Source organism: Spirillospora sp. NPDC047279 (assembly GCF_040643285.1).
Lineage (GTDB): Bacteria > Actinomycetota > Actinomycetes > Streptosporangiales > Streptosporangiaceae > Spirillospora.
On record NZ_JBEYUA010000018.1, the window covers coordinates 57,672 to 113,961 of the forward strand.

Here is a 56,290-nt window from a genome sequence, read left to right on the forward strand (position 1 = left end):
GAACGCCGAGGAGTCAAGGCGGTACGGCTCGTCGAACTGGTACCGCGTCTCCTGCAACTCGCGCATCATCGGGACGGCCAGCCCGATGGCGTTGAAGACGGGCCGGGGCAGGCGGCCGATGCGCGGCGCGGGGGCGCCGGCCAGCTCGCACAGCCGCTCGCCGAACTCCCTGGCCGAGACGGCCGGCCCGGTCGGGACGTGCCAGACGCGGCCCAGCGCGCGTTCGTCGGTGCCGGCGACGGCGAGCGCGGTGGCGACGTCCGGCGTGTAGGTCCAGGCGTGCGGGATGGACGGGTCGCTGAGGAAGGTGACGCGCTTGCCCGCCAGCAGCGGCCGGACGAAGCGCACGGTGCCGACGTACGCCTGGTCCGAGCTGCCCGGGCCGTAGTAGTCGGACGCGCGGAGCTCGGTGACGCGGGCCCGTCCGGCGCGGTGCGAGGCGATCATGTCCTCCCACATCCTCGCCCGGATGCGGCCCTTGGTGCCGGGGGCGTCCATCGGCAGGTCCTCGGTCATCGGCCGGCCGCCCGCCGGGCCGTACATGTAGAGGTTCCCGAGCGTGACCAGGGCCGCGCCGGTCTGCTCGGCGGTGCCGAGCAGCGAGGCCGCGACGGGCGGCCACACCTGCGGCCACTCGTGGTAGCGCGGGTTCATGCAGTTGTAGAGGGCGTCGGCGCCGCGCGTCACCTGGACCAGGCGGTCGCGGTCGGCGGCGCTCGCGGCGACCTTGCGCACGCCGTCCGGGCCGGAGCCCGAGCGGGTGACGACGGTGACCTCGTGGCCCATGCCCAGCAACTTCGCGGCGAGGTGCGCGCCGACCTGCCCGGCGCCGACGATCACGTGCTTGCCCATGAGGGCCTCCCTGTATCCGGATCCGTGGTTCAGATCTGTGCTCTGTAACGAGAGCAATGCTCTCTCTCGTGAGCAGTGTTGTCAAGAGCAGTGCTCTCGTTTAAGTTCGCCGCTCTGCTAACCTCGGTCCATGAGCGCGAGTCGTACGGCACGGGAACGGGTCCGGGCGGAGCTGATCCACGAGATCACCGAGATCGCCCGCAGGCGGCTGGCCACCGAGGGCGCGACCGGGTTGTCGCTGCGCGCGGTGGCCCGCGAGATGGGGATGGTCTCCTCGGCGATCTACCGCTACTTCCCCAGCCGCGACGATCTGCTGACGGCGCTGATCATCGACGGCTACGACGCGGTCGGCGAGGTCGTCGAGCGCGCCTACGCCGCCGGCGACCCGGGCGACCACGCGGGCCGATGGCTGGCGGTCTGCCGGGCCATCCGCGCCTGGGCGCTGGAGCACCCGCACGAGTACGCCCTGATCTACGGCTCGCCGGTGCCCGGCTACAAGGCCCCGGAGGACACCGTGCGGGCCGCGGTCCGCGACACCCTGATCTTCGCGCGCATCGTCACCGAGGCCCACGAGGCCGGTGTGCTCGACCCGCCGCCCGGCCTGCCGGCGGCGCCCGCCGCCATCGCCGGTGACCTCGAACGGGGCCGGGCGATCGTGCAGATGAACGTGCCGGACGACATCGTGGCGCGCGCTCTGATCGCGTGGGCGGGCGTCTACGGGACGGTGAGCTTCGAGCTCTTCGGCCAGTTCGAGAACGTCGTGACCGAGCGGGACGCGTATTTCGATCACACCGTGGCGACGCTCGGCCGGCTCGTCGGATTCACGTTCTGACCCATTCCCTGTTAACGGGCCGCCCCTTTCAGGTGATGTCAGTGACGCATGTGACTGGGCGTAAGAACGGATGTGACCGGAGAACGTGCTGGTCATGACCACACTCCGCGTCACGGTGCGGCTTCACCTCGCCGAATCCATTGACGTGGCGTCGCGAGCACCGCAAGCATGGATCGCCCGGCGACAAGGGGTCTCGTGGGACGCGGGGCTCGCCGGGGGCGGAAGGAGCGCTTGGCCAGGCGATGAAGAACAACCAGTCGGCCGTCGCGGGCGGTGTCTCCGCAGGAACCGGTGGCAGCACCGGGGCCGCTCGGGCGGGGCTCGGCCAGTCAGGGCTCGGGTCCTCCGGCGGCCAGCGGCTCCCCGTCGCACCCCGCGAACGCAAACCCGCGCTCGCCGCGCTCGCCGTCCTGCTCATCCTCGGCGGCGCGCTGACCAGCGCGTACCTGGTGATGGCCAGCGGCCAGCGGGTCTCGGCCATCCGCATCGTCCAGCCCGTGGCGGCGGGCCAGCGCATCCCGCTGAGCGCGCTCCAGGAGGTGCAGGTCGGCGACACCGGCGTCGAGTACTACATCCGCTGGGACGAGCGCTTCGCGGTCACCAAGACCTACGCCTCCGTGCCGCTCGTCAACGGCGCGCTGCTGACCAACGGCATGGTCAGCGAGCTCCCCGAGGCGGCCAGGGGCCGGGTCATCGTCGGGCTGTCCCTCAAACCGGGCCAGCTCCCCACGACCAGGGAGCTCCGCAACGGCAGCCGGGTCAGCCTCTACGCGGTCGGCACCGGTTCCGGTTCGGCCGGCCCGCGCCCCGGCACGGTGTTGTCGACCGACGCCTACGTCCTGGAGATCGGCGGCACCACGAGCAAGACCGACCGGCTGCGCGGCGACCTGACCGCGGTCTCGGTCTCCGTCCTGCCCAACGAGGCGCCGGCGCTGGCGCAGGCGGCCTCGGCGGGCGCGGTGGCGCTCGCGCTCCTTCCCGAATCCGTCCAGGCGGCGCCGCAGCAGCCCGCCCCCGGCTCCGGCACGACGCCGAGCCCCGGCAACGGCACGCCGGACCCGGGCAACGGGACCGGCACGGGCACCGGCACCGGAACGGGCACGGGCACCGGCAACGGAACGACCACAGGAGCGGGCGGGAACTGACCGTGGCACTCATCGCGCTCGCGGCCGACAAGGGGGCGCCGGGCGTCACGACGGCGGCCGTCGCGCTCGGCGCGGTGTGGCCGCGTCCGGTGCTCGTCGCCGAGTGCGACCAGGCCGGCGGCGACCTGGTCTACCGGCTGCCCGCCGCGGCGCCCGGCGACGACGGCGCGGCCGGGCCCGGCGCGATGCTCAACCCGTCCCGCGGCCTGCTCAGCCTCGCCGCCACCGCGCGCCGCGGCCTGCGCCCGGAACAGATCGCCGAGCACTGCCAGCGGCTCGTCGGCGGCCTCGACGTGCTCGTGGGCCTCACCGGCGCCGAGCAGGCCCAGGGCATGACCTGGCTGTGGGGGCCGCTGGGCCGCGCGTTCGCCGGCCTCGACCCGGTGGACGTGCTCGCCGACTGCGGTCGGCTCGGCGCGGGCACCCCGCTGGTCGACCTCATGCGCGAGGCCGACATGGTCCTGCTGTTCACCCGCGCCACCCTCGAACAGGTCGCGCATCTGCGCGAACGTGTCGCGGCGTTGTCCGAAGACCTGCGCGGCGGGCCGCCGATCGGCGTCATCGTGCTGGCCGACCCGCGCGACTTCCGCGGGCAGGTGGCCGAGGTCGACCGCATCATCAGCAGCGCGCAGGGCCGCCAGGCGGCCGACGCCGTGCCCGCCGCGGGCCCGCCGCCGCCGAACGTGTCGGTGCTCGGCGGCCTCGCGCTCGACCCCAAGGGCGCCGAGCTGCTGGCGGGCAGCTGGGGCGGGCGGCTCGACCGGTCGCTGCTCATCCGTTCCGCCCGCGAGGTCGCCGGCGAGCTGGCGGCCCGCATCTCCGCGCTGCGCGTCGGCCCGCCCGGGCACCGGCAGGAGCCGCGCGCGCCCGTCCCGCAGCCGGCCGGCCGGCACGAGAAGGGGAGTCGGTAGGTGGACCACGGCCTCGTCAAGCGGTTGCGCCAGGAGGTCGGCGACCGGCTGGCCCAGCAGCGCAGGCTGGACGCCGCCAGCGGGCTCGCGCCGATGTCCGGCGAGGACGAGCGGCAGTTCGCGCGGGCGCTCATCGGGCAGGTGCTCGAGGAGTTCGCGCGTGGCGAGCTGACCGCGGGCCGCCGCCCGCCCAACGCCGAAGAGGAGGAGGCGCTCGCCGCGGGCGTGCACGCCGCGCTCTTCGGCGTCGGCCGGCTGCAGCCGCTGCTCGAGGACCCCGAGATCGAGAACATCGACATCAACGGGTGCGACCGGGTCTTCATCGGCTACGCCGACGGCCGCGAGGTCATGGGCGAGCCGGTCGCCGAGACCGACGAGGAGCTCGTCGAGCTCATCCAGATACTCGCCGCCTACAGCGGCCTGTCGTCCCGCCCGTTCGACACCGCCAACCCGCAGCTCGACCTGCGGCTGCCCGACGGCTCCCGGCTGTCGGCGGTGATGGACGTGACCGTGCGGCCCGCGCTGTCGATCCGCCGCGCCCGCCTCGGCAAGGTGTTCCTGGCCGACCTGATCGGCAACGGCACGTTCACGCCCGAGGTCGGCTCGTTCTTCCGGGCGGCCGTGCAGGCCCGCAAGAACATCATGATCGCCGGGGCCACCAACGCGGGCAAGACGACGCTGCTGCGCGCGATCGCCAACGAGATCCCGCAGCACGAGCGCCTCATCACCGTGGAACGTGCCCTGGAGCTGGGGCTGGACGCCTTCCCCGAGCTGCACCCCAACTGCGTGGCGTTCGAGCAGCGGCTGCCCAACTCCGAGGGCCAGGGCTCGATCACGATGGCCGAGCTCGTCCGCCGGTCGCTGCGCATGAACCCCTCCCGCGTCATCGTCGGCGAGGTGCTCGGCGACGAGATCGTCACGATGCTCAACGCGATGACGCAGGGCAACGACGGCTCGTTGTCGACGATCCACGCCAACTCCTCGATGGAGGTGTTCAACCGCATCGCGACCTACGCGATCCAGTCGGTCGAACGCCTGCCCGTCGAGGCCACCCACATGCTCATCGCGGGCGCCATCGACTTCGTCGTCTTCATCGAGAAGCGCAACGAGTACGCCAGCGGCGGCCGGCTGCGGCGCTACGTGGCCAGCGTCCGCGAGGTCACCGGCTGCGACGGCAGGGTGCTGTCCTCGGAGATCTTCGCGATCGGCCCGGACGGGCAGGCGGTGCCCGCCGCTCCCATCGCGTGCGCCGACGAGCTGGCCCCGTTCGGCTACGACACCTCGCTGGGGGGTGTGTGGTGATGTACGCACCCGACGTGCTGTTCGCGATCGTCGCCGGCGGGCTGCTCGGCGGCGGGGTCCTCCTGCTCTTCGTCGCGATCCGCGGGCTGCCGCGGCGTCCGGGCCCGGTCCGCGGGCGCAGCCGCGAAGAGCTCGTCAGGACCCTGACGACCCGCACCGCGATCGCGGTCATCGTCGGGCTGCTCGTCCTGATCCTCACCCGCTGGCCGGTCGCCGCGATCGGCACCGGCGTGCTGGTGCTCGCCTGGAACGGCCTGGCGGGAGGCGCCACCGAGGAGCGCAAGGCCATGGTCCGCCTCGAGGCGCTCGCCGCCTGGACCGAGTCGCTGCGCGACACCATCGCCGGCGCGGTCGGCCTGGAGCAGGCCATCCCGGCGTCCCTGCGCGCCGCCGCCCCCGCCCTCCAGCAGCCGCTGCGCACGCTCGTCGACCGGCTGCACACCCGGGTGCCGATGCCCGAGGCGCTCCGCCGCTTCGCCGACGACCTCGACGACCCGTCCGCCGACCTGGTGATCGCGGCGCTCGTCCTCAACGCCAAGCTGCGCGGCCCCGGCCTGCGCGACATGCTCGGCGCGCTGTCCACGTCCGCCCGCGCCGAGCTCGACATGCGGCGCCGCGTCGAGGCCGACCGCCGCTCCACCCGGCGCAGCGTGCGCATCGTCGTCGGCGTCTCGGTCGGCACCGCGCTGCTGCTGGCGATCTTCAACCACTCCTACGTCGAGCCGTACGACGACTTCCTCGGGCAGCTGGTGTTGTGCCTGGTCATCGGGCTGTACGCGGCGGGCTTCCTGTGGTTGCGCCGGCTCTCCAAGCACGAGCTGCCCAGCCGTTTCCTCGGCGGCGACCCCCGTCCCGGCGTTCCCGGCGAGATGCCGCGCACCGTCGCCGGCTGGCAGGGCGAGCCGCTGCGCGGCCGGCACACCATGGACGCGGGTGGAGGTGGCCAGTCATGAACGCGGCGATGCTCGCCGGAGCGGTCGTCGGCCTCGGCCTCTACGCGCTCGTCCGCGCGCTCTTCCCGCCCCGCCCCGGCATCGCGGCCCGGCTCGCCGCGTTCGACGCCGCCCGGCGCCGGGAGCAGGAGGCCGCCGCCCGCAGCCGCATGTCGCCCACCCTGGAAAAGGTCGGCGGCCTGCGCGCCAAGGTCGGCCGCGAGCTGGTCCGGCTCTGCGAGTCCCGGGGCTGGCAGCTGCGCTCGGTGCGCGCCGACCTGGCCATCACCGACCGGTCGCTCGAAGGCTTCCTGGCGACGAAGTTCATGCTGCCCGCCGCCGCGCTGCTGTTCATCCCGGTCGTCGTCGCCTACTTCACGCTGCTCGGCATCGGCTCCTCGTTCCAGATCCCGGTCTGGTTGTGCGGCGTCTTCGCGGCCGCGTTCTTCTTCTTCCCTGACGTCAACCTGCGCCAGGAGGCCGCCGCCCGCCGCCAGGACTTCCGGCACGTCGTCGGCGCGTTCCTCGACCTGGTGTCGATGAACCTCTCCGGCGGCCGCGGCGTCCCGGAGGCCCTGATGACCGCGTCCGCGATCGGCGACGGCTGGGCGATGTTGCGCATCAGGGACGCGCTGTCGAACGCGCGCATCACCGGCCAGACGCCGTGGCAGGCGCTCGGCGGGCTCGGCGACGAGCTCGACATCGCCGAGCTGCGCGACCTGGCGGGCGCGCTGGCGCTGGTCGCCGACGACGGCGCCCAGGTGCGCAAGTCGCTGTCGGCCCGGGCCGCCTCGATGCGCAGCCGCGAGCTGTCCGAGCTCGAGGGCAAGGCCGGCGAACGTTCCCAGTCGATGCTGGTGGCGCAGCTCTTCCTGTGCGCCGGCTTCCTCGTCTTCCTGGTCTACCCGGCCGTGATGCGGGTGATGGCCTCATGACCTCGGCAATGACCCCTGAACGTCCCGTTCCGCGAAGGAGAAACAGTGAATCCCCTGAACGACCCGACCATCGCCTACCTGCGGGCCCTGCTGGGCGTCAGGCTCGACGAGGCCCGCGACGAGACCGACAAGGGCGCCTCGGCGATCGAGTGGGCCATCATCACCGCCCTGCTCGCCGGCATCGCCATCGCGATCGGCGCGGTCATCCTCACCAAGATCAGGGACAAGGCCAACAGCATCAACACCGGCTGACCGGCACGACCGGCGGACGGCGGAGCTACCGGGGCTACCGGGGCGACCGGGGCGCGTCCGCGATGGAGTGGGCGCTGCTCACCCCCGTCCTGATCTTCGTCTTCCTGATCGTGGTCCAGTTCGCCATGGTCTTCCACGCCCGCCACGTCGCCCTCGCCGCCGCGCAGGCCGGGGCGCGCGTCGCCCGTACCCAGCCCGTCGGCGCCGCATGGGAGGGACCGGCCGTCAGCAAGGCCGCCGGTGACGTCGACAAGATCGGCTCGGAGCTGCTGACGGGCCGCCAGGTGACACCGCTCCAGGGGGACGACGAGCGCGGCATCGAGGTGAGCGGGCACGCCGTGCGGGTCATCCCGTTCATGACGTTCCGCGTCTCGCAACGGTCCCAGGGACCGATCGAGTGCTTCCGCCCCGACGAGGGCGACGGCACCTCGTGTGAGGGGGCCGGATGACGACCGTCCGCCGCCCGCTCACCGTCCGGCCGGCCGCGCCCGACCGCGGCTCGATGTCGCTGGAGATGGTGCTGGTCACGCCGCTGTTCGTCGCGTTCCTCCTGCTGCTCACCGGAGCCGGGCGCATGGTCGACGCCAAGAGCCAGATGGACGGCGCCGCCCGCGACGCGGTGCGCGCCGCGTCGGTCGCGCGGAGCGCGGGCGCCGCGGAGGCGCTCGCCCAGGAGGCCGCCACCACCAACCTCCGCGACACCAAGTGGTGCGCGGGCGGGCCCTCGGTGAGCACCGACACCGGAGCCTGGGGCCCCGGCGGCCGGGTCTCGGTGACCGTGGTCTGCGACGTCGACCTCGGCGACCTCTCGTTCATCGGGTTCCCGGGCAGCAAGCGGCTCAGTGGCACCTCGGTCGCGCCGGTCGACACCTACACCTACCGGGGCACCGACGGCGAGGGCGACGGATGATCCGCCTGACGCGCGGCGACCGCCGTGAACGCGCGGACCACCGTGACCGCGGCACGATCTCGATGTACGTCGTGTTGTTCACCCCCACCGTCCTCATCCTCGCGGGACTGCTCGTGGACGGCGGCCTGGCGATCCACGCCCGGCAGCGCGCCGCCGACATGGCCGAGCAGGCCGCGCGCGCCGGCGCCAACCAGATCGACGAGGCTCAGCTGCGCGAGACCGGCAGGCCCGTGATCGACCCGGGCCGGGCCGAGGCCGCCGCGTGCGGGCTCCTCGGCGACTACGACGACAACATCACCGGGAGCTCCTGCGGGGCGACCGAACAGGAGGTGCAGGTGACCGTGGAGCTCACGGTCAACCCGCAGTTCCTCAGCATCGTGCCGGGGTTCGGCTCGTTCACGATGCGGTCCACCGCCTCCGCCGAGCCGATCACCGGCGACGAACCCTGACCCGTCTGACTCGACCGTCAACCGGCCGCCCGCCCGATAGTTATCGGTTGGGGATTGCGCGCGAAGGGGAGCTGTCTACGATGACAATGGCGACATCCGCGCAGGCACGTACACGTACCGGTGAGCAAGGGGCGCGATGCTGACACGACAGCCCGGCGGCGCGGGCACCGGGCGAGGACCCAAGCCTCCGGTGAAGGTACGAGGGCGTCGCAGCGTCGGGGACGTCCTCGCGGGGATCGGCGCGATCGCGGCGCTCGTCGCGCTCGTCGGCGGCGTGCCGTGGGCACTGCTCACCTTCTTCGAGCCGCCCGTCCCCGACCATGTGCCGACCGCGAGCGACCTGACCGGGCAGATCGGCCCGGGCGCGCTGATGACGGTCCTGGTGGCGCTGGTCTGGCTGGCGTGGTTGCAGCTCGCGCTGTGCGTGCTGGTCGAGGTGTACGCGGGCATCCGCGGCGTCGGAGTGCCCGCCCGGGTGCCCCTCGCCGGCGGCACGCAGTCACTGGTGCACCGGCTCGTCGTCGCGGCGTTGCTGCTCTTCACCGCGACCTCGGCGATCATGCCCGCGTTCGGCGGGGGAGGGCTGCACTCGCAGCGGCCGGTGCAGACGCAGGCGCAGGAGTTCCGGCCGGTCCAGCCCGCCGTGGTCGCGCCGCGGGCCGCCGCCGTCGCCGTCGAGCACCAGGCGCCCGCGACCGCCGCGCAGCCGACCGCCAAGTCGCCGACCACGAAGATCTACCGGGTGCAGCCGCCGGAGGGCCGCCACCACGAGAGCCTGTGGGAGATCGCTGACAAGTGCCTGGGGGAGGGCCGCCGCTACAAGGAGATCTACGCGCTCAACAAGGGACGCGTGCAGCCGGACGGGTCCAAGCTGAGCATCGCGAGCCTCATCCGTCCCGGCTGGGTCCTGGAGATGCCCGCCGACGCCAAGGGCGCCCAGGTCATCCCGGTCAAGGACCTCGACGACTACTTCCGTACGGGCCACGCCGGCCCGCCCGAGCCGGTGCCGCGGCAGCCCGCTCCGGAGACTCCGGCGCCGCGGTCGCCCGCCCCGCCGCCCGCCGCCGAGACCCCCGCGCCCGAGGCTCCGGCTCCCGAGACTCCCGCTCCCGAGACTCCCGCGCCGGAGACCCGGGCACCGGAGACTCAGGCACCCCAAGCCCCCGCGCCCGAGCAGCCGGTCCCCGAGCAGCCGGCCCCCGAGACCCCGGCGCCGCAGGCGCCCGCACCCGGGGCGGCGGCCCCCGCGCAGCCGCCGGCGCAGGCCCCCGAGGAGCCGCCCGCCTCCCAGGCGCCCGCGCCCCGGCCGAGCGACGAGCTCGGCGGCGGAGCCGGGACAGGCGGCGCCAACGTCCCCGGGCAGGACGCGCAGCAGGAGGAGCACGCCCCGCTCCCGTTCGACCTGGAGTGGCCGCAGGGCCTGGCCGCGGCGTCGCTGCTGGCCGCCGGGCTGCTCAGCGCGCTCGGCCGGCGCCGCCGCACGCAGATGTGGCACCGCGCGTTCGGGCAGATGATCGTACGGCCGGAGGGCCGGGCGGCCCAGACCGAGCAGGCGCTGCGCATGGGCGCCGACAAGGGCGCCGTCGAGCTGCTCGACCTCGGGCTCCGCCACCTGTCCAAGTCGCTGGCCGCGGAGGGGCAGGGGCAGGGCCGCGCACTGCCGACCGTCTACGGCGTGCACCTCGGCAACGGCAGCCTCGACCTGTGGGTCGCGCCCGCCGACCGCAACCCGCCCGCGCCCTGGGAGGCCTACGACGACGGACAGGTGTGGCGGCTGCGCGGCGACGCGCTGAACGGGCTGCGCGCCGCCGACCTCGGCGACGTCCTCGCCCCCTACCCTGGCCTGGTCTCGATCGGCACCAATCAGAACGGCCGCATCCTGGTCGACCTGGAGGCCGCGCACGGGCTGATCGCCCTCCAGGGGCCGCCGGACGTGCGGCGCTCGGTGCTCGCCGCGCTCGCGCTGGAGCTCGCGACCAACCGCTGGTCCGACCACATGCGCATCACGCTCGTCGGCTTCGGCGCCGAGCTGGGCGAGGGGCTCGCCGAGGTCGCGCCCGACCGCATCCGCACCGTCGCGACCCTCGACCAGGCGCTGCCCGAGCTCGAAGGCCGCAGCGAGGAGGTGCGCCAGGCGCTGGCGGCGTCCGGCGTCGACTCGGTGCTCACCGGCCGCTGCCGCGGCGTGTTCGGCGAGGCCTGGATGCCGCACTACCTGATCATGGCCGACCAGCCCACCGAACGGGAGGCCGACCGGCTCGTCGCGCTCGCCCGCACCGGCACCCGGATGGCCGCGGGCTACATCGTGCCCGGCGACGTCCAGGGCGCCACCTGGACGTGGGAGGTCGACGCGACCGGGCGCATGCAGGCCGGCGTGCTCGGCTTCCAGGTCGACGCGCAGCTCGTTCCCGAAGAGCACTACCGCGGGGTCTTCGAGCTGTTCCGCACCGCGGGGCGGCTGGAGTCGGTGCCGCTGTCCGACCCGGCCTCCGACATCGGCGGGGCCGAGCCGCCCGGCACCCACCAGTCGTCGGTCGACATCCGGCTCCTCGGCCCGATCGAGGTCGACGCGCCCGGCCCGATGGACGACACCCGCCGTGCCCTGTGCACCGAGGTGCTCGTCTACCTGGCGACCCATCCGGGCGGCGTGCACCCCACCGTCCTCAGCGGCGCGATCTGGCCGCGCGGCGTCACGACCGGGGTCCGGGACGCCTGCGTCGCGCGCGTCTCCGACTGGCTGGGCCGCGACGCCCGGGGCCGTCCCAACCTCTATTACGACGACCGCGGCCGCATCAAGCTCGGGTCCGAGGTCCGCGTCGACTGGGCGGTGTTCCGCTGGCTGGTCTGGCGGTCGGCCGCCGAGCCCGCCTCCGAGACCGCCTACATGTCCTACGCCCTCGACCTGGTCCGCGGCCCGGTCCTGGCCGACCGCCCGCGCGGCCGGTATGGCTGGCTGGCCAACGACGACCTGGAGTACGAGGCGGGCGCCCGCGTCATCGACGTCGCGCACCGGCTCGTCGTCCTGCGCCTCGAAGAGGGCGACGCCCGCGGCGCGGTCGGGGCCGCCCGCGCCGGGTTGCGGCTCGCGCCCGAGGACGAGGGCCTCTGGCGCGACCTCCTGCGTTCCACCCACGCCACCGGCGACGAGGCGCAGGTGCAGGTGGTCATCGACGAGCTGCGTTCCCGCGTCGGCCGCGATCCCCTGCTCGACCAGCTCCAGCCCGAGACCGAGGCCCTGGTCGAGGAGCTCATGCCGCAGTGGCACCGCCTGCAGGCCCGCTGACCAGGTAGGGGCCCGGCGTCCCGGTGTTGCGAGGGTGGTTCTGGATGTGTAATGTCCAGATTATGCGGATGAACGAGGGCGTCGAGTGGGCGCTCCACAGCTGCGTCAACCTGACCTGGATGGACGACGGCCAGGCAGTGACGGCGGCCAGGCTGGCGGCGTTCTACCGGTTGCCCACCGCCTACCTGAACAAGCAGCTCCAGGCGCTCGCCCGCGCGGGCATCCTGACCTCGACGTCCGGGCCGCGCGGCGGGTTCCGGCTCGCGCGGCGGCCGGAGGACATCACGCTGATGGACGTGGTGACCGCGATCGAGGGGCCGGAGGAGGCCTTCCGCTGCGAGGAGATCCTGCGGCAGGGGCCGGGGGATCACGAGGGGGTCGACTACCGGGAGAGTTGCGTGATCTCCCAGGCGATGCGGCGGGCCGACCTGGCCTGGCGCCGCGAGCTGGCCGGCCAGACCGTCGCCGACATCAAGGCCACGGTCGAACGCCGCGCCCCGTCCGCGCCCGGCGACACCCGCAACTGGTTCGCCAACCTGAGGACCTGACCCGGAGCGCACCGGGCCGGGTGTCCTTTCGTCGAGTAATTCTAGATATTCAACATCCATAACATCCAGAAAAAAGTGCGGCCGAACGGCCGTCCTTGGAAGGACCATCCCGATGAACAGGCGATCCGAGCTCACCCTGGCGCTGCTGGCGTTCGCCCAGCTGATCATTGCCGTCGACTACAACATCGTCTACGTGGCGCTGCCGGAGATCGGCACCGCCCTCGGCTTCTCCGCCCACGACCTGCAATGGGTCATCAGCGCCTACGCGGTCGCGTTCGGCGGCTTCCTCCTGCTGGGCGGGCGCGCGAGCGACCTGTTCGGCCCGCGCCGGATGTTCGTGCTCGGCCTGACCCTGTACGGGGTGTCGTCGCTGGCGGGCGGGCTGGCGACCACGCCCGGCGTGCTCGTCGCGGCGCGCGCGGTGCAGGGCGTGGGCGGGGCGTTCCTGTTCCCGGCGACACTGACGCTGGTCAGCACGAGCTTCACGGCCGGACGCGAGCGCAACCGGGCCTTCGCCGTCTGGGGCACGGCTGGCGGCAGCGGCATGATCCTCGGCTCGCTGCTGGGCGGCGTCCTGACCGACACGTTCGGCTGGGCCTCGGTCTTCTTCGTGAACGTGCCGCTCGCGGCGCTGGCGGCCGTGCTGGCGTTCCCGCTGCTCGCCCGGGGCGTGACCCGGGCGGCCGGCCGTTCGTTCGACCTCGCGGGGGCCGTGACCGCCACGCTGGGCACGACCCTGGTGGTCCTCGCGCTCGTGCAGGGGCCGGAGAACGGCTGGGGCTCGGCGCGGGTGCTCGCGGCCGCGGGCGCCGGGGCGGCGCTGCTGGCGGCGTTCTTCGTGATCGAGGCGCGGGGCGCCGACCCGCTGCTGCCGCCGCGGCTCTTCCGCGACCGCGACCTCAGCACGGGCGCGGCCGTGACGTTCCTCTTCATGGCGAGCTTCGGGACCCTCCAGTACTTCCTGACCGTCTACTTCCAGGGGGTGCACGGCTACAGCCCGCTCCGCACCGGGCTGGCCTTCCTGGTGCCGATGCTGGCGATCGCCATCGGGGCGCGGACGGCGGGGCGGCTCGCCACCCGGCTCGGCAGCAGGACCACGATCGTGACCGCGCTCTCGGTGGGCGTGACCGGAACGGTGATCCTCGGCCTGAGCCTGGCGACCGGGGCGTCCTACGCCGTTCTGGTCCCCGGCCTGGTCGTCATGGGGCTGGGCCAGGGCGCCACGTACACCCTGATGTTCGGCGCCGCCTCGGCGAGCGCGGCGGCGGACGAGCAGGGCATCGCCTCCGGGCTGGCGTCCACCACCCAGCAGATCGGCGGTGCGGTCGGGCTCGCGGTGCTGGTCGCGGTGGCGAACGCGGGGACGCACGGGCTGAGCGGCGAGGCGCTGCGCGCCGCCACCACCGACGGCCTGCGCACCGCGATCCTCATCGCCGCGGCGGTCGTCGCCGTCACCGTGCTGGTCGCGCTCGGCTTCACCCGGCCGCGAACCGCCCCCGCGAGCGTCCCCGAGGAGCAGCCCGCGTACGTCTGACCCGGGCGCCGGATCGGCCTGGATCGCGCGGAGGCCCGCCCCACCCCGGGGCGGGCCTCCGCCGGTCTTCTCAGCGGTAGATCCCCGAGCCGCCGAGCGAATGGCGACCGGGCTGCGGATAGACGACCCCGCCCTGCGGCACGCCGCCGATCCGTACCGTCCGGACGAGCCGTCCCGTACGCGTGGACAGCGCGTACACGCCGCCCGTGCGCGGTTCGCACAACCACAACGCGGTGCCGTCGGCCGTCACCCCGCCCGCCTCGGGCGAGCCGCCGCCCGGCAGGCGCCAGTGCCCGGTCGCCCGCCGTGCCGCCAGGTCGACGGCCGTGAGCACGCCGGTGCCGAGCACGTACAGCCGCCGCGCGTCGCGGCTGAAGGTCAGGCTGTAGGCGCCGGGCCGGGTCGGCACGAACCCGGACACCTGGAACGCGCCGGCGTCGATCACCCACACGCCGCCCCTGGCCGCGTCGGCCACGTAGAAGGAACGCCCGTCCGGGGCGAGCCGCACGGCGCCCGGCGCGGCCCCCTCCGGCAGCGCGAGCGTGCCGGTGACCTGGCGCAGCGCGGGGTCCACCCGCAGGAGCCGCCCGGACGGCGTGCACCCGGTGACCAGGAACGCGCCGGTCGCGGAGAAGTCGGCGTGCTCGGCGCCCGCACAGGGCAGCACCAGCCGGCCGCGGGCCTGCATGGTGCCGGGGTCGCGGATGTCGATGCGGCGCTGCCGCCCCGCCATGACCAGGGCCGTACCGCCGTCCGGGGTGAAGTGGATCCGCCCGCCGGGGACGGACGTCGCGACCGGCCGTCCGCGCCGTCCGTTGAGCGGGCTCAGCGGGGTCAGCGTGCCGCTCCTGGCGTCGGTGACCCACAATCGCCGCAGGTCCCACGACGCCACGACCCGGCGCGGCACCCCGCCGGTGCGCAGGCGCGCGGTGACCCTGAACGTCCGCAGGTCGACGACGTCGACCGTGCCCATGCTCCCGTTCGGCACGAAGAGCCGCGGCGGCAGTGCCTGGGCGGCCGGTTGGAGCAGGCTGGGACCGGTGGCGGCGTAGACGTTCCCGCCCCCGGACACGGCTCGCGCCGACGGGTCCCTGCGCGGCGCCGGCGTCGTGCCGTGCGCGCCCGGCCGTCCGGACGGCGCCGGGCTCCTGACGTACGGAGCCGGGCCGCCGAGCCCGACCACCGGAGCGTCCGGCGCACCGGCGCCCGCCGGGTAGAACGGCACGGGCGACTGGCACGCCACCGCCGGCAGAGCGGTGGCCGCCACGGCGACGACGGCCGTGGCGCTGCGTTGTACGCGATGTCCCCCCATCACGGCCGGGACTGTACCGCTTCCACCACTCAGCGTGTCGGACTAATCACAAGAAGTTCACGGTCCGGCGGGCAAAGGTCAGTCGGACTTGCCGATCCCGATGCCGAACTCCCGGTAGACGCGCTCCCAGAAACCGTCGCGCAGCCAGGTGCGGGCCTCCTGGTAGGGGCGCAGCGAGCCGCCCAGCTCCTTTTCGGCCTCGATCAGCAGTTCCTTGTCGATGACCGGGGGCAGGATCGGGCCCGGGAGCAGGTCGCGGATGTTGTCCCGCCCCCGCTCGAAGATCCACTTTTGCGCGACGTGCTCGCCGATCTCCAGCATGTGGTCGCGGTCGGGCCCCAGCTTGCCGTCGGTCGTGGACGTCGTGGCGGCCGGGATGACGTGCTGGCCGGCGTTGGGCACCGCGGTCTTGACGGCGCCGGCGGGCACGGGCTTGACCGCCGGGGCGCGCCCGGCGAACACCTGTGACGGCGACGGCACCGGGGCGGTGCGGGCGCCCGCCTGCGCGACGGCGGCGGCGTCCCGCACGGCGGCGGCGGCGGCAGCGGCGGCGGGAACGGGCAGGACCTTGGCTTTAGTGAAGTACGGGCGCAGGAAATCGGAGGGCAGCACCTCGACGGTGTCGGACTCCCAGACCAGCCATTCGGCCTGGTTGGAGCCGTGCGTCGGCTCCACGCCCCACAGGTGCACGCGCACCCCGTAACGCTGAGCCGCCTCGACGGCGGGCAGCATGTCCTCGTCACCGGCCAGCAACACCGCGTCGGTGATCGCCCGGTGCCGCGCCAGGGCCTCCAGGTCGGCCCGCAACTGCGCGTCCACGCCCTTCTGCTGCCCCTGCGCGTTGAGGTTGCCCAGGCGCAGCTTCACCAGCGGCAGGTTGGCGATCACGCGCTGGTCGACCGTCGGCTGCCGCTTGGGCGCCGCGTCGAACCAGTAGACGCGCAACAACTCGCCCACCAACTGATCATCCGCATGGGTGGTCAATGCCTTGATCAGCTTTTCCGCGGCGACCCGGTACTCGCGTCTGGAGCCGCATCCGAGCAACAGCGCCCCGGAGGCCGCGTAGAGATACCCCGCGTCGACGAAGACGGCATAGCGAGCGGGCTGAGGGACGAACTCCGAGGTGGCCATGGCCTTTCACCTTATTCGTGCCGGGGGCTTCCCAGGGCGCGAACCACGGTTACATCTGCCTTGAGGATTTCCGCGCCAGGGCCCCCGCACACCTCGCGGAGCCCGGCCGCCTCGGTTCGTCAGCGCGGGAACCCGCTCGCCCGCCAGGCGCCCGCGCCGCGCGGCCGGACGCCCTCGGAGACCGGCCCGCGCAACCCCCGCGACCGGTCGGCCCACCGCGACGTACGCCGCGTGCCCTCGTCGGCCCGGGCACGGGCCGACGCGGCGGCCTGCGCGCGGGCGGTGAGCACGGCGACCAGCGCCGCGATCTCCTCGGCGGTCGGCTCGCCCCGGACGACCTGGAGGAACGGGGCCTTCCCGGACGCTCCCTCGGCGGCGCTCACAGCGGGATGTTCCCGTGCTTCTTGGGCGGCAGGCTCTTGCGCTTCTCGCGCAGCGAGCGCAGCGCCTTCATGACCTGCCCGCGCGTCTCGGACGGCTTGATCACCGCGTCGACGTAGCCGCGCTCGGCCGCGACGTAGGGGTTGGCCAGCGTGTCCTCGTACTCGGTGATCAGCTCGGCGCGGCGGCCGTCGGGGTCGTCGGCCGCGGCCAGCTCGCGCCGGTAGAGGATGTTGACCGCGCCCTGCGCGCCCATCACGGCGATCTGCGCGGTCGGCCAGGCCAGGTTGACGTCGGCGCCCAGGTGCTTGGACCCCATGACGTCGTACGCGCCGCCGTACGCCTTGCGCGTGATCACGGTGACCAGCGGCACGGTCGCCTCGGCGTAGGCGTAGAGCAGCTTGGCGCCGCGCCGGATGATGCCGTTCCACTCCTGGTCGGTGCCGGGCAGGAAGCCGGGCACGTCCACGAAGGTCAGCACCGGGATGTTGAACGCGTCGCAGGTGCGGACGAAGCGCGCCGCCTTCTCCGAGGCGTCGATGTCGAGCGTGCCGGCGAACTGCATCGGCTGGTTGGCCACGATGCCGACCGAGTGCCCCTCCACCCGGCCGAAGCCGACGATGATGTTGGGCGCGAACAGCTCGTGCACCTCGAGGAACTCGCCGTCGTCCAGCACGTGCTCGATGGCGGTGTGCATGTCGTACGGCTGGTTGGGCGAGTCGGGGATCAGGGTGTCGAGCTCGTCGTCCAGCACGTTCGGGTCGTCGTCGACGTCGAAGACCGGCGCGTCGCCGAGGTTGTTGGACGGCAGGTACGACAGCAGCGCCTTGACGTACTCGATCGCGTCGTCCTCGTCGGAGCCCTGGTAGTGGGCCACGCCCGACTTGGAGTTGTGCGAGTGCGCGCCGCCCAGCTCCTCCATGGTCACCTCTTCGCCGGTGACCGTCTTGATCACGTCGGGCCCGGTGATGAACATGTGCGAGGTCTGGTCGACCATGACGATGAAGTCGGTGATCGCGGGGGAGTACACGGCGCCGCCCGCGCAGGGGCCCATGACCAGGGAGATCTGCGGGATCACGCCGGACGCGTGCACGTTCCGCTTGAAGATCTCGGCGTAGAGGCCGAGGGCGACCACGCCCTCCTGGATCCGCGCGCCGCCGGAGTCGTTGATGCCGATCACCGGGCAGCCGGTCTTGACCGCGTGGTCCATGACCTTGCAGATCTTCTCGCCGAAGACCTCGCCGAGCGAGCCGCCGGAGACCGTGAAGTCCTGGGAGAACACCGCGACCGGCCGGCCGTCGACGGTGCCGTGGCCGGTCACCACGCCGTCGCCGTACGGGCGGTTCCTCTCCATGCCGAAGTTGGTCGAGCGGTGCCGGGCCAACTCGTCGAACTCGACGAACGAGCCGGGGTCGAGCAGCGCGTCGATCCGCTCCCGGGCGGTCATCTTGCCCTTGGCGTGCTGCTTCTCGACCGCACGCTCGGATCCGGCGTGCACGGCCTCGTAACGGCGCCGTTCGAGATCCGCGATCTTTCCGGCCGTCGTGTGGATGTCGATGTCCACAGCGGGTTCAGGAGCTTCCATCGCCATGCCGGCCAGGGTAACCGCACACTGATCCGGACCTTTCGACCGGGTGCCGTGGACGCGGTGTCGGGTGCCGTCTCGGCCTCTCACTAGGCTTGCGGCGTGGCTACGAAGACGCGCGACCTTCTCCGGCAGGACATGCCCGAACCGCTGCGCCGCGATGTCCGGCTGCTGGGCGCCATGCTCGGCGACAGCCTGGTCGAGTACGGCGGGCAGGAGCTGCTCGACGACGTCGAACGGCTCCGGCACGCGGTGATCGCCGCGCGCCGCGGCGAGACCGGCATCGAGGACGTGGCGGCCCTGGTCGACGGCTGGTCGCTGGAACGTGCCGAGCAGGTCGCCCGCGCGTTCACCGTCTACTTCCACCTCACCAACCTGGCCGAGGAGCACCACCGCGTCCGCACCCTGCGCGAGCGCGACACCCGCGACGCCGAGCCGGTGCCCAGCTCGGTCGAGGCGGCCGTCGAGGAGGTCCGCAGGGCCGCCGGCGACGACCGGCTGGCCGAGCTGCTGGCCGGCCTGGAGTTCCGCCCGGTCTTCACCGCCCACCCGACCGAGGCCCGCCGCCGGGCCGTCGTGACCTCGATCCAACGCATCGGCGACCTGCTGACCAGGCTCAACGCCGGCCCCGGTGCGAACGGGGAGGACGAGCTCGAACGGCGCCTGCGCGAAGAGATCGACCTCCTGTGGCGCACCGCCCTGCGCCGCCACGCCCAGATGGACCCGCTGGACGAGGTCCGCACCGCGATGGCCGCGTTCGACGAGACGATCTTCCGGGTGGTCCCGCGGATCTACCGGTCGCTGGACACCGCGCTCGACCCGGGCGCCACCGGGGCCAGGCCGCCGCGGGTCCGCCCGTACCTGCGGTTCGGCAGCTGGATCGGCGGCGACCGGGACGGCAACCCGTACGTGACCGCGCAGGTCACCCGGGAGGCCGTCATGATCCAGGCCGACCACGTGCTGCTGGGCCTGGAGAACGCCAGCACCCGGATCGGCCGCGAGCTGACCGTGCACGAGTCGACCACGCCGCCCTCGGCCGCCCTGCGCAACGCCCTGGCGGCCGCGCGCACCGGCCAGCCCGAGCGCATCGGCGAGATCTCCAAGCGTTCGCCCGAGGAGCCGCACCGGCAGTTCCTGCTGTACGTGGCGGAGCGCATCGCCGCGACCCGGCGGCGCGACGCCGACCTGGCCTACGCGTCCCCCGACGACCTGCTGGCCGACCTGCGCGTCGTCCAGGACTCGCTGGCCGCGGCGGGGGCGACCCGGCAGGCGTACGGCAAGGTCCAGGACCTGATCTGGCAGGTCGAGACGTTCGGCTTCCACCTGGCCGAGCTGGAGATCCGCCAGCACAGCGAGCTGCACGAGAAGGCCCTCGCGGAGGTGCGGGCTTCTGGTGGGGGGACGACCCCCCACACCCCCCGAGCTCCCGAGGAGGCGGCTTCGCCGCCGATCAAGGAGCGGGCCGGCGGCGAACGCGGCGAGATGACCACCGAGATCCTCGACACGCTGCGGGTCGTCGCGTGGATCCAGCGGCGGTTCGGCGTCCGGGCGTGCAGCCGCTACGTCGTCTCGTTCACCCGTTCCGAGCAGGACATCGCCAACGTGCACGAGCTGGCCGCCTCGCTCGGCGACGACGCGCCGGTGCTCGACGTGATCCCGCTCTTCGAGACCGGCGAGGACCTGGAGCGCGCCCCGTCCGTCCTGGAGGGCATGCTGGCGATCCCCGCCGTCCAGCGGCGCCTCGCCGACACCGGCCGCCGCCTCGAGGTGATGCTCGGCTACTCCGACTCGGCCAAGCAGCTCGGCCCGACCAGCGCCACGCTGCGGCTGTACGACACGCAGGAGGCCCTGACCGCCTGGGCGGCCCGCAACGACGTCAAGCTGACCATGTTCCACGGCCGGGGCGGCTCGCTCGGCCGCGGCGGCGGCCCGGCCAACCGCGCGATCCTGGCCCAGGCGCCGGGATCGGTCGCGGGCCGGTTCAAGGTCACCGAGCAGGGCGAGGTCATCTTCGCCCGCTACGGCAACCCCCAGATCGCGCGCCGCCACGTCGAGCAGGTCACCAACGCCGTCCTCATGGCGTCCACCGACGCCGTCCAGGACCGCGCCCGCGACGCGGCGGCCCGCTTCCGCCCGCTCGCAGACAAGATCAGCGATGCCGCCCGGAGCGCGTTCCGGTCCCTGATCGAGACCGAGGGCTTCGCGGAGTGGTTCGCGCGCGTCAGCCCGCTGGAGGAGATCGCCGAGCTGCGCATCGGCTCGCGCCCCTCCCGCCGCAAGGCCGCCCGCGGCCTGGAGGACCTGCGGGCAATCCCGTGGGTGTTCGCCTGGACGCAGACGCGCGTCAACCTGCCCGGCTGGTACGGCCTGGGCAGCGGCCTGGCCGCGGTGTCCGACGACGGCGCCGACCTGACCGGCCTCAAGGAGGCGTACGAGGCGTGGCCGCTGTTCGGCACGCTGCTCGACAACGCCGAGATGAGCCTGGCCAAGTCGGACCGGGCGATCGCCGCCCGCTACCTCGCGCTCGGCGGGCGGCCCGAGATGGCCGAGACCGTGCTCGCCGAGTACGACCGCACCCGGTCCCTCGTCCTGGCGGTCACCGGCCACCAGCGCCTGCTGGAGAACCGCAAGGTGCTGTCGCGCGCGGTCGAGCTGCGCAACCCCTACGTGGACGCGCTCTCGCACCTCCAGCTGCGCGCCCTGTCGGCGCTGCGCGAGGGCGTCGCCGACGAGGGCGAACGCCGCCACCTGGAGGAGCTGCTGCTCCTGTCGGTCAACGGCGTCGCCGCGGGCCTCCAGAACACCGGCTGATCAGGGCCAGTTCGGGCGGCGCTTCTCGTTGAACGCGGCGATGCCCTCGCGGCGTTCGGGGGAGAACGCCACCGTGCGCCAGGCGTTCTCCTCCAAGTCCAGCGCCGAGGGCAGGTCCTTGCCGGCCCCCAGCCGCATGGCGCGCTTGGCGGCGCGCACGGCCGTCGGGGAGTTCTGCGCGATCATCCCGGCCAGGGTCAGCGCCGCGTCCCGCGCGGTCCCGGCGGGCACCCGGCGGTCGACGAGGCCGTAGGAGGTGGCCTCCTCGATGCTCAGCCGCCGCCCCGTCAACACCATGTCGGCCGCCCGGCCGGACCCGAGCCGGCGCAGCGCGAGCTGCGTCCCGCCGCCGCCCGGCACCAGGCCCACGCCCACCTCGGGCAGCCCGAACACGGCCGTCTCGTCGGCCACGATCAGGTCGCACGACAGCGCGAGCTCGCACCCGCCGCCCAGCGCGTAGCCGCGCACCGCGGCGATCACCGGCTGCGGCAGGGCGAGGACCCCGCCGTAGGCGGCCCGGACCACCGGCCGCTGCGCCATGATCTCGTCGTCGCTCATCGTGTTGCGTTCCTTGAGGTCGGCGCCGACGCAGAAGGCCCGCTCGCCCGCCGAGCTCAGCACCACCGACCGCACCGACCGTTCGGCGGCCACCTCGGCGCACACATCGGCCAGCCGCCGTGCCATCGCCGTCGAGAGCGCGTTGAGCGCCTCCGGCCGGTCCAGCACGATCTCCGCGACATGCTCGTTCTGGTCGTCCCGCCGTAGCGTCACTCCATCCACGCCCGCCACTCTAGGGCGCCCCGCTTCCGGGACCGAGGGGTGAGGTGGGGTTGGATGGTCGGATGAACGAGTCAGCGTACGGCGACCTGGGACGTCCGCCGCTGCACCAGGCGGCGCTGGAGCGCACGCTCGTCCGGCCCGGCGGGTTGTGGCGGAGCGTGCGGGTGGTGGACGAGACCGGCTCCACCAACGCCGATCTCGCGGCCGCCGCCCAGGAGGGCGCGCCGGAGGGCACGGTGCTGACCACCGAGCTGCAGACCGCCGGCCGCGGCCGGCTGGGCCGGCCGTGGACGGCGCCGCCCCGTTCCGGCCTGATGTTCTCGCTCCTGCTGCGCCCGGTGGTGCCGGCCGGCCTCCTGGGCTGGATCCCGCTGCTCACCGGCGTCTCCGTCGCCACCGCGGTCCGCCGGATGACCGCCCGCGTCGAGGCCGGCGACTTCGGCGAGGCGCACGGCGACGTGGCCGTCGACGTCCGGCTGAAGTGGCCGAACGACCTGCTCGTCGGCGAGCGCAAGCTGGCCGGGATCCTCGCCGAGAAGGCGGGCGACGCCGTGATCGTGGGCGTCGGGCTCAACGTGGGGCTCCGGGAGGACGAGCTCCCCGTGCCCACCGCGACCTCCCTGGCCATCGAGGGCGCCCCGCTGAGCGACCGGGCGCTGCTTCTCCGCGCGATCCTGCGGGAGTTCGAGGGCTGGTACCGCGAGTGGATCGCGCTGAAGGGCGATCCGGAGTCCAGCGGCCTGCGCACGGCGTACAAGGACCTGTGCGCCACGCTCGGCCGCACCGTCCGGGTCGACCTTCCCGGCGACGAGACGCTGAGCGGCCAGGCCACCGACGTGGACGGCTCCGGCCGCCTGGTGGTGGGCGAGCGCACAGTGAACGCGGGTGACGTTGTGCACGTGCGCTGACCCGGCGGGCGTTTCGGGACACCGATCACCCCCGGGGCGCCGAGTCTGCCACGATATGTCGCGGGGGAGGAGGTGCAGAGATGGCTGCGGACATGCCGGACCCGAAGGAGATCGAAGAGCTTCTGCTCGGCGGCGAACTGCGCTACACCCGGGTCGACGCCGTCCGCCTGTCGGGCGTCACCAAGGAGTTCTCCAGCCGCCTCTGGCGGGCGTTCGGCTATCCCTCGATGCCGGACGACGCGATCGCCTACACCGAGGGCGACGTCGCCGCGCTCATCCAGATCAAGCGCCTGATCGAGGACGGCGTGCTGGACGAGGACGGCGTGATCCGCCTGGTCCGCGCGTTCGGCCAGACCATGACCCGCCTCGCCGAGTGGCAGGTCAACCTGCTCAGCAGCATGATGACCAGCGGTGACCCGCAGGAGGCGCCGAGCTCCGAGGCGGTCCGGATGATCGTCGAGATCGCGGAGAAGCACATCGACGACTTCGAGCCGCTCGTCGTGCACGCCTGGCGCCGCCAGCTCGCCGCGGCGGGCACCCGCGCGATGGCGTCCGTCGCCACCGCCGGCGGCTCGGTCCCGGCCCGCCAGCAGATCACCGTGGGCTTCGCCGACATGGTCTCGTTCACCCAGATGAGCCGTGAGCTGGACGAGCTGGAGCTCGCCCGGGTCGTCGAGCGGTTCGAGGAGACCGCGGCCGACATCGTCGCCGCGAGCGGCGGCCGCCTGGTCAAGACGCTGGGCGACGAGGTGCTCTTCAGCGCCGACTCGCCCCGCCTGGGCGGTGAGATCGCCCTCGCCATCGCCGAGGCCATCAAGGACGAGACCGAGGTCCCCGACGTCCGCGTGGGCGTCGCCTACGGCCCGGTCCTGCCGCTGATGGGCGACGTCTTCGGCACCACGGTCAACCTCGCGGCCCGCCTGACCTCCCTGGCCCGTCCCGGCGCCGTGGTGATCGACGACGCCCTGGCCGCCCAACTCGGGGACGACCCGGCCTTCGAGATCACCCGCATCGTGCGCCGCCCGGTCCGGGGGCTCGGCATCATCCAGCCCTTCGTCCTCAGAAGGGCCACCGAAATCTGAAGGCCGGCCCGCCGGAAGCGGGCCGACCTTCATGTCGAGCCGGGTGGTGCCTGTCAGGCGACGTTGAGCGGGAGCCGGGCTACGCCGGCTCGGAGATGCTCTCGCCCGGGCCCTCGGTGAGGCGGAGCAGGTAGTTCTGCTCGCCGAGGGACTGGACCAGGGCCAGCTCGGTCTCCAGGTAGTCGACGTGCTCTTCCTCGTTGGCGAGGATGTCCTCGAAGATCCGGGCCGAGGTGACGTCGCCGCGGGAGCGCATGAGCTCGATGCCGGGACGGAGGCGGTGGACCGCCTCCAGCTCGTGCTCCAGGTCGGCCTTGAGCGTCTCGACGACGGTCTGGCCGATCTTGAGGGTGTTGAGCTTCTGGTAGTTCGGCAGTCCCTCGAGGAAGAGGATGCGGTCGGTGAGCCGCTCCGCGTGCTTCATCTCCTCGATGGACTCTTCGCGGGTGTGCTTGGCCAGGCGGGTGAAGCCCCAGTTGTCCTGCATCTTCGCGTGCAGGAAGTACTGGTTGATCGCGGTGAGCTCCGCGGTGAGCTGCTCGTTGAGCAGCGCGATGATGTCCTTGTCGCCTTCCATATCGCCCCATCCTTCCATGACCGGCGCCATCTCAACAGCACTGAAGCCCGCTCGGCGCGTGTTTTCTCGATCACGCGCGGCGGGTGCCGTGTGAGGAAGGTCTCAGGCGGCGCTCGTGGAGGCGGCTCCCCTCTCGTCGATGCCGGCCACCGGAAGGGGCAGGCGGGGCTGATCCCGATCGGGCACGACCTCCAGCGGGAGGGGGCCGCCGGTCATGGCGTCCACCAGCTCGCTGGCCGTCCGGAATTCGCTGACCAGCGCGTGGAGGCGCCTGGTGCAGGAACCGCAGCCCGGCTTCATGCCACAGGCCGTCCTGACGTCCTTGGCGGTCGTGCAGCCGCCCTCCGCCATGCAGCCGCGAACGTCGTCCTCCGTGACGGCGTTGCAGATGCAGACGTACATGGGGTGGGGGGCCTTTCTCGTTAGGGCAGCCTCAATAAGGTTAGGCAAGCCTAACGGTACCCATGAATGTCCGATCTGGCCAGTGGCCCCGGGGGCGGTGTGAGTCAACCCTCAGGGGGAAGCATCCGGTTCGCGACAAATGACCCTTAGGTCGGGAGGCGGAAGATGGCGGACGTCTGGCCTGGGGGTGCTTATCCGCTGGGTGCTCGCTTCGACGGGGCGGGCACGAACTTCGCCCTGTTCGCCGAGCCCGCGGAGCGGGTGGAGTTGTGCCTGTTCGACGGGGACGGGTCCGAGTCCCGGGTGGAGCTCCCCGAGGCGGACGCGTTCGTCTGGCACGGGTACCTCCCGGGGATCATGCCGGGGCAGCGGTACGGCTACCGGGTGCACGGGCCGTACGCGCCGCACGAGGGCACCCGCTGCAACCCCGCCAAGCTGCTCATGGACCCGTACGCCATGGCCATCGAGGGCGACATCGACTGGGACCAGGCCTGTTTCGGCTACGACTTCGGGGACCCCTGGTCGCGCAACGACCTCGACTCGGCGCCGCACACGATGCGGTCGGTGGTCGTCAGCCCGTACTTCGACTGGGGGGACGACCGGCCGCCGCGAACGCCGTACCACGAGTCGGTGATCTACGAGGCGCACGTCAAGGGCCTCACCATGCGGCATCCCGAGATCCCGGAACGGCTGCGCGGGACGTACGCCGCCCTCGGGCATCCGGTGATGATCGAGCACTTCGAGCGGCTGGGGATCACGGCGGTCGAGCTCATGCCGGTGCACCAGTTCGTGCACGACGACTTCCTGGTCCAGAAGGGCCTGCGCAACTACTGGGGCTACAACACGATCGGCTTCTTCGCCCCGCACAACGAGTACTCGGCGGGCGGGCAGCGCGGCGAGCAGGTGCTGGAGTTCAAGTCGATGGTGAAGGCCCTGCACCAGGCGGGGATCGAGGTGATCCTCGACGTCGTCTACAACCACACCGCCGAGGGCAACCACATGGGCCCGACGTTGTCGTGGCGCGGGATCGACAACGCCTCGTACTACCGGCTGGCCGACGACGACCCGCGCTACTACATGGACACCACGGGCACCGGCAACAGCCTGCTGATGCGCAGCCCGCACGTGCTGCAGATGATCATGGACTCGCTGCGTTACTGGGTCACCGAGATGCACGTCGACGGGTTCCGGTTCGACCTTGCGGCCACGCTGGCCCGGCAGTTCCACGAGGTGGACCGGCTGGCGGCGTTCTTCGACCTGGTCCAGCAGGATCCGGTGGTCTCGCAGGTCAAGCTGATCGCCGAACCCTGGGACGTGGGCGAGGGCGGCTACCAGGTGGGCAACTTCCCGCCGCAGTGGACCGAGTGGAACGGCAAGTACCGCGACGCCACGCGCGACTTCTGGCGCGGCACGCCGGACAGCATGCCCGAGTTCGCGTCCCGGCTGGCCGGCTCCAGCGACCTGTACGCCGACGACGGCCGCAAGCCGTTCGCCTCGATCAACTTCGTCACCTGCCACGACGGCTTCACCCTGAACGACCTCGTCACCTACAACGTCAAGCACAACGACGCCAACGGCGAGGCCAACCGGGACGGCACCGACGACAACCGGTCCTGGAACTGCGGCTACGAGGGACCGGTCGAGGACCTGGAGGTGCTGGCGCTGCGCGAACGGCAGAAGCGCAACCTGCTCGCCACCCTGTTCCTGTCGCAGGGCGTGCCGATGATCGCGCACGGCGACGAGCTGGGACGGACGCAGCGCGGCAACAACAACGCCTACTGCCAGGACAACGAGCTGGCCTGGGTCGACTGGGACAACAGGCTCCTGCACTTCCCGCTGCTCGACTTCGTCCAGCGCCTGTCGAAGCTGCGCGCCGCGCATCCGGTGTTCCGGCGCCGGCGCTTCTTCGAGGGCAGACGGGTCATGCGGGCCGAGACCGAGCTGCCCGACCTGGTGTGGATGACGCCCGGCGGCCACCGGATGGGCGACGACGACTGGTCGGCGGGCTTCGCCAAGTCGTTGCAGGTCTTCCTGAACGGCAACCACATCAGCGAGCCGGGGTTGCGGGGCGAGCCCATCCGCGACGACTCGTTCCTGATGATGTTCAACGCCCATCACGAGGATCTGGACTTCACGGTGCCGCCCGGGCGGTACGGGGGGATGTGGCTCAAGGTGATCGACACCGCCGATCCGATGCTCGCCGAGGACCAGGGCTCCGCCGTGAAGGCCGGCGAGTCGATCCCGGTCGAGCAGCGCTCGGTGCAGGTGCTGCGCCGTGTCTGAGGCACCGGTCCTCCCGTCCGGCACGTACCGGATCCAGCTGCGCGGCACGACCGGCGACGGCCCCGGCACGCGGTGCGGCTTCGCCGAGGCCGGCGCGCTCGCCCCGTACCTCGCCGCGCTCGGCGTCTCGCACGCCTACCTGTCGCCGGTGCTCCAGGCGGCGCCCGGTTCGACGCACGGGTACGACGTGGTCGACCACGACGAGATCTCGGCCGAGCTGGGCGGCGCGGACGCCTTCCGCGCGATGGTGATGAAGTTCCGCGCGCACGGCCTGAAGGTGCTCGTCGACATCGTCCCCAACCACATGGCGGTGCCGCGGCCGGTGGACCTCAACCGGGCGCTGGCCGAGGTGCTGGCCGAGGGGCCGTCCGCCGCGTCCGCGCGCTGGTTCGACATCGACTGGGAGGCGGGGGACGGGCGGGTCGTCCTGCCGTGGGACGGCGAGCCCAACTACCGGCGGTTCTTCGACATCTCCGGGCTGATCGGGCTGCGCCAGGAGGATCCCGAGGTCTTCGACCGCACGCACGCCGCGATCGTCCGCCTGGCGGACGAGGACCTGGTCGACGGCCTGCGCATCGACCATCCGGACGGTCTCGCCGACCCGCGCGGCTACCTGGAGCGGCTCGGCCGCGCGGTGCCCGCCGCCTGGGTGGTGGTCGAGAAGATCACGACCGGCGAGGAGGAACTGCCCGCCGACTGGCGCTGCGCCGGGACCACCGGCTACGACGCGCTCGGCATGGTCGGCGGGCTCTTCGTCGACCCGGACGGGGAACGGCCGCTCACCGAGGCCTACGCCGCGTTCACCGGCGGTCCGGCCGGCTTCGCCGAGGTCGAGGACGAGGCACGGCGGTACGTCGCCGAGCACGCCCTGCGCCCGGAGGTGGCGCGGCTGCACCAGGTGTTGTGCCGCGTGCTGCCGTCCGAGCCGCCCGAGGCACTGGAACGGGTGCTGGTCGAGCTGCTGGTGGCGTTCCCGGTCTACCGGGCGTACGTGGTGCCCGGCGAGGAGGCGCCCCGCCAGGCGGTGAAGGTCCTGGACCGGGCCGCCGGGCGGGCCCGAGCGAAGCTGCCCGGCGAACTGCACGACCTGCTCGGCACCGTCGTCCGGCTCGCGCTCGGTGAGCACGACGCCACCGCCTCGGCGGGCGGCGCTCCGGCGGCCGGTGCTGCGGCGGGGGGCGAGCGGCCGGACGGCGAGTTCGTGGTGCGCTTCCAGCAGACGTCGGCGCCGCTGGCGGCCAAGGGCGTGGAGGACACCGCGTTCTATCGCTGGTCACGGATGGCCGCGCTGAACGAGGTGGGCGGCGACCCGGCGCGCTTCTCGGTCGGGACGGCCGACTTCCACGACTTCTGCGCCCGGGTCGCGCGCGACTGGCCCGGCACCATGACGACGCTCTCCACGCACGACACCAAACGCCAGGAGGACGTCCGGGCGCGCCTGGCCGTGCTCGCCGAGCTTCCCGGCGAGTGGGCCGAGACCGTGCGCGGCTGGCACGACCACCACCCGGAGGGCGTGCCGCTGGAGCCCGACCTCGAATACCTGCTCTGGCAGACCCTCGCCGGCGCCTGGCCGCTCACCGGGGACCGCCTCACCGGATTCCTCACCAAGGCCATGCGGGAGGCCAAGACCCGGACGTCGTGGATCGACGGCGACCCGGCGTACGAGGAGGCCGTGCTCGGGTTCGCCCGGCGGGTCCTCGCCGACGCCGACCTGATCAAGCGGATCACCGCGTTCACGGGCCGCATCGCCCCGTACGCGCGGGTCAACACGCTCGGCCAGAAGCTCGTCCAGCTGACCATGCCGGGCGTCCCGGACGTCTACCAGGGGTGCGAGCTGACCGGACTGTCGCTGGTCGACCCCGACAACCGGCGGCCGGTCGACTACGGGCGGCGCCGTTCCCGGCTCACCCGGCTCGACACCGGTCCCGCCCCGCGCGACCTGGACGACGAGAAGCTGCTGGTGACCGCCAGGGCGCTGCGGCTGCGCCGGGCGCACCCGGAGTGGTTCGGCGGCGGCGCCTACGAGCAGGTGACCGTGACGGGCGCGGCGGCCGGCCACGCGGTGGCGTTCCGCCGCGGCGAGGCGGTGACCGTGGCGACCCGGCTGCCCGCCGGGCTGGAACGGCGCGGCGGCTGGGGCGGCGCCGTCGCCGAGGTCGCCGCGGAGGGGTGGCGCGACGTCCTCACCGGCGTCGTCCACCAGGGGCCGCGGCTGCCGCTGGCCGAGGTCGTCGATCCGCTGCCGGTGGCCCTGCTGGTCCCCGACCGATTCCCCGCGAGTGAGTGAGCGCATGACGACGTTCGAGGTGTGGGCCCCGAAGGCCGAGCGTGTCCGGGTGGCGATCGGGACCGCGGACGACCGGCCCGATCTGCGCGAGATGGGACCGGTGGCCGGCCGGCCGGGCCGGTGGGCGGCCGACGTGCCGGACGCCGGGCACGGCACGGACTACGGCTTCGTCCTGGACGACGACCCCGAGGTGCTGCCGGACCCGCGTTCGCCCTGGCAGCCGAACGGCGCGTACGGGATGAGCCGGGTCTACGAGCATGACCGCTTCGCCTGGACGGACCGGCTGTGGCACGGACGCCCGCTGCGCGGGAGCGTGGTGTACGAGCTGCACGTCGGCACGTTCACGCCGGAGGGCACCTTCGACGCCGCCATCGGCATGCTCGACCACCTCGTGTCGCTCGGCGTGGACGTCGTCGAGCTGATGCCGGTCGCCGCGTTCCCCGGCCATCACGGGTGGGGCTACGACGGCGTCCATCTGTGGGCCGTGCACGAGCCGTACGGCGGGCCGGACGCCCTGAAGCGGTTCGTCGACGCGGCGCACGGGCGCGGGCTCGCGGTGGCGCTCGACGTCGTCTACAACCACCTCGGGCCGAGCGGCAACCGGCTGGGGAGCTTCGGGCCCTACTTCACCGACTTCTACGCCACGCCCTGGGGCGACGCGGTCAACTTCGACCGGCCGCACGCCGACGAGGTGCGCGCGTTCGTGGTCGAGAACGTGCTGATGTGGCTGCGCGACCACCACATCGACGGGCTCCGGCTCGACGCGGTGCACGCGATCGCCGACGGCCAGGCCGTCCACATCCTGGAAGAGATCTCGACCGCCGTGGACGCGCTGTCGGCGCACGTGGGCCGCGAGCTCTTCCTGATCGCCGAGTCCGACCTGAACGACCCGCGGCTGGTCAGCGCGCGGGAGGCCGGCGGATACGGCCTGGACGCCCAGTGGAGCGACGACTTCCACCACGCGCTGCACGCCGCCCTGACCGGCGAGCGGCAGGGGTACTACTGCGACTTCGGGTCCATGGAGACGCTCGCCAAGGCCATGACCAGGGTGTTCGTGCACGACGGCACGTACTCCACGTTCCGCGGGCGCCATCACGGGCGGCCGGTGGACACCGCCACGGTCCCGGCCCACCGCTTCCTGGCGTACCTCCAGAACCACGACCAGGTCGGCAACCGCGCGGCCGGTGACCGGATCTCCTCAAACCTTCCCCCGGGAAGGCTCATGGTCGGCGCGGCGCTGGTGCTGACCTCCCCGTTCACTCCCATGGTGTTCATGGGCGAGGAATGGGGCGCCACCACGCCCTGGTGCTACTTCACCGACCACACCGACCCCGAGCTGGGGCGCGCCATCAGCGAGGGGCGGCGCAAGGAGTTCGGCCGGCACGGCTGGACCGACGACGTTCCCGATCCACAGGCTGTGGATACCTACCGGCGTTCGGTGCTCGACTGGGACGAGCCGGGAAAGCCCCTGCACCGCGAGTTCCTCGAATGGCACCGCGCCCTGATCGCCCTGCGCCGCGCCTGGCCGGAGCTGACCGATCCGCGCCTGACCGAGATGGACCTCACCTACGACGAGGACGCCCGCTGGCTGGTGATCCGCCGCGGCCGGCTCACGATCGCCGCCAACCTCGGCACCGCCACCGTCCCCCTGCCGGTCGACGCGACCCGGCTGCTCCTCGGCTCGAGCAACAACGTCTACATGGACTTTTCCGGCCCGATCGGGACCGTTCCCCCCAGGCTGACGCTCCCGCCCGCGTCCGTGGCCGTCCTCGTCTGACGCCGGAACGGCGCCCGCGGATTCGAGGGCGGGCCCGGCCCGTCTCCGGCCGAACGGCTGAGTTTCCTGAGGCCAGAGGGGCGTCAACCTCCTGTTTCGTCGGGGTTCGTGCGTGTTCGAGGATGTACTGCGAGTGGCAAACCGCAGGTCAAGAGCGTGGCGGTAGCCAGGAAACGTTCATGAATGGCCATACGATCGGTACATGACCTCAGTACTGCTCGCCGAGGACGACACGTCCATCTCCGAGCCTCTCGCCCGCGCGCTGCGTCGGGAGGGCTACACCGTCGAAGTGAGCCCGGACGGACCGCAGGCCCTGGAACGGGCGCTCGGCGGTGGGGTGGACCTCATCGTTCTCGACCTTGGACTGCCCGAGCTCGACGGCCTCGAGGTGGCACGCCGGGTCCGTTCCGAGGGTCACGGGGTGCCCATCCTCATCCTGACCGCGCGTGCCGACGAGGTGGACACCGTCGTGGGCCTGGACGCCGGCGCCGACGACTACGTCACCAAGCCGTTCCGCCTGGCCGAGCTGCTCGCCCGGGTGCGGGCGCTGCTGCGCCGCGGCAGCACCGAGACCCCGATCGTCCAGGGGGTCCGGATCGACGCCGAGTCGCGCCGGGCCTGGATGGGCGACCAGGAGCTCCAGCTGACCACCAAGGAGTTCGACCTCCTGCGCGTGCTGGTGCGGGACGCCGGAAAGGTGGTGACCCGCGAACAGATCATGCGCGAGGTGTGGGACACCAACTGGTGGGGCTCCACCAAGACCCTCGACATGCACATTTCCTGGTTGCGCCGCAAGCTCGGCGACGACGCCGGCAGCCCGCGTTACATCACGACCGTGCGGGGTGTCGGGTTCCGGTTCGAGCGGGGCGACTAGCCCCCCGACGCGCCATGGTCACGCAGTCCTGCGCCGAGCCGCGCCACGCGGCGGCGCAGGGCTGCACGGTCATGGCTTCACCCCTGAAGGAGCCCTGATGAGGCGTCGTCTGCTCTTCTCGACGCTCGCGGTGGCGGTCGTGGCGATCCTCCTGCTCGGAATCCCCCTCGCGTACGCGACGCACAAGCTCATCTACGAGGAGGCCCAGCAGTCGCTGGAGCGTGAGGCCTCCTCGATCCTCGGCGGCGTGCTGTTCAGCATCGAGTCCAAGCAGCAGATCACCAGCGAGAAGATCGCGCAGGAGTACCACGGCCGGTACATCGTGGTCACGCTGCCCGACAACAAGGTGATCACCGCCGGCACCAAGCCGCCGGACGGCGCCACGCTGCTCACCGACTCGCGCGCCCAGTCCAGCGTGCACGTCCAGGTCTCGCAGGAGGCCTCGGAGGTCCAGGACGAGGCGTTGCGGCAGATGGTGCTGATCGGCGGCCTGGCCGCGCTCGGCGTCGCGGTCACCGTCGGCCTGGCCATGTTCCAGGCGCGCAAGCTGACGTTGCCGCTGATCGACCTGGCCGAGACCGCCGACCGGCTCGGGTCCGGCAACGCCAGGCCGCGGCGGCGGCGGTACGGGATCCCCGAGGTCGACAGCGTGGCCGAGGTCCTGGACCGCAGCGCGGTGCGCATCGCCGACCTGCTGGCGGCCAGCCGCGAGTTCGCCTCCGACGCCAGCCACCAGCTGCGCACGCCGCTGACCGCGCTGTCGATGCGGCTGGAGGAGATGATCGAGGCCGCCGACTACCCGGACGTCGTCCGGGAGGAGGGCGCGGCGGCCGTCGCCCAGACCGAACGGCTCGTCGCGGTCGTCGAGCAGCTCCTCGCGCGCGCCCGGCACGACCGCACCGGCGGCGCGGTGGCGATGCCGATCGACGACGTGATCGCCCAGCAGGTCGAGGAGTGGCGGCCGATCTTCCGGCGGGACGGCCGGGAGATCCGGATGACCGGCGACCGGGGCCTGATCGGCATGACCAACCCCGAGGGCCTCTCCCAGATCATCGCGACGCTGCTGGACAACTCGCTGGTGCACGGTGGCGGCACGGTGACGATCAACACCAAGCCGGGGTCGCAGTCGGTGGTGGTGGAGGTCGGCGACGAGGGTCCCGGCATCCCGGGCGACCTGGAGCCGCGGATCTTCGAACGCAGCGTCAGCAGCGGCAAGGGCACCGGCCTCGGGCTCTACCTGGCCCGGTCGCTCGCGGTGGTCGACGGCGGGCGGCTGGAGCTGATCTCGACCCGTCCCGCGATCTTCGGCGTCTTCCTGCGCCAGGCCGCCGACGCCGAGCTCGCCGAGCAGCGCGTCGTCATCGGCCCCACCTGACGGCCGGGCGGCACAGGCCCGGTGGTGCGGGCGGGCGGTACGGGCGGGCGGGCGGTGCGGGCGCGTCCCCGCAGGATCAGTGGCTCTGGGTGAACTCGGCCATGCCCTCGGGCTCGCGGGCGTCGATGGGGCGGTCGAGCGGGTGGCCGTGCAGCGGGTGCCCGTTCACCGGCTGGGAGCCGTTCGCGGCCTGGCCGTGGACCGGCCGGCCGTCGCCGGACGGGGCGGCCGCGTCGGTGGCGGCGTCGGGCAGTCCGGTCGACGGGTCGACGTGCGGCGAGGTCACCGGCAGGAACACCCACTTCTTGTACGACCAGAAGCGGAACAGCGTCGCCACGCCCGTTCCGACGATCAGGGCGGCGTTGTAGGGGATCGGGCCGGTGAGGTCCAGCACGTAGTGGGTGAACCCGATGAACAGCTGGGTGATCACCAGGCCGACGCCGTTGAGGGCGAAGAACAGCACGTACTCGCGGCCGATGCCGGTGCGGTCGCGGTGCCGGAACGTCCAGTAGCGGTTGGCCAGGTAGGCGAAGGTGGTCGCCACCACCGTGGCCAGCGCGTTGGAGGTGAGCGGGCCCATCCCGAAGCCCGACTCCGAGTGCAGTACGTTGCTCAGCCCGATCGTGATCACGAACGCGATGGCGCCGACGCTGCCGAACTTCATGAGTTCGTGCACAAGGTGCGCGAAACGGCGATAAAGGTTGGCGACGAGGCTCACGAAGGAAGATCCTTCCGTACTGCGACGGGTGCACGATGGCTGCGAAGGCACAACGAGGATAGACGCATGGTGCCCCCGAGACGCCAGAACATGAACGTTTCACACCACCTGGGTCATTCCCTGCCCACTGATCAGACGGTCACACCATGTCCGACGTTCCGCGCGCCCCGTTCGTTCACGGAAGGTTCACGGGACGGACGGAAGGCCCGGCCACGCCGGACGGGAGGCACGGTCACACCCGGCGGCCGATAGCCTTCTTCCGTGAGAGATCCAGCTCAGGGGCCCCAGGGCCCGCAGCGAAGCGAGGAACCCTGGGGAGGCCGCGGGGGTCTGGGGGGCGCCCCCCAGAAAGTAGGGCCGGTCGTGGGCATGGCGGGGGGCGGGCAGCTGGCCCGGATGGCCCAGCAGGCGGCGATCGGCCTCGGCGTGTCGCTGCGCGTGCTCGCCGGCTCCCCGGACGAGTCCGCCGCCAAGGTCGTCTCCGACGTCCGCATCGGCGACGACCGTTCCCTGGACGACCTGAGCGCCTTCGCCAAGGGCTGCGACGTCGTGACGTTCGACCACGAGCACGTCCCGGGCGACCACATCGAGGCACTGGAGGCCGCCGGGACGCCCTGCCGGCCCGGGGCGGCGGCCCTGCTGCACGCCCAGGACAAGCTGGTGATGCGGCAGCGGCTCAGCGAGCTCGGCGCCCCGTGCCCGCGTTTCGCACCAGTGCCGCCGAGCGCCCCGCTGGCCATGATCGAGTCGTTCGGCCTGGAGACGGGCTGGCCGGTGGTGCTGAAGGCCACCCGCGGCGGTTACGACGGCAAGGGCGTCTGGATCCTCGACGGCCTGACCGCCGAGACCGCGCGGCTGGTGGCGGACCTGCTCGATCAGGGGCTCCGCCTGATGCTGGAGGAGCACGTGCCGTTCCGGCGCGAGCTCGCCGCGCTGGTGGCCCGTTCCCCGCACGGCCAGGGCGCCGCGTACCCGATCGTGGAGACCGTCCAGGAGAACGGCATCTGCGTCGAGGTGCTCGCGCCCGCGCCCGGCCTGGACGAGGACCTCGCCGCCGAGGCCCAGCGGCTGGCCCTCGACATCGCCGACAAGCTCGGCGTCACCGGCCTGCTGGCCGTGGAGCTCTTCGAGGGCGAGCACGGCCTGCTGGTCAACGAGCTGGCGATGCGGCCGCACAACTCCGGCCACTGGACGATCGAGGGCTCCCGCACCTCGCAGTTCGAGCAGCACCTGCGCGCCGTGCTGGACCTGCCGCTCGGCGACACCCGCCCGACCGCGCCGTACGTGGTGATGGCGAACGTCCTGGGCGGCGACGACCCGGACGTCTACTCCCGCTACATCCACGTGATGGCCCACGACCCGGGCGTCAAGGTCAACATGTACGGCAAGGACGTGCGCCCCGGCCGCAAGATCGGCCACGTGACCGTGCTGGGCGACGACCTGGCCGACCTGCGCGAACGTGCCCGCCATGCCGCCGACTACCTGCGCTGGGGGCCGTCCGTCGACCGCAGCGGAGCAAGGCTCGACGGACGGCGCACTTGACGGGGGCCGGGGGGCTACCCCCCGGCCGGAACACAGCTTGAGGGGGGAGCCATGACGACGGCGCCGCTGGTCGGTGTGGTGATGGGCAGCGACTCGGACTGGCCGGTCATGAAGGCCGCCGCCGAGGCGCTGGCGGAGTTCGGCGTGCCGTACGAGGCGGACGTCGTCTCCGCCCACCGGATGCCGCACGACATGATGCGCTACGGCGAGGACGCCGCGGACCGCGGCCTCCGGGTGATCATCGCTGGCGCGGGCGGGGCGGCCCACCTGCCCGGCATGCTCGCCTCGGTCACCCCGCTGCCGGTCATCGGAGTCCCGGTGCCGCTGAAGTACCTGGACGGCATGGACTCGCTGCTGTCGATCGTCCAGATGCCCGCCGGGGTGCCGGTCGCCACCGTCGCGGTCGGTGCCGCCCGCAACGCGGGCCTGCTGGCCGTCCGCATCCTCGCGGCCTCCGACGAGGCCCTCCAGGCCAGGATGAAGACCTTCCAGCGGGACCTGTACGACCAGGCCAAGGCCAAGGGCGCCCGCCTCCGCGAGAACCTCTAGAGGCGCCCGCGGACGCCTCCAGAGATCGGCCCGGCCGGCCGGTCGTGCCCGGAGGCCGGGGATCGGCTCAGTTCCTGCGCAGAGCCCACTCCACGGCCGGGCAGCGGTCCATGACCACGTCCAGCCCGGCGTCCCGGGCTCGCTCGGCGGCGGCCTCGTCGATCACGTCGAGCGGCAGCCAGACGGCCTTGGCGCCCGCCGCGATCGCCTCGTCCACCACCGCGCCCGCGTGCTCGGTCCGCCGGTAGACGCCCACGACGTCGATCGGGCCTTCGCCGGCGGGGATGTCGGCCAGCGTCGCGTACCCCGGCTCGTCGAGGACCGTGCGCCCGGCCGGGTGGACCGGGATGATCCGCTTGCCGCGCTCCTGGAGGAGCCGTGCCTGGTTGAAGACCTCGCGGTCGGGGTTGTCGCCCAGACCCACGAACGCCCAGGTCTTGGTGTCGTTCAGGAGCCGCCGGATGACCGTCAGGTCCGCGTACGCATCAGCCATGTCCACGACAACAGCCCCGTCCACGTCAAGATTCCTCTTGAGGATCCGGCGGTGTGGAACGGACCGACAGCAGATCGCCCGGCTGGCATCCGAGCACCTCGCAGATCTTCGTCAGCGTGGTGAACCGGATGGCCTTGGCCCGCCCGTTCTTGAGGATCGAGAGGTTGACCGGGCGGGCGACGAGTGACCTTGAGCCGCATGAATCGGGTGGCGGTCCCCGGCCAGGGGCCCGGCTACGGGGCCTGCGGGCGTCCCAGCGCGCGGTAGTTCCAGCCGGCGGCCCGCCACTGCTCGGGATCGAGGGCGTTGCGGCCGTCCACGATGTTCTTCTCCGCCACGACCTCGCCGAGCGCCACCGGGTCCATGTCGCGGAACTCGGTCCACTCGGTCAGCAGCAGCACGACGTGCGCCCCCCGCGCCGCCTCCAGCGCCGACCCGCCGAACGTGAGGTCGGGCTGGGCGCGCCGCGCGTTCTCCATGGCCTGCGGGTCGTACACCGTGACCTTGGCGCCCTGACCCCGTATCGACGCGGCCACGTCGAGGGCGGGCGAGTCGCGGATGTCGTCGGAGTTGGGCTTGAACGCCGCCCCCAGCACGCCGACCGTGCGCCCGATGAACGAGCCGCCCAGCTGGTGCCGGGCCAGGTCGACCATGCGGATCCGGCGCCGGATGTTGATCTCGTCGACCTCCCGCAGGAAGGTCAGGGCCTGGTCGGCGCCCAGCTCACCGGCCCGCGCCATGAACGCCCGGATGTCCTTGGGCAGGCACCCGCCCCCGAAGCCCAGCCCGGGCCCGAGGAACTTGCCGCCGATCCGGTCGTCGTACGACAACGCCTCGGAGAGCTTGGTCACATCCGCGTGCGCCGCCTCGCAGACCTCCGCCATCGCGTTGATGAACGAGATCTTGGTGGCCAGGAAGGCGTTCGCGGACACCTTCACCAGCTCGCTCGTCGGGTAGTCCGCCACGATGAACGGCGTCCCCTCCGCCAGCATCGGCGCGTACACCTCGCGCAGCACCTTCTCCGCGTGCTCGGCGGCGCCCTGGTCGCCCGGCACCCCGACCACGATCCGGTCCGGGTGCAGCGTGTCCTGGACGGCGAACCCCTCCCGCAGGAACTCCGGGTTCCACGCCAGCACCGCGTCGCCGCCCGCCGGGGCGTGCCGCGCGAGGGTCGCGGCCAGCCGCGCCGCCGTCCCCACCGGAACCGTGGACTTCCCGACGACCAGGCAGGGCCGCTGGAGCCGCGGCGCCAGCGCCCCGACGGCCTCGTCCACGAACGTCAGGTCCGCCGCGTACTCGCCGATCTTCTGCGGCGTGCCGACGCACACGAAGTGCACGTCGCCGAACTCGGCGATCTCGTCATAGCTCGTCGTGAACCGCAACCGCCCGTTCTCGAGGTTCCGCCGCAACACGGGCTCGAGCCCCGGCTCGTAGAACGGCAGATCTCCGGCCGACAGCTTGTCGACCTTGTGTTTGTCGATGTCGAGACCAATGACCTCGAATCCCAGGTCCGCCATGCACGCGGCATGGGTGGCACCCAGGTACCCGGTTCCGATCACCGTGAGGCGGTGGGCCACGGTGTCTCCTCTCGACTTCTATGTCGCCAGGCCGGGCGCAAAGTACCGGCCGGTAGCATGCGTGTTATGAGTCCCGACTTTCCCACGTACGCTCCGTCCGAGGAGCACGAGCTCCTCCGTCAGACGGTCCGCGAGCTCGCCGATGCCAAGATCGCCCCGCATGCCGCGGAGGTCGACGAGGAGTCCCGCTTCCCGCAGGAGGCCCTGGACGCGCTGGTGCAGAACGAGCTGCACGCGGTGCACGTCCCGGAGACGTACGGGGGCGCCGGTGCCGACGCGCTGGCCACCGTGATCGTGATCGAGGAGGTCGCCCGCGCGTGCGCCTCCTCGTCGCTGATCCCGGCGGTCAACAAGCTCGGCACGGTGCCGGTTTTGCTGTCGGGCTCCGAAGAGCTGAAGAAAAAGTATCTGAATCCGGTGGCCAAGGGCGAGGCGATGTTCTCGTACGCCCTCTCCGAGGCCGAGGCGGGCTCCGACGCCGCCGGCATGAAGACCAAGGCCGTCCGTGACGGCGACCACTGGGTCCTCAACGGCGCCAAGATGTGGATCACCAACGCGGGCGAGTCGGAGTACTACACGGTGATGGCCGTCACCGATCCCACCGCGGGGGCTCGCGGGATCTCGGCCTTCGTCGTCGAGAAGTCCGACGAGGGCGTCTCCTTCGGTCCCAAGGAGAAGAAGCTCGGGATCAAGGGCTCGCCGACCCGCCAGGTCATCCTGGAGAACGTCCGCATCCCCGCGGACCGCATCATCGGCGAGGAGGGCACCGGCTTCAAGACCGCGCTCGCCACCCTCGACCACACCCGCATCACCATCGCCGCGCAGGCCCTCGGCGTCGCCCAGGGCGCCCTCGACTACGCCGTCGGCTACGTCAAGGAGCGCAAGCAGTTCGGCAAGGCCATCGGCGACTTCCAGGGCGTCCAGTTCATGCTGGCCGACATGGCCATGCGCCTCGAAGGCGCCCGCCAGCTCACCTACCACGCCGCCATCAAGTCCGAGCGCGCCATGCACGGCGAGAAGATCCCCGACCTGACCTTCGTCTCCTCGGCCTGCAAGTGCCTGGCCTCCGACGTGGCCATGGACGTCACCACCGACGCCGTCCAGCTCCTCGGCGGCTACGGCTACACCCGCGAGTTCCCCGTCGAACGCATGATGCGCGACGCCAAGATCACCCAGATCTACGAGGGAACCAACCAGATCCAGCGCATGGTCATCGCCCGCCAGCTCCTCAAGTAGGCCGCGTGACCTGCAACGACACGCCCCCGGTCAGCCCATGACCGAGGGCGTGCTCGTCCCCGGAACGCGAAGGTCAAGCGGCTGTGTTGCCTGACGAACGGCCCGGTGTCAGTGGCCTCGCCGATCAGAAATCCTCCGCCACGTCGTCAGTTCTGGTGGTCCCTCGCCACCTGCGGAAGGATTGACGACCATGACCGACGCCAGACCGCCAGGCGCCGACAAGGCCGCGTTCATCGCGGCTGCCCGCTCGAATGACACGGCACAGTTCGCGTTCATCACGGAGCGTTACCGGCGCGAGCTGCAGGTGCACTGCTACCGGATGCTCGCGAACTACGAGGACGCCCAGGACATGACGCAGGAGACGTTCCTGCGGGCGTGGAACAAGCGGGAGTCGTTCAAGGGCCACGCCGCGCTGCGGACCTGGCTGTACCGGATCGCGACGAACGCCTGCCTCGACTTCCTGGAGAAACGCAACGACCGCACGCCCGTGCCTGCCGAGCTGCCGGACGAGGGCTCGGAAGTGCGCTACCTGCAGCCCTACCCGGACCGGATGCTCCCGGAGGACCCGCAGGAATCGGTGGTGGCGCGGGAGACGATCGAGCTGGCGTTCATCGTCGCCGTCCAGCACCTGCCGCCGCGGCAGCGGGCGGTGTTCATCCTGCGCGACGTCCTCGGCTGGCCGGCGTCGAAGGCCGCCGACGCCCTCGAGCTGACCGTCGCGTCGGTGACCAGCGCACTGCAGCGGGCGCGCGTGACGATGCGCGAGCAGCTGCCCGACCGCCGCCTCGACTGGCGGAGCCCCGCCACGCACGAGCTGTCGAATGACGAGCGCGGCGTGGTGAAGGCGTACATCGACGCCCATGAGCGCAACGACCTCGACGGGCTGACGGCCCTGCTGCGCGACGACCTGCGCTTCGCGATGCTGCCCGAGCCGGGCACCTTGATCGTCACGGCCAAGGACGCGGTGGACGGCTGGGTCTCCGGTGGGCTCTTCCAGCGCGGCCACGACGACTGGCGCTGCCTCGCCACGACGGTCAACCGCATGCCCGCCGCCGTGCTGTACCTCCGCACCCCCGACGACCCGGAATACCGTTTGTTCGCCATCGCGGTCCTGCACATCGTCGACGGGAAGATCGCCGAGCTCACCGGGTTCGACGCCACCGACAAACCATGGCTGAGCCTGCCCGCGACAATGAGCACCCCGACCGGCTGAACGCCAACGCGGACACCCCCGCCCCGCCGGCGTCGCCGGCGGGGCATCTTCACGCCCGAAGGTGAGCACGCCAGGAAGGATTTCGACCTGGCCTTACGAGCCGAGCATCCGGCCCGTGCTCATCGCCTCGTCTCGTATCGGGTCAGCATCACGCCGCCGGGAAATGTCCGCGTCTCGACCAGGTTCAGGTGCACCCAGCCGTCCAGCGCGGTGAAGAACGGCGTGCCGCCGCCCACCAGGACCGGATAGGTGACGATCGCGTACTCGTCGATCAGCCCGGCCCGCATGGCCGCCGCGGCGAGTGTGGCACCGACGATGTCCATGGGGCCGCCGTCATCGGCCCTGAGCCGGGCGATCTCGGCGACCGCGTCGCCGGTGACCAGGCGGGTGTTCCAGTCGACCTTGTCGATCGTCGAGGAGAACACCACCTTCGGCATGTCCCGCCAGCGGCGTGCGAACTCGATCTCCGCCGGGGTAGCGCCGGGCTGCTGGTCGGCGGTCGGCCAGTGGGAGCTCATCGCCTCCCACAATTTGCGCCCGTACAGCGCCAGGCCCGTCGCGGCCACCCGGTCGGACCACCATTGGAACAGCTCGTCGCTCGACGACGAGTCCGGTCCCTCCCCACCACTCCAGCCGAGGTCGTCGCCGGGCGCGGCGATGTAGCCGTCCAGGGTCACGTTCATGCCGAAGATCAGTTTCCGCATCGTGCCAGCCTTCCGTGAGTCGATCTCACACGTACAGACGGGCGCGGCGCGAAAACCTCATCGGTTCCGCCGCGTTCGACGAGGATGGACGACCCTCGCGCAGGAATGACGGGGAGGGAAAGTGGGCGCCGGGTGCGGGTGATACCTGTGTGACCGCCATCCGCGCCATGGAAAGGCATCACATGACAGGGGATCCCCCGCCCCGCCCGGCCGAACGGTTCGACGAGGTCTTCGACGCCTACTTCGCGGAGATCCACCGGTACGCGGCCAAGCGGCTCGGGCAGGACGCCGCGGGCGACGTCGCGGCCCAGACGTTCCTGGAGGCGTTCCGCAACCGCCGGCGCTACGACCCCGAACGCGCGGGCGTGCGCACGTGGTTGTACGGCATCGCGACCAAGGTGATCGGCAAGCACCAGCGGGCCGAGACGCGCGCGCTGCGGGCACGCGCCAGGCTCGGGCCGGAACGTGTGGCCGAGGAGCACACCGAACGGGTCGACGCGCGGGTCAGCGCCGAGGGACTGCGGGGCGAGCTCGCCGGGGCCATCGCGGCCCTGCCGCGCGGGCAGCGCGACGTGCTGCTGCTCGTGGCCCTCGCCGACCTCAGCCACGACGAGGTCGCGGCGGCGCTGGGGATCTCCTACGGCACGGTCGGCTCCCGGCTGAACCGTGCCCGAACCACGCTGCGCAAGGCGCTGGGCGGGACCAATCCGACGCTCACTTTGGAGGAACAGCATGGATGAGGTCCGGATGGTCCGGGAGCGGTATCCCGAACCCGCCCCGCCCACGGCCCGCGAGATCGCCCACGCGAAGGCGCTGCTGAACGAGCCGCCGCGCAGGGTCCTGCCCCGCCTGGGGTGGGGGCTCGGCGGCGTGGTCGCGGCCGGTGCCGCGGCCACCGTGGCGATCTCGCTGATGGGCGGCGAGACGGCGACGACGACGCCTCCCGGCACGGTGAACCTGGACGCCCGGGGCGCCTTCCTCGCGGCGGCGGCCAACGCGGAACGGCAGCCGATCGGCGACTACTGGCACAGCGACGTGATCCAGGGCCAGTCCTACGTTCTGCGGCCGAAGACCGGGACCTACGCGATCAGCGGTTCGCTCACCGAGTCGTTCGGCTGGTGGGGCGCGAAGTCCGGGATGGGGGAGGGGTACTACGGCCGCGACCTCCCGGCCCACCCCCTGGACAGGGACCTGTGGCGCAAGGCCGGGTCGCCGTCGACCTTCCGCGTCTGGTCCGGGGACTCGTACAGCACCCATTCCACCAAGGTGACGAAGTGGCAGACCGACGGTCCGGAACGCGGCACCCACCCGCGCGGCGGCGGCAGGTTCCTGGACGGCCGCACGGTCGAGGACCTGTGGAAACTGCCGGCCGACCCGGCGAAGCTCGCCGCGCTCTTCCTGAACGCGGAGCAGATGTCGGCCGCGTCCGGCGCGCGGCCGGGGAAGGGGCCCGACGAGGTCCCCTCCGGCGTCCCGATCATGCGGGTGTCGTCGATCCTGGGGACGACGCCGCTGCCGCCGAAGGTCCGGGCCGGCCTGATGCGGGCCCTGGCCACCTGGCCGGGCGTCCACACGATCGGCCGGACGACCGACCCGCTGGGCCGCCAGGGCATCGCGCTGGCCGCGGGCGAACGGGCCACGACCGTCAAGGGCCAGGACGGCGGGCCCGCCGCCGACCGGGGCACCTACCGGTCCCGCGAGGTGATCGTCTTCGATGAACGGACCGGTGCGCTGCTGTCCCGGCAGGATGTGCTGACCCGGCCCGGCGGCCGGTACGCGGAGATGAAGCCGGGCTTCATCATCGAGTACTCCGCGGTCCGTTCGGCGGAGTGGACCGCGGTGAAGCCCGAGCCCCCGGCGAAGCTCCCGTTCGGCTGACGCACGGAACACCCGAGGGCGTCCTCCCGGTCACCGGGAGGACGCCCCGGGAAGCCCCTCCGGCGCCCGCGGAGCCCGTTCCAGCGGGGGCGTGTAGCCTCGCCAGGAGTTCGGATCTCCGAGGGTCAGGGGCGATGGTGACGAACCTGTTCGGTCTTTCGCAGGTCGAGGTGATCTCGCTGGCGCAGGACCTCCACTACCAGCTGCGGGACCCGCAGTCGGGCGGCGCCGTGGCCTCGGTGGCGCCGGTGGCCGTGGGCACGGTGCCGGAGGAGAAGAAGGAGAAGGGGCTCCGGCGTTTCCTGCGCGGGGCCAAGCCGTCCGGGCCGCTGCCTGGCGAGGGCGTCCACATCCCGCGCGTGACGTTCCGCGTGGCGGCCCAGGAGACGATCTTCTTCCTCGACCGGCCGGACAAGCTGCCCGGGCACGGCTTCATGCCCCACTACGCCGTGGTGGACGCCGGCGGCGGGGTCATCGGCTACACCAGCAACGATCACCGCCGGGCCCTGGACCCGCCGAGCGGGCCGGTCGACGACGAGGGGATGACCCTCATCAGCGGGCGCGGGGCGCTCCTCGACCGCGATCACCAGGTCGTGTGCGAGACGGTCGTGCGGGCGGCGATGAACCCCGGGGCCACGGGCGAGCCGGGAGTGCGGTTCGTGGGGCGGGACGGCGCGCCGCTGGCGCGGATGCGAGGCCACGACTCGACCCGGGTGGAGTTCGCCCCGCAGGCGCCGCAGCTGGTGCGGGCACTGGTCACCGCGCTGATGATCGCCGGACGGGTGGACGAGCGGCTGCAGGTGTCGATCCTGACGTCCGGATACAGCCCGCCCGCGCCGGTGGGGCAGGCGGGCGAGCCGTATCCGGGGTACGCGCAGGTGCACTCCTCCTACATGCGCTACCAGGAGGAGTTCATCGAGTGGTACAAGGCGGAGCAGAACCGGCGGGGACGCATCGCCTCCGCCGGCGCGAGCTGACCCGCGGCCTCCGCTCTACAGGTTCTTCTCCCACGGCGGGGCCTCGTCGTCCGGCTTCTTGGCGATGCTGCCGTCGGTCCGGTTGAAGATCGGCGTGTTGACGTTGTACTTGTCGCTGTACTGGTTCTTCTCGTCCCAGTTGCCCTCGTACTCGCCCTTGGAGCCGAGGGGCGCGCTCTCCACCCCGGCGTTGAACGACTTGTTCTTGAGGTTCTCGTTCTCGTCCCACTCGAGCTTGCCGCCGACGCTGCCGCTGCCCAGGCCGCCGGGAGTGGTGTACTTGCCCTTGGCCTCGACCTCCTGGCCCTGGACCTCACCATCCCTGATCTTGGCGTGGTAGCCGCCCTCGAACTCGGCCATGCCGCCGGGGGTGCTGCCCTTGATGCCGCCGCCGACGTTCCAGGTGTTGTCGATGCCCCGGTCGGCGTCGAAGTCGAGCTCGGTGATCGGCGTGATGCCCTGGCCCTTCACCCCGCGGTTGAGGAAGTTGAGGCCTGAGTTGACGCCCGCCTGGGCCAGGTTGGCCGCGGCGCCGGCCGCGCCGGTCGCCATGCCCTTCTCGAACGCGTCGAAGGCGTTGACCGCGCCGTTGTTCTCCTGGGAGTTGGCGGTCAGCGCGGCACCGCCGACCATGACCGCGGCCACGCCGACGCCGGTGACGCCCAGGATGGCGGTCGCCACCACGGTGATCTTCATGCCGACCGCGGCGAGCGTCTGGCACTGCGCGAAGATCGTCGCGCCCGCGGGGGCGCCGACGACCGTGGCGGTGGCGGCCAGCGCCGCGGCGGCCGCGATCGCGAGCGCGTCCAGGTAGACGGCCATGCCCATCGCGAAGACCGAGTACGTGAAGAGCGCCCAGGCGACGACCATGATCGAGATCTGGACGGCTTCGATGTAGCTGGCCAGGGCCTCCACCTGCTGGCCGAAGTCGACGACCTTGCTCTCGTAGAGCGGCCGGTCGTCCATGGTCCAGGCCTCGCCGGGGATGGCGTTGACCAGCTCGGTGATCTTCTGGGCCGCCTGGCTCAGTTCCTTCGCCGCGTCCGCCCAGTCCTGGGAGGCCTTCTCGAGCTTGGACGGCTTGCCGGTGGACTCCTTGTAGAGGAACGACACCATCAGGGCCGGCGGCAGCGTGATGGCCGCGCCCATGGCCATGGCGGTGGCGACCGACATGAGGCTCTCGGCCGTTCCGACGACCGAGCCGCCTGTAGCCCCCGCGAAGAGCGCGCCGGCCAGGCCGAGCCCGGCGGCGCCCGCGCCCTGCTTGACGCCCTTGGAGTGCGCGGCCGGGTTCGCCGTCGTCGTGCTTCCGCCCGTGCTGCCACCCGTGCTTCCGCCGGTGCTGCCACCGGTGCTTCCGCCGGTGCTGCCACCTGTGCTTCCGCCGGTGTTCCCGCCCGAACCCGTACCGCCTCCGGAGCCAGTACCCACTGCGTCTACCCTTTCGCTGTCGCCGACGAGGACGTGAACGGTCAGATGGTGCTGCTCTGCTCGGAATTGCGGTAGTTGATCGCCGACTGGTCGATCTTCTCCGCGAAGCCCTGGACCGTCTTCATGAGCATCTTGATGTCCTCGAAGGCGAACTGGATGGCCATCGGGTAGGCGCTTCCGGCCGCCACGCAGGCGATGCTGAAGTCGCCGCCCTCGAGGTTGTAGGTCCCGTCCTTGTTGAGCGTGTCACCGGCCTTCTTGACCATCGGGACCACGTCGCTCTTGAGGTCGTCCGCATGCTGGAGAATGCGCTGGGGATCTGCAGACTTGGGGGTCACGCGTCACCGCTTTCGGGGGGCGTCCGGAGGTCGTTCCGCCGGGGCCGTTGTGGCGCCCGGCATGTCCGTTTGCCGCGAGGATAGTAGATGAATGTCCCTAAAGGAGCGGCAGCAGACGTCCCGGGGTGATCGGGAGGTCACGGACGCGGACCCCCGTGGCGTGGTGGACGGCGTTGGCGACGGCCGCCGCGGCGCCGACGATGCCGATCTCGCCGATGCCCTTGGACCCCATCGGGTTGAGGTGCGGGTCCTCCTCGTCCAGCCAGACCGCCTCCACGTCGCGGACGTCGGCGTTGACGGGCACGTGGTACTGCGCGAGGTCGTGGTTGAGGTAGTCGCCGAACTCCTCGTCCATGGTGCTCTCCTCCATGAGCGCCATGCCGAGGCCCATCGTCATCCCGCCGATGAACTGCGAACGGGCGGTGACCGGGTTGATGATCCGGCCGGCCGCGAAGACGCCGAGCATGCGGGGGACCCGGATCTCGCCGGTGTCGATGTCGACCGCGACCTCGACGAACTGGGCGCCGAACGCGTGGCGGGCGTACTTCTCCTGCGCCTTGACCTCGTCCGCGGTGTCCGCCGAGGCCTCGACGCCCTCCGGCGGTACGGGGGAGTCGAGCGCCGGCAGGAGCGCCTCGCAGGCGCGGAAGACGGCGCTGCCCCAGCCCGCGGTGCCGGACGAGCCGCCGGCGACCGAGGCGCGCGGGAACGAGCTGTCGCCGATCTCGACGGTGATCCGCCCGGGATCGGTCTTGAGGGCGTCGGCGGCGATCATGGTGAGGGCGGTGCGGGCCCCGGTGCCGATGTCGGCGGCGGCGACGCGGATCACGAAGGTCCCGTCGGCCTCCGCGCGGGCGGTGGCCCTGTTGGGCGACCGGTACGCCGGATAGGTGGCCGAGGCGACGCCGGTGCCGATCAGCGTGCGGCCCTCGCGACGGGCGCACGGCATCGGGTCGCGGGACGCCCAGCCGAAACGTTCGGCGCCCTCGCGCAGGCAGGCGACCAGGTTGCGGCTGCTCCAGGGCAGCCCGCTCTCGGGCTCGCGCTCCGGCTCGTTGCGGACGCGCAGCTCGATCGGGTCGATGCCGGCGGTGACGGCGAGCTCGTCCATGGCCGACTCCAGCGCCCACATGCCCGGGGTCTCGCCCGGCGCCCGCATCCACGACGGCGACGGCACGTCGAGCCGGACGAGGCGGTGCGTGGTGCGGCGGTGCGGCGCCTGGTACATGACGCGGGTCACGGCCACGGTCTGCTCGGCGAACTCGCGAACGGTGGACGACTGCTCGACGGCCTCGTGGATGATCGAGGTGAGCCGGCCGTCGGCGTCGGCGCCGAGCCTGACCCGCTGGATCGTGGGGGTCCGGTAGCCGGTGGTCGCGAACATCTGCTGCCGGGTGAACGCCAGCTTGACCGGGCGTCCGGCCTCGCGGGCCAGCATCGAGGCGAGGACGACGTTGGGCCGCGGCGTGCCCTTGGAGCCGAAGCCGCCGCCCACGTGCGGCGAGACGACCCGCACCCGGTCCGGATCGAGGTCGAAGATCTCCGCGAGCGTCGCGTGGACGGTCGAGGCGCCCTGGTTGGAGTCGTAGACCGTCAGCCCGCCGTCGTCCCAGACCGCCAGGGTGGCGTGCGGCTCCATGGGGTTGTTGTGCTCGGCGGGCGTGGAGTAGGTCGCGTCGATCTGCACGGCCGCCCTGGTCAGGGCGGACTCCGGGTCGCCGATCGCGGACTCGGTCGGGAACGAGGCGTTGACCTCGTCCGGCATGTAGAGCCCGGGATGGTCGGGGCGAAGGCGGACGTCGGGCGAGCCCGAGGTGTAGCGGACCCGGACGAGCGCGGCGGCCTCCTGAGCCGCCTCCGGAGTCTCGGCCACCACCGCCGCCACGAGCTGGCCGCGGTAGGCGACGGTCCGCGACTGGAAGACCGCCAGCTCGCCGTCGTCGACCGGCCGGAGCTCCGGTGCGTTCTCGCAGGACAGGACGGTGAGGACGGACGGCAGCGCGAGGGCGGCGGCCGTGTCGACCGACTCGATCTCGCCCCGGCCGACCGTGGCCTGCACGGCCACCGCGTACGCGGCGCCCTCGACCGGGTGCTCGACCGCGTACCGCGCCGTGCCGGTGACCTTGTCACGGGCCTCCACCCGCTCGAGCCCGTTCATGATCCATCCCCCAGGCCGGACAACGTCCGCACGATCAGATTGGTCGCCAGCTGCACCTTGTAGCGGTTGCCGCGCAGCGGGTGCGCGTTCTCCATCTCGGCGTGCGCCGCCCGCAGGTAGCTCGTCTCGGTGGCCGGGGCGCCGCGCAGCGCCTCCTCGGCCCGCCGCGCCCGCCACGGCCGGTGGGCCACGCCGCCGAGGGCCACCCGGCAGCCGCGGATCGTGCCGTCCTCGACGTCCAGGGCGGCGGCGATCGAGACGAGGGCGAACGCGAACGAGGCGCGCTCGCGGACCTTGCGGTAGCGCGAGGGCATGCCGAGCGGCGGGACCTCCACGGCGGTGACCAGATCGCCCGGTTCGAGCGTGGTGTCGCGGGCCGGGTCGTCGCCGGGCAGCCGGTAGAAGTCGTTCAGCCGGATCACGCGTTCGCCCGCGCGGCCGCGGATCCGGACGGAGGCGTCCAGCGCCAGCAGCGCCACGGCCATGTCGGAGGGGTGGGTGGCCACGCAGTTGGCCGTGTGGCCCAGGATCGCGTGGTTGTGGTGCTCGCCGTCGCGCGCGGGGCAGCCGCTGCCGGGCTCGCGCTTGTTGCAGGGCTTGGTGACGTTCTGGAAGTACGAGCAGCGGGTGCGCTGGAGCAGGTTGCCGCCGACGGTCGCCTGGTTGCGGATCTGCCCGGACGCGCCGGACAGGACGGCCTGGGCGAGCGCCGGATGGTGCTCCCGGACGGCCCGGTCGGCGGCCAGGTCGCTGTTGCGCACCGCCGCGCCGATGACCAGGCCGCCGTCGCCGGTCGTCTCGATCCGGTCGAACGGGAGCCGGGTGACGTCGACGAGCCGCTCGGGGCGGGCCACCCCGAGGCGCATCAGGTCGACCAGGTTGGTGCCGCCGCCCAGGTAGTGGACGTCGCCGCCGGCGTGCAGGGCGAGGGCCTCGTCGGCCGTCTCCGCCCGTTCGTAGGTGAACGGCCTCATCCCGCGACCCCCTGCCGGGCGTCGGCCTCGTCGCGCCCGGCGACGCCTTGGCGGGCCGCGGCGTCCTGCACGGCCGCGACGATGTTGACGTACGCGCCGCAGCGGCAGATGTTGCCGCTCAGCCGCTCCCGGATCTCGTCCTCGTCCAGCTCGGGCTCCGCCGCGACGTCCGCCGTCACGACGCTCGGCCAGCCCCGTTCCGCCTCGTCCAGCAGCGCCGTGGCCGCGCACAGCTGGCCGGGCGTGCAGTAGCCGCACTGGAAGGCGTCCCGCTCGACGAAGGCGGCCTGGAGCGGGCTGAGCTCGCCGCCGTCCGCCAGGCCCTCCACCGTCACGATCTCGGCGCCGTCGTGGGCGACCGCGAGTGCCAGGCAGCCGTTGGCCCGCCGCCCGCCGACGATGATCGTGCAGGCTCCGCACTGCCCGTGGTCGCAGCCCTTCTTGGACCCGGTGAGGCCCAGGCGCTCGCGCAGCACGTCCAGCAGCGACGCGCGCGTGTCGACCGCGAGCCGGTGCTCGGTGCCGTTCACGACCAAGGTGATCTCGGCGGTCACGGGCGGATCGCCGGAGATGTTCACGCTGTCCATGCTGGGGCTCCTACCCCGGATCATCGGCTTGAGTCCGACTGAAGGATCTTCGTGACCCTGGGATTGACCTGCTGTTTCACCAACCTTCGCCGGCGGCTAGGAGTCCGCCCGCGCGGTGAGCGGCGCGGCGATGTCCTCCAGGCTCCGGCGCTCGGCCTTGACGCCCAGGACCGCCTCGACCAGGCCGGCCGCGATCATCAGGACCGCGCCGATGCAGAACGCCAGGGCGGTGTCGCCCGGGACCCCGGTGGCGACCAGGTTCGAGAAGAGGAGCGGGCCGCTGATGCCGCCCGCCGCCGTGCCGATCGCGTAGAAGAACGCGATGGCCATGGCCCGGGTCTCCATCGGGAAGATCTCACTGACGGTCAGGTAGGCCGAGCTGGCACCCGCCGAGGCGAAGAAGAGCACGGCGCACCAGCAGGCCGTGAGCGTCACCGCGGTCAGCGACCCGGCGTTGAACAGCCAGGCGGTGCCGAGCAGCAGCACGCCGGACAGGATGTAGCAGCCGCTGATCATGGGCTTGCGGCCGATCGAGTCGAACAGGCCCGCCAGCAGCAGCGGCCCGAGGAAGTTGCAGAACGCGATGACCGCGTAGAAGTAGCCGGTCTCGGTGTCGATCTCGAAGAACTTCTTCAGGATGTCGGCGTAGCCGAACGTGATCGCGTTGTAGAGGAACGCCTGCCCGACGAAGAGCGAGAAGCCGAGGATCGCGCGCTTGGGGTAGTGCCGCCAGAGGGTGCTCGCGATCTGGCCGAAGCCGATGCTCCTGCGCTGGTGGATGACCAGGTCGCGCTCGGCCTCGGGCAGGCCCTGCCCGGTCTCGCGCTCGACCTCCCGCTCCACGTCGCCGACCAGTTTCTCGGCCTCGTCGGTCCGGCCATGGATGATCATCCAGCGCGGGCTCTCCGGCACGTGCCGCCGGACGACCAGGATCAGCAGCCCGAGCACCACGCCCAGGCCGAACGCGACCCGCCAGCCGATGCCGACCGGGAGCATGGTGAGCACCGGCACGGTGAGCAGCGCGCCGCCCGCCGCGCCGAGCCAGTAGCTGCCGTTGATCAGGATGTCGACCCGGCCGCGGTGCCTGCTGGGGATCAGCTCGTCGATCGCCGAGTTGATCGCCGCGTACTCGCCGCCGATGCCGAGCCCGGTGATGAACCGGCAGAGGAAGAACCACCAGGGCGTCCAGGACAGCGCGGTCAGCGCCGTGCCGATCAGATAGACCGCCAGCGTGATCATGAAGAGCTTCTTGCGGCCGAACCGGTCGGTCAGCCAGCCGAAGAACAGCGCGCCCGCGCAGGAGCCCGCCACGTAGATCGCGGCGCCGAGCCCGGAGACCTGCTCGGCCGTGATGGGCAGGCCGCTGCCCTCTTTCGACAACTGCGGAGCGAGGTTGCCGACGATGGTGACCTCGAGCCCGTCCAGGATCCAGACGGTCCCCAGGCCGATGACGATCATGAGATGCCAGCGCGACCACGGCAGCCGGTCCAGCCTCGCCGGGATCTTCGTGCGCACCTTGCCGCCGCTCATCACCTCGGTCACGACACCGCTCCACGTTCGCTCAACGACGTTTGCACCGCTTTAACGTGGTCTTTTCAGCGCGGCTCAAACATCGCGGCCGTCAGCGGCGGGTCCCGTGATCGTGATGGCGGCCCGGTGCCCGGCCCGTCCGGGCGTACTCGCGCACGTACTCGCGCCGGTAGTCCCGGGCACTCGCCTGCGCCGCCCGGGAGGCGGCTCCGGCGGCCCGCCGGAGCCGGGCGCGGGCCTGCTGAAGAGCGTCGGCCTGCCGCGGCGCCAGGTGCCGCGCCGCGGGGCCGCGGGCACCCCGCCACTGCTCGCGGGCCCGCGCGCGGTGCTCGGCCCGCAGCTGGTCGGTGAGGCGGTCGAGGTGCGTGACGACCTCCCCGTACAGCGGCCACTGGTGATCGCTCACCGGCTTGCGGCGCAGCAGGACGAACAGCCGGTCGCGGAACCCGCGCGCGGAGGCCACGTGCTCTTCGAGCTCGCGCTCGGCGTCGGCGGGGTGCGCGTCGCGGCGCAGGTCCGAACGGGCGAGCCGGCCGAACGCCTCGATGCTGGCGGCCACCTCGGACAACGTCTCGGCGAGCCGTTCCCTGATCTCGTCGTCGCCGATGAGCTGCTCGCCGTCGCCGGCGTTCGCGCTGTCGGCCAGCGCGCGGGTGAGCCCGCGCAGGGAGAGCGTGAAGTGCTCCAGGGTCTCGACGGCGTTGCGCAGCGCCACGCCCGCGTCGATCAGCCGGCGGGCGCGCGGGTTGAGCCGCACGCTCTCCTCCGCCTCGGCCAGCGCGCGGTCCGTGCGCCCGATGTCGCGGTAGAGCGTCTGGGCGTCGGCCAGCCAGCGTTCGGCGTCCACCGCCCCCGGGTCGCGCCGCAGGTCGGCGGCCATGCCGGTGACCAGGGTGCGCAGCCGGCCGCTGAGGTCCTGGACGGCCTCCTCGGCGGGGCGCACCCGGATCGACGGCACCACCACGGTCGCCACCAGGCCAAGACCCGCGCCGATCAGGGTCTCCACCACCCGGTCGGTGGCGCCCGCGCCGGTCGCGGCGCCCAGCGCGTAGATCAGCATCGCGCTGATCGGCACCTCCAGCATGTGGTCGCCGAGCCGCAGCACCTGCCCGATCACCAGGGCGGCCAGGATGCTGAGGCCCAGGCTCCACCAGGAGAAGCCGACGAGACCGGCGAACAGCAGCGCGATCACCACGCCCGAGGTCACCGCGGCGACCCGGGCGATCCCGGACTTGATCGTCTCGTACACCGAATGCTGGACGACCAGCAGCGCGGTCAGCGGGGCGAGCAGCGGCGCCGGGCTCTCGGCCGGCAGGAGCCACAGGGCGAGCAGGTAGGCGCCGGTGGCCGTGAGCGCCAGCCGGGCGATCCGGTAGGCGGTCGACCGGGTCTCGGTGGCCACCTTCAGGCGCGCGCGGCCGGCGTCGGTCTGGAACGTGCGAAAGACCATAGACCTGTACCAATGCACGGGGCCGCCCCGGAGATTTCCGATCATGGCGGTCTTCGGGGGTGATCCGCGTCGCATCGGGCGGCGCGGGGTGAAGGCCGCCCCGCCCGAGTAGAACATTTGTTATCCGAATACCGTTTGGTATTTTCCGTCGCACAATTCGGGCGACGACATTTTCCGACATTTGACTACTGTGTCGAGCCGATCGGTGTAGCGTCCAAGACCTCTGCAACCCCATATTTTCCGGAGGAAACGGGTGATCGGCATTGACGGCTGCCTGGCCCGGATGATGGCGATTCCCGGAGCGCAGGGAGTGACATTGATCGACTGTGCGAGCGGTCTCGCGGTCGCCGCCGCGGGCCGCGAGGACCTGGTCGACCAGCATGAGGACGCCGCCGGATCCACCGACGTCGTGCGTGCCGTCCTGGCGAGCCCGGCACTGAGCGCGACCCGCACCGGGGACGACATCCAAGAGATCATTATTTGCGGCGCGAGCGGATATCACCTGCTGGCTCTGTTGAACGAGGATATTGACGGGCTGCTGTGCGTCCATTTGTGGCTGGACCGCGACAAAGGCAATCTTGCGCTCGCCCGGATGAGCGTCCAGTACCTCATGCGCGAAATGGTCGGTCAGTGACATGCCCACCTCGATTCCCCGCTTGCGCCTGCTGGAGCGCGACCACGCCAGCGGCGTCCTTCAGGTCGGAGAGGACGGCGCGCTCGAACTCGCGAACGGGATCGTCACGCACGCCGAGAGCCCGTACGCGCCCGCCCCCCAGAGGCTCGCCGGGTCGCCGGGCCCGGAGATGCTCGCGCTGATCGCCGTCGTCGACGCGGCCTACTTCCTGCTCGCCTCGCCCGCGGAGCCGCGGTTCCGGTCGGGCGACCGGCTCGCCCTGCCGATGCCGCCCTGCGAGCTCACCGTCTCCACGCTCGTCCACGAGTACGAGCGGCGCCGCACGCTCCTGAGCAGCCGCTGGCCGCACGGGCGGCTCGACCACGCGCCGGTCGTCCCCGTCCGGAGGCTCCGCCGCCAGCGGGTGATCCTCACCGGCCTCGAGGCGGAGATCCTGCTCAACGCCGACGAACGGCGCACGCCGGTCGACCTCGCCCACCACCTCGGCCGGCCCGTCTTCGCCTGCCTCCTCGCCGTCCACGACCTCGCCGCGGCCGGCCTGGTGGAGACCCGCCCGGAGGCCGTGCCCGCCGGTGCCCCCGGAGGGACCTACGAGGCCAGGGCGCTGCGCGAGGCCGCGTCGGTCGCCGCGGGCCACGCGGCGGGCGTGACGGCCACGACCCGGACGGTCGCGGCGGGAGCGGTCGTGGCGGGAGCGGCCACGACCCGGCCGGTCATGACGGGAGCGGGCACGACCGGAGCGGCCACGGGGGCCGAGCCGGCCGGGCCGCCCGGTCAGACCGGGCCGCCGGCCGCGGGGGAGGGGCTGGACGAGCTGCCGACGCGGCGGCGGCGCGGCGTGGAGGTGCCCGAGTGGGAGCCACCGGACCTGGCGCTCCTCGGCCGGCTGCGGACGGCGCTCGAGGAACTGACGTGAGACGGCCGAGGACTCTGATCGAAAGGTTGACGAAGGTGACGGTCACGGAGGCGCAGGTGGACCCGGAGGTGACGGCCGAGCTCATGGCACTGCGCGGACGGGGAGTGGGGATCACCGGGAGCCTGGTCGCCTCGTCCGACGGGATGGTCGTCGCGCACGACCTGCCGCCCGCGATCGAGCCCGCCGGGATGGCGGCGCTGACGGCCTCGGCGCTCTCGTTGTCGCACCGGCTCACCCAGACCGCGCACGGCGGGGCCTTCCACGAGGTGGTGATCAGGGGCGTGGACGGCTACGTGGTCATCTACTCCGCCGGGGTCACCGCGTCTCTCACCGTGCTGGCGGGCCCGGAAATCAACGTCGGCCGGCTCCACCTGGAGTCGCGGCCGGTCGCCCGAAGGATCGCAGAGATCCACCACCGAAACTGAAAGGAGCACGCATGTCCAACATGGAGCTCTCGCTCAAGGACATGATGGCCATCGACGGTTCCGTGGGAGCCGCGGTCGTCGACTACAACAGCGGTATGGCGCTGGGGCATCTCGGCAGTTCAAAAGCGCTCGACCTCCAGGTCGCCGCCGCCGGCAACACCGAGGTCGTCCGCGCCAAGATGCGCACCATGGAGCAGCTCGGGCTCAAGGACGACATCGAGGACATCCTGATCACCCTGTCCGGGCAGTACCACATCATCCGGCCGGTCACCGGCCGCAAGGGCAAGGGGCTGTTCCTCTACCTGGCGCTCGACCGCAACCGGGCCAACCTCGCGCTGGCCCGCCACAACCTCAAGGGCATCGAGGAGAACCTGGAGGTCTGAGCCCGCTCCTCCCGATCGTCTGTGGCGTCGTCCCTCTTCCCCGGGCCGGCGGCACAGGCCTGTCCGGGGCCGGGCGCGTCCGCCCGGGACCGGGCACGGCCGCCCGGGGCGCCCGGCCGGCGGCTACTTGCAGAGCTTGGACGTTGCGGTGCCGGTCTCCAGCGCGGGCGTGCCGGGCTTGGTCGTGACGGGCTTCTTGACCTTGACCTTCTCCGCGCCCCGCCAGTTCTGGCCGACCAGCACCTGGACGCGCGAGCCGAGCCCGTCGACCTGCTTGATCTTGGCGCCGGGGATGGCGGCGGCCAGGGTCCGCGCGGAGTCCCGGCGGCCCGGACCGTACTGGATCACCGTGCTCGCCAGGCCGCGGCGGGCGACCCCCTGGACGATGGTGGCGTTGAACCCGGCCGCCTCCAGGTCGCTGCCGGCCCGGCGGGCCAGTCCCGGCGTCCCGACCGCGTTGCGGACCAGCACCTCGATCTCGCCGGGCGCCACGGTCAGCGCGTTCCTGTCGACCGGAGCCGAGGTCGTGGGGGCCGGCTTGGGCGGCTCGGCCACCGGCTGGTCGCGCCTGATCTTCGAGAAGAGGTCGCGGGCGCGGTGCTGGTCCCACAACACCGTCGACTGCGGCGTGCCCGCGTTCCACAACATCGCGTTGTAGCCGGGGTTCGAGAGCGGGATCTTGGCGAACGTGAGGTTGTCGGTCGACAGGTCCTTCATCTGGTCGGCCAGCTTGGGCAGGTTCTTGGCCAGCTCCTCGTCGACCGTGAGCGACTTGAGCGAGGCGTTGAGGAACCTGGTCGACTTGACCGGGTCGCTCAGCGTCCTGCTGCTCAGCGCCTGCTTCATCATCGCCGACATGAACTGCTGCTGCCGGTCGATGCGGCCGAGGTCGCTGCCGCCCGTGAGCGAGTAGCGGGCGCGGGCGAAGCTCAGCGCCTTCATGCCGTCGAGATGCGACTTGCCCGCGGGCAGCCGCAGGCCGCTCTTGACGTCGTCGACCGGCTCCTCGGTGCACACGTCGACGCCGCCCAGCGCGTCCACCATGCTCACGAAGCCGTAGAAGTTGACCTCGATGAGGTGGTCGATGGAGACGTTGGTCGCCTGCTTGATCGTGTCGATCATGAGGT

At 72.2% G+C, this 56,290-nt stretch carries 52 protein-coding genes and 1 pseudogene (2 of these 53 only partly in view); 32 read left to right on the plus strand and 21 right to left on the minus strand.

Going from position 1 to position 56,290, the window contains the following annotated elements; all coding sequences use genetic code 11:
* Positions 1 to 852, minus strand: the 5' portion of a protein-coding gene (locus ABZ810_RS36960) for an NAD-dependent epimerase/dehydratase family protein (protein WP_358411282.1). Its footprint begins 69 nt before the window's first position; the window shows 852 of its 921 coding nt (coding positions 1-852); its start codon is at positions 850 to 852; the stop codon falls past the left edge of the window.
* 130 nt (positions 853 to 982) lie between these two features.
* On the opposite strand from ABZ810_RS36960, the gene ABZ810_RS36965 reads away from it, so the two are divergent.
* From ABZ810_RS36965 to ABZ810_RS37025, 13 genes are all read left to right on the plus strand, one after another.
* Positions 983 to 1,684: a TetR/AcrR family transcriptional regulator gene (locus ABZ810_RS36965; RefSeq protein WP_358411284.1), complete on the plus strand. Its 702-nt coding sequence runs from the start codon at positions 983 to 985 to the stop codon at positions 1,682 to 1,684.
* 242 nt (positions 1,685 to 1,926) lie between these two features.
* A complete protein-coding gene (locus ABZ810_RS36970; RefSeq protein WP_358411285.1) occupies positions 1,927 to 2,829 on the plus strand; it encodes a hypothetical protein in 903 nt (300 codons plus the stop codon).
* Between the two features lie 2 nt (positions 2,830 to 2,831).
* A complete protein-coding gene (locus ABZ810_RS36975) occupies positions 2,832 to 3,740 on the plus strand; it encodes a hypothetical protein (protein WP_358411287.1) in 909 nt (302 codons plus the stop codon).
* Complete coding sequence (locus ABZ810_RS36980; RefSeq protein ID WP_358411289.1) at positions 3,741 to 5,042, plus strand: ATPase, T2SS/T4P/T4SS family; 1,302 nt, start codon at positions 3,741 to 3,743, stop codon at positions 5,040 to 5,042.
* Positions 5,042 to 5,995 carry a type II secretion system F family protein gene (locus ABZ810_RS36985; RefSeq protein ID WP_358411291.1) on the plus strand — a complete coding sequence of 318 codons (954 nt, stop codon included), beginning with the start codon at positions 5,042 to 5,044 and terminating at the stop codon, positions 5,993 to 5,995. The genes ABZ810_RS36980 and ABZ810_RS36985 overlap by 1 nt, the downstream gene beginning before the upstream one ends.
* Positions 5,992 to 6,909, plus strand: a complete 918-nt coding sequence (locus ABZ810_RS36990; RefSeq protein WP_358411293.1) for a type II secretion system F family protein — start codon at positions 5,992 to 5,994, stop codon at positions 6,907 to 6,909. Before ABZ810_RS36985 ends, ABZ810_RS36990 begins: the two co-directional genes overlap by 4 nt.
* Before the next feature lie 45 nt (positions 6,910 to 6,954).
* Positions 6,955 to 7,161: a hypothetical protein gene (locus ABZ810_RS36995; RefSeq protein WP_358411295.1), complete on the plus strand. Its 207-nt coding sequence runs from the start codon at positions 6,955 to 6,957 to the stop codon at positions 7,159 to 7,161.
* Between the two features lie 62 nt (positions 7,162 to 7,223).
* Complete coding sequence (locus tag ABZ810_RS37000; protein ID WP_358411297.1) at positions 7,224 to 7,610, plus strand: TadE family protein; 387 nt, start codon at positions 7,224 to 7,226, stop codon at positions 7,608 to 7,610.
* Positions 7,607 to 8,071: a TadE family protein gene (locus ABZ810_RS37005; protein WP_358411300.1), complete on the plus strand. Its 465-nt coding sequence runs from the start codon at positions 7,607 to 7,609 to the stop codon at positions 8,069 to 8,071. Before ABZ810_RS37000 ends, ABZ810_RS37005 begins: the two co-directional genes overlap by 4 nt.
* The gene (locus ABZ810_RS37010) at positions 8,068 to 8,520 is read left to right on the plus strand and encodes a Tad domain-containing protein (RefSeq protein ID WP_358411303.1); all 453 of its coding nucleotides are present in this window, start codon (positions 8,068 to 8,070) and stop codon (positions 8,518 to 8,520) included. Before ABZ810_RS37005 ends, ABZ810_RS37010 begins: the two co-directional genes overlap by 4 nt.
* 190 nt (positions 8,521 to 8,710) lie before the next feature.
* Entirely contained in the window at positions 8,711 to 11,803 is a 3,093-nt protein-coding gene (locus tag ABZ810_RS37015) for a bacterial transcriptional activator domain-containing protein (RefSeq protein ID WP_358411305.1), read from the plus strand.
* Positions 11,804 to 11,871: 68 nt separating this feature from the next.
* A complete protein-coding gene (locus ABZ810_RS37020) occupies positions 11,872 to 12,351 on the plus strand; it encodes an Rrf2 family transcriptional regulator (protein WP_358411306.1) in 480 nt (159 codons plus the stop codon).
* 112 nt (positions 12,352 to 12,463) lie between these two features.
* Entirely contained in the window at positions 12,464 to 13,885 is a 1,422-nt protein-coding gene (locus ABZ810_RS37025) for an MFS transporter (protein ID WP_358411307.1), read from the plus strand.
* 70 nt (positions 13,886 to 13,955) lie between these two features.
* On the opposite strand, the gene ABZ810_RS37030 is transcribed toward ABZ810_RS37025, so the two are convergent.
* The 4 genes from ABZ810_RS37030 to ABZ810_RS37045 form a co-directional block, all read right to left on the minus strand.
* The gene (locus ABZ810_RS37030; RefSeq protein WP_358411309.1) at positions 13,956 to 15,200 is read right to left on the minus strand and encodes a hypothetical protein; all 1,245 of its coding nucleotides are present in this window, start codon (positions 15,198 to 15,200) and stop codon (positions 13,956 to 13,958) included.
* A 75-nt stretch (positions 15,201 to 15,275) separates the two neighbouring features.
* Positions 15,276 to 16,328: an NYN domain-containing protein gene (locus tag ABZ810_RS37035; RefSeq protein WP_358411311.1), complete on the minus strand. Its 1,053-nt coding sequence runs from the start codon at positions 16,326 to 16,328 to the stop codon at positions 15,276 to 15,278.
* A 119-nt stretch (positions 16,329 to 16,447) separates the two neighbouring features.
* Positions 16,448 to 16,711 carry an acyl-CoA carboxylase subunit epsilon gene (locus ABZ810_RS37040; RefSeq protein ID WP_358411313.1) on the minus strand — a complete coding sequence of 88 codons (264 nt, stop codon included), beginning with the start codon at positions 16,709 to 16,711 and terminating at the stop codon, positions 16,448 to 16,450.
* Positions 16,708 to 18,300, minus strand: a complete 1,593-nt coding sequence (locus tag ABZ810_RS37045; protein ID WP_358411315.1) for an acyl-CoA carboxylase subunit beta — start codon at positions 18,298 to 18,300, stop codon at positions 16,708 to 16,710. The genes ABZ810_RS37040 and ABZ810_RS37045 overlap by 4 nt, the downstream gene beginning before the upstream one ends.
* Before the next feature lie 132 nt (positions 18,301 to 18,432).
* Here ABZ810_RS37045 and ABZ810_RS37050 point away from each other — a divergent pair, with 132 nt between their 5' ends.
* Positions 18,433 to 21,105, plus strand: coding sequence for a phosphoenolpyruvate carboxylase (locus ABZ810_RS37050; RefSeq protein WP_358411523.1), 2,673 nt, complete (start codon positions 18,433 to 18,435; stop codon positions 21,103 to 21,105).
* On the opposite strand, the gene ABZ810_RS37055 is transcribed toward ABZ810_RS37050, so the two are convergent.
* Positions 21,106 to 21,885 (minus strand): enoyl-CoA hydratase-related protein, encoded by a 780-nt coding sequence (locus ABZ810_RS37055; protein ID WP_358411317.1) that lies wholly within the window; start codon positions 21,883 to 21,885, stop codon positions 21,106 to 21,108.
* Between the two features lie 62 nt (positions 21,886 to 21,947).
* On the opposite strand from ABZ810_RS37055, the gene ABZ810_RS37060 reads away from it, so the two are divergent.
* Together ABZ810_RS37060 and ABZ810_RS37065 are read left to right on the plus strand one after the other, a co-directional pair.
* Complete coding sequence (locus ABZ810_RS37060) at positions 21,948 to 22,793, plus strand: biotin--[acetyl-CoA-carboxylase] ligase (protein ID WP_358411319.1); 846 nt, start codon at positions 21,948 to 21,950, stop codon at positions 22,791 to 22,793.
* Positions 22,794 to 22,873: 80 nt separating this feature from the next.
* Positions 22,874 to 23,875 carry an adenylate/guanylate cyclase domain-containing protein gene (locus ABZ810_RS37065; protein ID WP_358411321.1) on the plus strand — a complete coding sequence of 334 codons (1,002 nt, stop codon included), beginning with the start codon at positions 22,874 to 22,876 and terminating at the stop codon, positions 23,873 to 23,875.
* Between the two features lie 79 nt (positions 23,876 to 23,954).
* On the opposite strand, the gene bfr is transcribed toward ABZ810_RS37065, so the two are convergent.
* Both bfr and ABZ810_RS37075 read right to left on the minus strand, forming a co-directional pair.
* Positions 23,955 to 24,452 carry a bacterioferritin gene (gene bfr / locus ABZ810_RS37070; RefSeq protein ID WP_358411323.1) on the minus strand — a complete coding sequence of 166 codons (498 nt, stop codon included), beginning with the start codon at positions 24,450 to 24,452 and terminating at the stop codon, positions 23,955 to 23,957.
* A gap of 102 nt (positions 24,453 to 24,554) precedes the next feature.
* A complete protein-coding gene (locus ABZ810_RS37075) occupies positions 24,555 to 24,854 on the minus strand; it encodes a (2Fe-2S)-binding protein (RefSeq protein ID WP_358411325.1) in 300 nt (99 codons plus the stop codon).
* A 165-nt stretch (positions 24,855 to 25,019) separates the two neighbouring features.
* On the opposite strand from ABZ810_RS37075, the gene glgX reads away from it, so the two are divergent.
* From glgX to ABZ810_RS37100, 5 genes are all read left to right on the plus strand, one after another.
* Positions 25,020 to 27,137 carry a glycogen debranching protein GlgX gene (gene glgX, locus ABZ810_RS37080; RefSeq protein ID WP_358411327.1) on the plus strand — a complete coding sequence of 706 codons (2,118 nt, stop codon included), beginning with the start codon at positions 25,020 to 25,022 and terminating at the stop codon, positions 27,135 to 27,137.
* Positions 27,130 to 29,424: a malto-oligosyltrehalose synthase gene (gene treY, locus ABZ810_RS37085; RefSeq protein WP_358411329.1), complete on the plus strand. Its 2,295-nt coding sequence runs from the start codon at positions 27,130 to 27,132 to the stop codon at positions 29,422 to 29,424. Before glgX ends, treY begins: the two co-directional genes overlap by 8 nt.
* Before the next feature lie 4 nt (positions 29,425 to 29,428).
* Positions 29,429 to 31,201, plus strand: a complete 1,773-nt coding sequence (gene treZ / locus ABZ810_RS37090; protein WP_358411331.1) for a malto-oligosyltrehalose trehalohydrolase — start codon at positions 29,429 to 29,431, stop codon at positions 31,199 to 31,201.
* 202 nt (positions 31,202 to 31,403) lie between these two features.
* Positions 31,404 to 32,075, plus strand: a complete 672-nt coding sequence (locus ABZ810_RS37095) for a response regulator transcription factor (protein ID WP_151558558.1) — start codon at positions 31,404 to 31,406, stop codon at positions 32,073 to 32,075.
* A 97-nt stretch (positions 32,076 to 32,172) separates the two neighbouring features.
* On the plus strand, positions 32,173 to 33,450 hold the full coding sequence (locus ABZ810_RS37100; protein ID WP_358411333.1) for an ATP-binding protein: 1,278 nt from the start codon (positions 32,173 to 32,175) through the stop codon (positions 33,448 to 33,450).
* A gap of 76 nt (positions 33,451 to 33,526) precedes the next feature.
* On the opposite strand, the gene ABZ810_RS37105 is transcribed toward ABZ810_RS37100, so the two are convergent.
* Positions 33,527 to 34,168 carry a GtrA family protein gene (locus tag ABZ810_RS37105; protein ID WP_358411335.1) on the minus strand — a complete coding sequence of 214 codons (642 nt, stop codon included), beginning with the start codon at positions 34,166 to 34,168 and terminating at the stop codon, positions 33,527 to 33,529.
* 330 nt (positions 34,169 to 34,498) lie between these two features.
* Between ABZ810_RS37105 and ABZ810_RS37110 the strand changes: the two genes are divergently transcribed.
* Together ABZ810_RS37110 and purE are read left to right on the plus strand one after the other, a co-directional pair.
* Positions 34,499 to 35,710, plus strand: a complete 1,212-nt coding sequence (locus tag ABZ810_RS37110) for a 5-(carboxyamino)imidazole ribonucleotide synthase (protein WP_358411525.1) — start codon at positions 34,499 to 34,501, stop codon at positions 35,708 to 35,710.
* A gap of 51 nt (positions 35,711 to 35,761) precedes the next feature.
* On the plus strand, positions 35,762 to 36,259 hold the full coding sequence (gene purE, locus ABZ810_RS37115) for a 5-(carboxyamino)imidazole ribonucleotide mutase (RefSeq protein WP_358411336.1): 498 nt from the start codon (positions 35,762 to 35,764) through the stop codon (positions 36,257 to 36,259).
* Between the two features lie 67 nt (positions 36,260 to 36,326).
* Here purE and ABZ810_RS37120 read toward each other — a convergent pair whose 3' ends face one another.
* From ABZ810_RS37120 to ABZ810_RS37130, 3 genes and pseudogenes are all read right to left on the minus strand, one after another.
* Complete coding sequence (locus ABZ810_RS37120) at positions 36,327 to 36,752, minus strand: CoA-binding protein (RefSeq protein WP_358411338.1); 426 nt, start codon at positions 36,750 to 36,752, stop codon at positions 36,327 to 36,329.
* Positions 36,753 to 36,777: 25 nt separating this feature from the next.
* A pseudogene (locus ABZ810_RS37125) lies at positions 36,778 to 36,924 on the minus strand (helix-turn-helix domain-containing protein); the annotation flags it as partial.
* Between the two features lie 61 nt (positions 36,925 to 36,985).
* Complete coding sequence (locus ABZ810_RS37130) at positions 36,986 to 38,329, minus strand: UDP-glucose/GDP-mannose dehydrogenase family protein (RefSeq protein ID WP_358411340.1); 1,344 nt, start codon at positions 38,327 to 38,329, stop codon at positions 36,986 to 36,988.
* A 66-nt stretch (positions 38,330 to 38,395) separates the two neighbouring features.
* Here ABZ810_RS37130 and ABZ810_RS37135 point away from each other — a divergent pair, with 66 nt between their 5' ends.
* Positions 38,396 to 39,565, plus strand: coding sequence for an acyl-CoA dehydrogenase (locus ABZ810_RS37135; protein ID WP_358411342.1), 1,170 nt, complete (start codon positions 38,396 to 38,398; stop codon positions 39,563 to 39,565).
* A gap of 190 nt (positions 39,566 to 39,755) precedes the next feature.
* Entirely contained in the window at positions 39,756 to 40,778 is a 1,023-nt protein-coding gene (locus ABZ810_RS37140; RefSeq protein ID WP_358411344.1) for an RNA polymerase subunit sigma-70, read from the plus strand.
* A 119-nt stretch (positions 40,779 to 40,897) separates the two neighbouring features.
* On the opposite strand, the gene ABZ810_RS37145 is transcribed toward ABZ810_RS37140, so the two are convergent.
* Complete coding sequence (locus tag ABZ810_RS37145; RefSeq protein WP_358411346.1) at positions 40,898 to 41,482, minus strand: dihydrofolate reductase family protein; 585 nt, start codon at positions 41,480 to 41,482, stop codon at positions 40,898 to 40,900.
* A 182-nt stretch (positions 41,483 to 41,664) separates the two neighbouring features.
* On the opposite strand from ABZ810_RS37145, the gene ABZ810_RS37150 reads away from it, so the two are divergent.
* The 3 genes from ABZ810_RS37150 (at position 41,665) to ABZ810_RS37160 (ending at position 44,337) form a co-directional block, all read left to right on the plus strand.
* The gene (locus tag ABZ810_RS37150; protein WP_358411347.1) at positions 41,665 to 42,222 is read left to right on the plus strand and encodes an RNA polymerase sigma factor; all 558 of its coding nucleotides are present in this window, start codon (positions 41,665 to 41,667) and stop codon (positions 42,220 to 42,222) included.
* Positions 42,215 to 43,360: a hypothetical protein gene (locus ABZ810_RS37155; RefSeq protein ID WP_358411349.1), complete on the plus strand. Its 1,146-nt coding sequence runs from the start codon at positions 42,215 to 42,217 to the stop codon at positions 43,358 to 43,360. The genes ABZ810_RS37150 and ABZ810_RS37155 overlap by 8 nt, the downstream gene beginning before the upstream one ends.
* A gap of 134 nt (positions 43,361 to 43,494) precedes the next feature.
* Positions 43,495 to 44,337: a hypothetical protein gene (locus tag ABZ810_RS37160; protein ID WP_358411351.1), complete on the plus strand. Its 843-nt coding sequence runs from the start codon at positions 43,495 to 43,497 to the stop codon at positions 44,335 to 44,337.
* Between the two features lie 15 nt (positions 44,338 to 44,352).
* Here the strand turns inward: ABZ810_RS37160 and ABZ810_RS37165 are convergent, their stop codons facing one another.
* The 7 genes from ABZ810_RS37165 to ABZ810_RS37195 form a co-directional block, all read right to left on the minus strand.
* The gene (locus tag ABZ810_RS37165) at positions 44,353 to 45,768 is read right to left on the minus strand and encodes a hypothetical protein (RefSeq protein WP_358411353.1); all 1,416 of its coding nucleotides are present in this window, start codon (positions 45,766 to 45,768) and stop codon (positions 44,353 to 44,355) included.
* 41 nt (positions 45,769 to 45,809) lie between these two features.
* Entirely contained in the window at positions 45,810 to 46,106 is a 297-nt protein-coding gene (locus ABZ810_RS37170) for a hypothetical protein (RefSeq protein WP_358411355.1), read from the minus strand.
* Positions 46,107 to 46,203: 97 nt separating this feature from the next.
* Positions 46,204 to 48,264: a xanthine dehydrogenase family protein molybdopterin-binding subunit gene (locus ABZ810_RS37175; RefSeq protein WP_358411357.1), complete on the minus strand. Its 2,061-nt coding sequence runs from the start codon at positions 48,262 to 48,264 to the stop codon at positions 46,204 to 46,206.
* Entirely contained in the window at positions 48,261 to 49,238 is a 978-nt protein-coding gene (locus ABZ810_RS37180; protein WP_358411359.1) for a xanthine dehydrogenase family protein subunit M, read from the minus strand. The genes ABZ810_RS37175 and ABZ810_RS37180 overlap by 4 nt, the downstream gene beginning before the upstream one ends.
* Positions 49,235 to 49,825: a 2Fe-2S iron-sulfur cluster-binding protein gene (locus ABZ810_RS37185; RefSeq protein WP_358411361.1), complete on the minus strand. Its 591-nt coding sequence runs from the start codon at positions 49,823 to 49,825 to the stop codon at positions 49,235 to 49,237. Before ABZ810_RS37185 ends, ABZ810_RS37180 begins: the two co-directional genes overlap by 4 nt.
* Positions 49,826 to 49,921: 96 nt before the next feature.
* Positions 49,922 to 51,367, minus strand: coding sequence for an MFS transporter (locus ABZ810_RS37190; RefSeq protein WP_358411363.1), 1,446 nt, complete (start codon positions 51,365 to 51,367; stop codon positions 49,922 to 49,924).
* A gap of 79 nt (positions 51,368 to 51,446) precedes the next feature.
* Complete coding sequence (locus tag ABZ810_RS37195; protein WP_358411365.1) at positions 51,447 to 52,805, minus strand: aromatic acid exporter family protein; 1,359 nt, start codon at positions 52,803 to 52,805, stop codon at positions 51,447 to 51,449.
* A 253-nt stretch (positions 52,806 to 53,058) separates the two neighbouring features.
* On the opposite strand from ABZ810_RS37195, the gene ABZ810_RS37200 reads away from it, so the two are divergent.
* Genes ABZ810_RS37200 through ABZ810_RS37215 form a run of 4 tightly spaced genes read left to right on the plus strand, consistent with a single transcriptional unit; the run spans position 53,059 to position 55,163 of the window.
* Positions 53,059 to 53,439 (plus strand): hypothetical protein, encoded by a 381-nt coding sequence (locus tag ABZ810_RS37200; protein WP_358411367.1) that lies wholly within the window; start codon positions 53,059 to 53,061, stop codon positions 53,437 to 53,439.
* A 22-nt stretch (positions 53,440 to 53,461) separates the two neighbouring features.
* Positions 53,462 to 54,355, plus strand: a complete 894-nt coding sequence (locus ABZ810_RS37205; protein WP_358411369.1) for a hypothetical protein — start codon at positions 53,462 to 53,464, stop codon at positions 54,353 to 54,355.
* Between the two features lie 35 nt (positions 54,356 to 54,390).
* Positions 54,391 to 54,780: a roadblock/LC7 domain-containing protein gene (locus tag ABZ810_RS37210; protein ID WP_358411371.1), complete on the plus strand. Its 390-nt coding sequence runs from the start codon at positions 54,391 to 54,393 to the stop codon at positions 54,778 to 54,780.
* An 11-nt stretch (positions 54,781 to 54,791) separates the two neighbouring features.
* The gene (locus ABZ810_RS37215; RefSeq protein ID WP_358411373.1) at positions 54,792 to 55,163 is read left to right on the plus strand and encodes a hypothetical protein; all 372 of its coding nucleotides are present in this window, start codon (positions 54,792 to 54,794) and stop codon (positions 55,161 to 55,163) included.
* A gap of 123 nt (positions 55,164 to 55,286) precedes the next feature.
* On the opposite strand, the gene ABZ810_RS37220 is transcribed toward ABZ810_RS37215, so the two are convergent.
* Positions 55,287 to 56,290, minus strand: partial view of an LCP family protein gene (locus ABZ810_RS37220; protein ID WP_358411375.1) — the 3' portion only. 676 nt of this gene lie beyond the right edge of the window; 1,004 of the gene's 1,680 nt are visible here — the last part of the coding sequence; its start codon lies off the right edge, out of view; the stop codon is at positions 55,287 to 55,289.

What these genes read in the sequence shown, in the direction of transcription:
- ABZ810_RS36965 (WP_358411284.1), top strand. Translation starts at nt 983, where the DNA reads ATGAGCGCGAGTCGTACGGCACGGGAACGGGTCCGGGCGGAGCTGATC.
- ABZ810_RS36970 (WP_358411285.1), top strand. Translation starts at nt 1,927, where the DNA reads ATGAAGAACAACCAGTCGGCCGTCGCGGGCGGTGTCTCCGCAGGAACC.
- ABZ810_RS36985 (WP_358411291.1), top strand. Translation starts at nt 5,042, where the DNA reads ATGTACGCACCCGACGTGCTGTTCGCGATCGTCGCCGGCGGGCTGCTC.
- ABZ810_RS36990 (WP_358411293.1), top strand. Translation starts at nt 5,992, where the DNA reads ATGAACGCGGCGATGCTCGCCGGAGCGGTCGTCGGCCTCGGCCTCTAC.
- ABZ810_RS37000 (WP_358411297.1), top strand. Translation starts at nt 7,224, where the DNA reads ATGGAGTGGGCGCTGCTCACCCCCGTCCTGATCTTCGTCTTCCTGATC.
- ABZ810_RS37005 (WP_358411300.1), top strand. Translation starts at nt 7,607, where the DNA reads ATGACGACCGTCCGCCGCCCGCTCACCGTCCGGCCGGCCGCGCCCGAC.
- ABZ810_RS37010 (WP_358411303.1), top strand. Translation starts at nt 8,068, where the DNA reads ATGATCCGCCTGACGCGCGGCGACCGCCGTGAACGCGCGGACCACCGT.
- ABZ810_RS37020 (WP_358411306.1), top strand. Translation starts at nt 11,872, where the DNA reads ATGAACGAGGGCGTCGAGTGGGCGCTCCACAGCTGCGTCAACCTGACC.
- ABZ810_RS37025 (WP_358411307.1), top strand. Translation starts at nt 12,464, where the DNA reads ATGAACAGGCGATCCGAGCTCACCCTGGCGCTGCTGGCGTTCGCCCAG.
- ABZ810_RS37035 (WP_358411311.1), bottom strand. Translation starts at nt 16,328, where the DNA reads ATGGCCACCTCGGAGTTCGTCCCTCAGCCCGCTCGCTATGCCGTCTTC.
- ABZ810_RS37045 (WP_358411315.1), bottom strand. Translation starts at nt 18,300, where the DNA reads ATGGCGATGGAAGCTCCTGAACCCGCTGTGGACATCGACATCCACACG.
- ABZ810_RS37050 (WP_358411523.1), top strand. Translation starts at nt 18,433, where the DNA reads ATGCCCGAACCGCTGCGCCGCGATGTCCGGCTGCTGGGCGCCATGCTC.
- ABZ810_RS37060 (WP_358411319.1), top strand. Translation starts at nt 21,948, where the DNA reads ATGAACGAGTCAGCGTACGGCGACCTGGGACGTCCGCCGCTGCACCAG.
- ABZ810_RS37065 (WP_358411321.1), top strand. Translation starts at nt 22,874, where the DNA reads ATGGCTGCGGACATGCCGGACCCGAAGGAGATCGAAGAGCTTCTGCTC.
- bfr (WP_358411323.1), bottom strand. Translation starts at nt 24,452, where the DNA reads ATGGAAGGCGACAAGGACATCATCGCGCTGCTCAACGAGCAGCTCACC.
- ABZ810_RS37075 (WP_358411325.1), bottom strand. Translation starts at nt 24,854, where the DNA reads ATGTACGTCTGCATCTGCAACGCCGTCACGGAGGACGACGTTCGCGGC.
- glgX (WP_358411327.1), top strand. Translation starts at nt 25,020, where the DNA reads ATGGCGGACGTCTGGCCTGGGGGTGCTTATCCGCTGGGTGCTCGCTTC.
- treZ (WP_358411331.1), top strand. Translation starts at nt 29,429, where the DNA reads ATGACGACGTTCGAGGTGTGGGCCCCGAAGGCCGAGCGTGTCCGGGTG.
- ABZ810_RS37095 (WP_151558558.1), top strand. Translation starts at nt 31,404, where the DNA reads ATGACCTCAGTACTGCTCGCCGAGGACGACACGTCCATCTCCGAGCCT.
- ABZ810_RS37100 (WP_358411333.1), top strand. Translation starts at nt 32,173, where the DNA reads ATGAGGCGTCGTCTGCTCTTCTCGACGCTCGCGGTGGCGGTCGTGGCG.
- purE (WP_358411336.1), top strand. Translation starts at nt 35,762, where the DNA reads ATGACGACGGCGCCGCTGGTCGGTGTGGTGATGGGCAGCGACTCGGAC.
- ABZ810_RS37120 (WP_358411338.1), bottom strand. Translation starts at nt 36,752, where the DNA reads ATGGCTGATGCGTACGCGGACCTGACGGTCATCCGGCGGCTCCTGAAC.
- ABZ810_RS37135 (WP_358411342.1), top strand. Translation starts at nt 38,396, where the DNA reads ATGAGTCCCGACTTTCCCACGTACGCTCCGTCCGAGGAGCACGAGCTC.
- ABZ810_RS37140 (WP_358411344.1), top strand. Translation starts at nt 39,756, where the DNA reads ATGACCGACGCCAGACCGCCAGGCGCCGACAAGGCCGCGTTCATCGCG.
- ABZ810_RS37145 (WP_358411346.1), bottom strand. Translation starts at nt 41,482, where the DNA reads ATGCGGAAACTGATCTTCGGCATGAACGTGACCCTGGACGGCTACATC.
- ABZ810_RS37150 (WP_358411347.1), top strand. Translation starts at nt 41,665, where the DNA reads ATGACAGGGGATCCCCCGCCCCGCCCGGCCGAACGGTTCGACGAGGTC.
- ABZ810_RS37155 (WP_358411349.1), top strand. Translation starts at nt 42,215, where the DNA reads ATGGATGAGGTCCGGATGGTCCGGGAGCGGTATCCCGAACCCGCCCCG.
- ABZ810_RS37160 (WP_358411351.1), top strand. Translation starts at nt 43,495, where the DNA reads ATGGTGACGAACCTGTTCGGTCTTTCGCAGGTCGAGGTGATCTCGCTG.
- ABZ810_RS37175 (WP_358411357.1), bottom strand. Translation starts at nt 48,264, where the DNA reads ATGAACGGGCTCGAGCGGGTGGAGGCCCGTGACAAGGTCACCGGCACG.
- ABZ810_RS37180 (WP_358411359.1), bottom strand. Translation starts at nt 49,238, where the DNA reads ATGAGGCCGTTCACCTACGAACGGGCGGAGACGGCCGACGAGGCCCTC.
- ABZ810_RS37185 (WP_358411361.1), bottom strand. Translation starts at nt 49,825, where the DNA reads ATGGACAGCGTGAACATCTCCGGCGATCCGCCCGTGACCGCCGAGATC.
- ABZ810_RS37195 (WP_358411365.1), bottom strand. Translation starts at nt 52,805, where the DNA reads ATGGTCTTTCGCACGTTCCAGACCGACGCCGGCCGCGCGCGCCTGAAG.
- ABZ810_RS37215 (WP_358411373.1), top strand. Translation starts at nt 54,792, where the DNA reads ATGTCCAACATGGAGCTCTCGCTCAAGGACATGATGGCCATCGACGGT.